Here is a 57,671-nt window from a genome sequence, read left to right as displayed (position 1 = left end):
AGGCAGCCGATCACTCCACGGAAAATTCAGCACTCACATCAACATCGCTGTCTTAGTATCTGATTCAAAATTATCCGGCATGATTTCATGATCTTGCGATGCGGCGGGTAAAGAGCTGGATCGACGCGATAAAGAGCCATGCGATTGCAGACGCGATGGTCTGCTCGCAGTCTTTTGCGAGCCGGCGGTTTCGGCTGATCCATGCGAGGGTCCGTTCGACGACCCATCTCCGAGGCAGCACCTCGAAGCCCTTGGCGGTGTCGGATCGCTTGACGATCGCAATGCTCCACTTGCCGATGCGGCGCAGTGCGTCCTTGAGCTTGGTTCCGGCATAGCCTCCATCAGCGAACACATGGCGTAGCCAAGGGAAGCGGCCGACGATTTCGGCGAGCACCAGCGGCGCGCCAACGCGATCCTGGATGTCGGCGGTGTGGATCACGGCGTGGACGAGATTGCCTTCGGTGTTGGTCAGGATGTGCCGCTTGCGCCCGTTGACCTTCTTGCCGGCGTCATACCCCCGTGGCCCGCCGCTTTGCGTGGTTTTCGTGCTCTGGCTGTCGATCACGCCAGCGCTGGGCGACGCCTCGCGGCCCTGCGCCTCGCGCGCCACCATCAGCAAGGTGCGGTTGATCGTCAGCCACAGGCCGTTCTCGCGCCAGAGGTAAAACCAGTGCCGCACAGTCGAAACCGGAGGATAGCACGGCGGCAACATCCGCCATGGCAGGCCGCCATGCAGCAGATACAGGATCGCCTCGACAATCCGCCGGATCGGCCACTTGCGAGGCCGTCCGACATGCGATGCGGGAGGAAGCAGCGGCTCTAGAACCGCCCACTCGGCATCGGTCATATCGCTTGGCAAAGCTAGCCCGCTTCGCGCATGTAGGGCGCGAGTGGTGTCGGTCTACATCGTTGAATCCACGGTAGTTTTTGGCGAAACCCCTGAATCAACGACGGGTTCAGCCCTCAAGCTAACCTGCTGATACCACTCAACTTAGTTTTCGATCAGGCACTTAGGGAAGAACCTAATCTGTCAGGCGGAGGCGAAAACGCGCCGAATTGAGCCATATTCCCCCCACTCACAGCGTATTACGGGTTGATGACCTGAGCCGAACCGGAAGTTGCGGCATGCCTTGCCTCCTTACATCAGGACCTTCGGTTCCGATGAGGTCGGCCCAGTATTCACCATTCTTTTGGTGCATGCTCACTCCTTGAAGAAGGTGCATGAATCAGAGACGCCGGTTTGTTGTTCACACGGCGTGTGAAAGCCGCACTACGCCCTAGTCCATTCCCAGTGCCCAAGCATGCCCGAACTGAAGATAGACGACCGCACCGTTTGGCCCGTAGGCGGCATCTACTCCTGCATCAAACCCCAGTTTTCGCGCAAGGCGATAGCGAAAACCACCTCCGCCAGCCCAGATCGCGCCGGAATCCTTGAAGATCTTGCGCGTCCCCGCATCGGTCGCACCAACCCCGCCAAAGGCAACCAGGTACCATCGTGGGCTGAGACGCCATGTCGTTTCCAGTTCCGAACTCAATACGTTCATGCCTTGAAATTCGACCGCCTGGACGCCGCGCAGGGTGATATATGGCGCAAAATAGGCGGGCAAATTCCCGCGAATGGCCTTGAGATCGAATTTGAAGCCGAGACCAAGTCGGGGTGAGATTTTCTCGAAGGCATAGGTTGCGAAGTTATAGACCTCATAGTCGCGATCGCTACCGAATGCGCTGCGATTGAACTTGCCCTCCAGATAGATATTCATCCCCTTGGTGGGCGTAAGCGAATTGTCGCGACTGTCGAAATGCACTCCGAGACCGAGCGCGCCTGTGCGGAGCGTATTATTGAAATCTCTCGCAAAATCCTCGGGTAATCCGGCGATATCGAGCCTCGAGCTAAGCTTTCGAAAGTCGATAATCGGTCCGATTGAGAAGCGCTCATCGTCGAGATGCCAGAGCGCCGAACCTAGGATGCCATAATCATAGTGATTGGTATATTGGACACCCTGCGGCGCGAACACCGGAAAAGCATCCAGTGTGATGTTCGCATGCCCGATGCCAATCTTATAATTCAGGCGCCCGTCGAATGCATATCCGTTTCTGAAGAAGGCATAGCCATCTGACCCGTTTCCGGTCTTGAAGGCTGCCACGACAGTCTTGGTTATCTGACGCGGCCGTTCCGGATTGCTGGAAAGAAATGCTGCCGCCAATCCAAACCCGCCATCGACAGCCGGCTCGCTGATGATGATCGGAACCGGTATAAAGCCGCCCTTGCCGAGAAACTTCGAGAAATCGAACCCGTGATCATCATCGTCGATGAATCGATGGAAGAAGCCTTTCTTGATTGGCTCGGCCCGTGCTTCAGACGAAGGCCCCTCCACCGGCTGGGGAAGCGCTTCAGGTGGCGGCTCGATCGTGTCGGCAAAGACAACCGATGTGTGCGACGAAGTATCCTGCGCGTGCGCAGTGCGCGGGAGCGTCGACGCCAATGTGACGATCGAAATCGTAGCCAGATATGCGAGATTGCATGGGGGTGCCGCCATATAAGCCCTGCCTAGCTCGGTGCTATTTGGTAGATTTATAAATGGCCAAGAGATCACTATAGGGACACGTCCCTTGATCCAGATAATCCTATCCTATGCCGCGAGCACGGGAAACGACTTTTCGCGAGCGCGCCGCCTGCCTTTTCGAACCATTCAAGAACGTGGACGGACAAGGGGATAGCCGCGGCCATGCCGGCGCGGCCCGGCGATCCCAAGGCGATTGATCTATCGGCTTTCGGCCAGTGTCGCGGCGGGACGGCGCCGGGTATGAGGCCCTGCAGGACAGTGCGCCCTGCGAGCAGGACGGGGCCGCGACGCCTACGGCGAACCGCTGAGTGGCAGAGGCGGTTAAGCCCCTGCCATTCGCGTGTGCTCACCGATCTCGCAAACTTTGCCCGATCAGGCCGCTTCGGAAGTCTTTTTGCTTGTAGCTTTCCGCCTGGCCTTGGGGCTGGCAACCGCTTTGGCGGCCCTTCCGCTTGCGGCCTCGACAATCTCCGGTTCGGCGGTATTCGACGGCGGAACTTTCGTTGCAGATGCCTTGGCATGAGCAGTCCCACCTGACTTTCCCGTGACTGGTTTCTTTCGCCCGAGGCCGGTCCGGATCGCCAGTTCGGTGCGCTTTGCGGCATAGTCTGACGAAACCATGGGATAGTCGGGAGGTAGCTTCCAGCGCGCGCGGTACTCTTCCGCAGAGAGAGCATGCTGGCTGCGAAGGTGCCGTTTCAGCGTCTTCTGTTTTGCTCCGCACTCGAGGCAGGTGATCCCATCGGGCTTGACGGAGGCGCGAATCGAAACGGCAGGTGTGCGTTCCGGCGCGACAGGTTCCGGCTCCTTCCCCAGCGAAGCGAGCGTATGGTAGATTGCCGAAATCAGCTGGGGAAGTTCGAAAGTCGAAATGATGTTGTTGCCGACGTGCGCGGAAACGATGTCTGAAGTCAGATCGAGAATTCTGTCGTCCGTCACTTTAACCTCTCCCCCTATTTTACCCGGTTGAACTTATGCGTGTTCTTTGGCGGACATGTAAAGTCGGCAATTTCATACCTTCCGGTGCATGGCTCCGATCATAGTGAGCGGGGCGAGGCTGCGGTCCAGGAAGGAGCTTGGGGGGACAGTGCACACCCCAGCCACGTGCGAATAGCTGGGGTGTGCACCTGCCCGCGTCGCGAAGGCTCCGGGGGGCGGATGAGCTTCAATGGTCATGCGATTAGCATTTTTGAGCAACGATCGTCGCAGACCAACGCGAGCGCAGGATCTATAACACGCCTCGTTAATGCGTAAATATAGAATCTGAGCGAATTTCACTATTAATTTAAGATGCGTAAACGTTCCTGCCACAAGTTCGGCGAGAATATCGTATTCAATTTTATTACACCTATTGAATCTTCATGGAATCCTCGAAATCGAGGCCTTGAAGGAGTACTCTCCTCCATCACTCGCCCGCACATAGTATTGCTGTCCAAGCATAGGGTATGCGACTCCTTGCCGGCGTGCGTGGCAGGCGACTTCCAAAGGGTGAGGGTGTGCCAGGTAAGGACCGGTACGCCGAGGGCCCTCGAGACGTTCCAGCCCATCGCGGCGTTTCCGAGTACAGAACTGCCGCTCCCCTGTAATGGTTACGACATTGATATTGCTCGTTTATGCATGCATCCCGACGATACAGATTAACACTACTTTGGCAGAAGTGTGTTGGGAGGTCTGGTGAGGGCGCGGGTTTCGGATCAGGCGCGCGCGGCGCGTTGCGGGCCGCATGGGCAGGCAAGGTGGATCGTCGCGGAGCGTGGCAGCGCCGCGGCCTATGACGGATCCGGTCGGCTTGTCGCGTTCGCGCTGACGACAGGCCGTCCTGCATGGTCAAACTATGCATCGTTCGAAGCCTCGGGCAACGACATCCGCTTTCGCACGAAAGATCGCGGAACGATGTCCTGCACGATGGCGGCGGCTCGCGGCGCTTCTTGATCTTCAAAGCCTCGCCCGGCTTGCCCAGCGGCCCACGGCCAGCACGATCGCCACATTGAGCATCATGCCGACGACGATGACGGCAATCGCCCCGACAATGCCCGGATCGCCAAGGTGCGGAAGCAGCAGAGTCCAGGGCAGCGCCAGAAGCAGCACGAACACGCCGCTCAACGGATCCTCGGCAACACCGAGCCATCCGTGAGCGGAAGCGGGGATCAGCAGAAACGCACCAATGCAAAGCAACACGTAGAGAGCCGAGATACCGATCGCCCATTTCATTGCCTGTCACCCGCTGCCGGTTGGAAGGGATAATTGACCGGACCATCGGCAATTCACGCCGCGATCCGGTCACGATGCGGTCAGTGCTTGCCGAGTTCGTCCCACTGTTCGACCCGGCCTTCGGCACGCCCGGTGCAGGAGACCTTGCGTCCGTAATTGTCCGAGAGGATTACTTCCCAGAAGCCCGGGCGCAGCGCGCTTACCGTGCCCAGTTTGCCGTTCGGGCCGAATGCGTCCTGGCAGGCCTTGATGGCTGCCGCGCGGCCATTGGATTGTCCGCCACCACCAGCGCCGGGCTGACAGCGGTAACGGTCGGCCTCGGAGACATCGGGCGCACTGCAGTCGAATCCTTGAGCCGTATTTGCGGTGCCGCTCTTGGCGCTCTTGCCGCATTGCTGCGGTGTCGCCGTGTCTATCCGAGCGACCCGGCCATTGCCGATCGAAACCGCCGCGCACGTGCGGCTCGAACCGTTCCACCAGAACTGCGTGCCTTGCGTCCGGGCGAGTTCATAGCCGCGATTGGACATCTCGTTGTCCAGCGAACTGCCGCGCATGCCCACTAGATCGGCGAGGGCGGAGGGCGGTTTGGCCTGTGCCAGTCCCACCACGCCGACGGCCAGCGCCAATCCGCCCATCACCATGTACCTGCTCTTACCCATCGGAATTCTCCTGCTGGAAACGATGCGAGTAGTCTTTGTCGGTCAGCGACACTTCGGCGAGGTGCCGATATCGGCGATGTTGGCAACGCGGCCGTCGGCAACGCCCATCTGAAGGCATTGCCGGGTCTGCCGGTTGTACCAGATCGAGTAGGCGGTGTTGCCGCTTTTCAGCCCGTCCACATTGGCAAAGCCCCGGCGGCGCATCTCGTCATCGGCGGACGAGCCCCGCGCGCCTTGCAAATCCCCGACATTGACTGACGGGCTGTAGCCCGCTCCACTACGGTCGTAATCTCGGTAGCTGGTCTCTCTTCCGCGTTGGCGCACGCCGGCCTGATACCCTTCCGAATAGGCATCGGACTTGTCGTAATTGTGGTAGCTCTGTGCATAGAGGCCATCGCGGTAGCCGCGCTCGTAAATGGTATCGCGCTCGTCGTCGTAGTGCTTGCCGTCGTCATGATCGTGGGACTTGTGGCTGAGCGCAATCGCGCCGAGCAGCGCAACGGCGGCTGCTCCCGCCACGATCGCTCCGGTATTGTTTCCGCCCGAAGCCTTCTGGTTGCAGTCTGTCGGCGGCGTTCCTACGATCGAATCGAAACGTCCGTCGACTGTCGCCACGGTGACGCATTGCTTTGACGAGCTCTTCCACCAGTTGCTCCAGGTGCGGTCATCCCCCTTGCTGGTATTGATATGGACGTAGCCGCGCCCTTCCAGTGCCTGTTCGCCCCCGGGGGCGCGGCTGCCGACGAGATCGGCAATGTCCGATGGGGCTTGCGCCAGTGCTTCGGCCGGAAGGACCAAAGAGGTCAGAAGGTAGGCAACCCGTACTCCTGTGCTCGTCATTCACTTGCCTCCGTCGGATAGCCGCCGTGTCGCACCGGCATGGGAAAGTCGTGACAGGGGTGCTCAGTCTCCCGTGATGACGACATCCGGCACTTCGTACCGTTCATCGCCGATCGAGATGAGGTTGAGGTCTGCATTCCGGCTGACTTTGAGGAGGGCCTTGGCCGAACCATCCGCCTGGTTGGCATCGAAGCCCACAGCTTTGCCTGCAGCATCGAAGAAGATGGCGCGGCTACCGCCTCCGGGCCAGAATACGGTCAATATCGCGGTTCGATCTGCCGCGCGCGATACGCCGAATTTGCAATCCGTCGTTGGCTGGCCGGCATGACGTGCGCACGGCAGCCCGCCCGTGGCATTGAATGCCGTTCCGGCCACCAGAGCGTCGCCTGCACGGCCAGATGCGGTGCTCTGGCTGCTTTGATCGCCAGGGACTGAAATCAGCGAGAACCCGCTTACCTGGGCAACGACCTTGCCGCCTGTGGCCGTGATAGCCTTGACGGCTGCGGCGTCCGATCCGCCGGGGCAGGCGACAAGAGCCGCCGTATCGTCGAGGAATTCGGCCGTGGCCGGAGATTCACCCACTCTTCGACAAGGATCGCCCTTCGCGGGATATCCCTGGTCGATCGCTCGGAGCGAAACCGGCCACGCGGGCGCCCTGACCGATCCCAAAGTTCCGGTGACCTGTTCGGACGGTGGACCGCTGCGGTCATTACAACCGCACGCGACGCCCACGAGGAAGCACACTGCAAGGATTCGGTAAAATCGCACCATAGCCGACCTCAAGTGCCGAGCGGTTTGACCAATTGTACACACAAAATCAAAGCATTGATGTCGGCAACTTCTCACTTTTGATTCAATTGTCCAAACGCTTTTGAAAATTTTCTTGGGTTCGATGTGCGGCGTATGGGTATTTACCATATTGCCTTACCGGACCGGCGGCTTTCTGAAAGCGTATTAATCTCGCTGGATGCCATGAATGGGCGTGTTGCCAACTGACAGTTTAGCCGCAGTGCAGTAAATTCTGGTCCGTCTAGGCAACTTGCCAATCCTTGTTTGGGGTCTGCCCCGATAAATAGATGTAGGGATTTCCGATAGGCTCGGTCATCAATTGCTTGGAGATCCCTGTCATGCCCGATATTAGAGGGAGTTGCCTTTGCGGCGGCGTCAAATACGCAATTAGCGGGCCAATCTTGGGCGCCGCAAACTGCCATTGCACGATGTGTCGTAAGCAGCATGGCGCCGCATTTCGCTCGAGGGCTCGAGTCAAGGCAACCGACTTCCGTTGGATCGAGGGCGAAAGTCTCGTCAAATTCTACGAATCATCTCCTGGCACCCGCAGAGGGTTTTGTCGCGAATGCGGCTCACCCATCGTGAACCATGTTGACACGAACGCGGTGTCCGGCGGCTTCAATCCTGCCGGAGAGACTTCAATGCTTGGAATTCAATTGGGAGGCCTAGACGACGACCCTGGCTTGTCACCGACAGTGCACGTTTTTGTGGCCGACAAGGCTCCTTGGTTCACTATTACGGACGACTTGCCCCAATTTGCACGGATGCCCGGTCACTAGTGACATTGAGCAAGTCGGCCAGCAGCGCCAGCTTTGGCGATAACACCCTTAGTGGAATGGAACTGTTGCAGGTCTGCTTTTTCATTCGTTCTCGCGTTACGTTGCTGCGGGCGGTGCATATCCGATCGACCGAACTGTTCGCGGCTAGATTGCCGGATCGGCAGGTATTGGGATCTGCGGTCGATCTGATGAACGGCCGAGATGGTGCGCTGATCGGACTTGCTCGGCATTCCATCCTTCGAAGAGGAGAATTCTCGACGTCAATTTGGATTGGAGGCCCATCAAATTACGGTCGAGATCCATCGTTGCTGGGCGCAATGACGGGGGCGCTAGTCATGTGAATCTAAAATTCGCCACATAACGAGCCACGCCGGGTAGGGCGCTTGCTCCGGAACACGCCTCTTCGCGGACGTTCAGCGCGTTGTCCGCCGATGCAATAACCGGCCATTCGATTTGGCTTCAGGTCAAAGTTACGTGGTCCTGGCTTCGGACTTTGGGCTATCCGACGCGAGATTGCTGCGACCCGTCCGCGGCAAACCCCACGACTGTACATTTACCGATTAGGCCCACCGGAGCGCCCGATCGCCACCTCAGAAGCTACAGTCCCGCCATAGGCTGTTCCTATGCTTATGCAAAAAATGCATATTTTACATGATGTTTTGAATGGGTGACAAAACGCGAGAAAATAAACAGGAGAGGTAGATTGCCCCATAAAATGGGTCGCCGAAGCTTTGTCGGGTCGACGATGGCGCTCATGGGTGCTTTGATGGCGCCCTTAAATGCATTCGGCAAACAGCCAGCGTTGGCACGGGTGATCCTCGACAACGACTTCGCCGGCGACCCGGATGGGTTGTTCCAACTTGCCCATCACGTACTGTGCTCGTCGGTAAAGATTCCGCTGATCGTCGGATCGCACCTTCCCGCCAAGTTCGGCGGCGGGCACGATGCCCAGGATGCCGCTGGCCGGGTCGGCGAAGTTCTCGACCTCATGAACCTTGCCGGCACGTACAAGATCATGGCCGGATCAGAAACACCAATCCAGTCACGCACTTCCTGGAAACCCAGTGCGGCATCAGCTGCCATCGTCCGCGAGGCCCTGCGCGAAGACGCTACCGAGCCCCTGATCTATGCAGCCGGCGCAGGGCTGACCGATCTCGCACTCGCGTGGCTGTCTGAGCCGCGCATTGGTCGCCGCTTAAAATTGATCTGGATCGGCGGGAACACTCACCCCGGTTTTGGAAATCCCGCAGCCAAGCAGGCCGAGCCGGAATTCAATTTCTCGATCGATCCGGTAGCGGCGCAAGTGCTGTTCAACGAGTCCGATATCGAGATCTGGCAAGTGCCCTCTGATGCTTACTGCCAGATGCTGTTCAGCACGGCCGAGCTTGAAGAACTCGGCGCGCAGAGCCGTCTGGGCGCCTATCTGAAAGCCAGGGTCGATGCGATACCGGAGATGTTCGCCAAGATACCGGGCGTCCCCCCAGTGGCCATGACCGACGCCTACGTCCTGGGCGACAGTCCGCTGGTGACATTGACCGCGCTGGTTCCGCCAATGCAGCCAGACCCTACTTCGAGCCGGTACAAGTTGCTGCCAACGCCAAGGCTGCTCGACAACGGAAGCTATGAAGAACGTCCGGGTGGACGTCCCATGCGGGTTTACACCTACCTCGATGCGGGGCTGACATTCAGGGACATGCTGGCGCGTTTCAGGCTTCATTCTGCCGCATAAGCTCCGGAACAAATGCCTGTCTGATTTCATGGCTGGGCATGCCCGCCCGCCTTTTCACCAAGGACTCCCTATGATCGACCGCCGTTCACTCATCGCCGGTGCTGCTGCGTTCGCCGCGGCGCCCACGCTTGCCGGGAAGGCCGCCGCCGCTCCTGCACAAAAGCGACCCTCGCCAGGATCGGCCAGCTTCCCTTCCGGCTTCCTGTGGGGCGCAGCAACCGCTGGCCACCAGATCGAGGGTAACAACACGAATTCCGACCAGTGGCTTCTCGAGAGTGTGCAACCTACTATCACTGGCGCGCCGTCGGGGGATGCCGTCAATAGCCTCGAGCTATGGCGAGATGACCTCGACCTTGTAAAAAGCATGGGGCTCAATGCCTTTCGCTTCAGCCTTGAGTGGCCCCGCATCGAGCCGGAACCGGGAATGTTCTCGCGCGCCATGCTCGATCACTACAAGGCCATCATCGATGGCTGCCGCGAACGTGGTATTGCCCCGGTGGTCTCCTTCAACCACTACACAACGCCGCGCTGGTTTGCCGCCCAAGGAGGATGGTTGCATCCCGATGCGAGCGACCTGTTCACTCGTTTCTGCGAGCGGGCGGCCAAGCATCTGGCAAGCGGAATAGCAATCGCGACGACCTTGAACGAGCCGAACCTGCCCCGGCTTCTGCCCTTCGTTCTGCCCCCTCAGTTCATGGGAGGCTTGCGCGCCAATCTGGCCGCAGCCGCAAAGGCTGCGGGCGTACCGCGCTATCTCGTGGCTAATACTGTCTTGCCGGAGGACGTCCCCGCCCTGACCGCCGCGATGATCAAGGGCCACAAAAGTGCGCGTGCCGCGATCAAGGCAGTGCGCCCCGACCTTCCTGTCGGCTTCACGCTGTCGATCGCCGACGACCAGGCCGTCGGCCCGAATTCCATCCGAGACCGGATGCGGGCCGAACTCTACGGAGACTGGCTGACAGTGGCGCGCGGCGACGATTTCGTCGCCATCCAGAACTACGAACGGATTCTGTGGGGCAAGGATGGCCGCCTCCCTGCGCCCGCCGGCACGCCGCGCAATTTCCGCGGCGCCGAAGTATATGCTCCGTCCCTCACCGGTGCGGCGCGATACGCCTATCAAGCGACCGGCAAGCCGGTCTTGGTAACCGAGCACGGTGTCGGAACCGACGACGATACGATCCGCGCCAACCTTATCCGCGACGGGTTACGCGAGCTTCACAAGGCAATGGCCGAAGGTGTTCCCGTGCAGGGCTATATCCATTGGACCCTGATGGACAATTACGAATGGGGCGCTGGCATAGGCCACGGCGCCTTTGGGCTTGCCAGCGTCGATCCGGTTACGTTCAAGCGGTCTCCCAAGCCAAGCGCGCAGGTTTTAAAGGCAATCGCTCAGTCAAATTCCATATCACTGGCTTGAGGGGCTGGCAGCCGGACTCGATCAGGGAAGGCGCGAAGCCTGTTCTCGCTTTTCCGCTCTGCAAGCCTACCGCCATGCCCTCGCGGGCAAGCCGCTTTGCGCAGGCCTTGCTGATCCCGGATGCTGCGCCGGATACCAGTGCCGTTTTGTTGCTCATGTCTTTCTCACCTTTCCCATGAATCAGGCCCTTCTTAGAAAAGACCCGGCCGGCGAGGACCGCCGATCGGGCAAGGAGGGACCGTAACTTCGCTGTGCCTGGAATTCCTTCTGGATGCCGATCTGGAAGACACGGGGCGAAGGCAACGCTCGGGCCGTATCCCGCCGGGCGGGCTTTCAATTACCCACAAGTGGTTCGGCGGCGAGCTCGACCCCAAGTTGGATGTCCATGAGTCGGGTCCAACCTCGCCACATGATCATGTTGCCGGGCGGCGGATCGTGTCGTCGACCGAGATAGCCGCCCAAGCGCGCGATCTCAGTCAGGTACGATGAAATCGGCGGCGCGGTTGCAGTCATTCTCCCGGCGCGGGCGGCAATTCGGTCAATGATCTCGATTTCGGTGGCTGTCAGTGCGGACCCGGGATCATCATTGGGGTGCGCTCTGTTCAGCATCGTGAGCCAGAAGATTCGCCAGCCCAGAATGCAGAATATGGCTATCAGGTTGACCAGTCGCTCGGCTGCGCGCAGCTTGAGTTTCTCGGCGTTGAAGCCTGACTTGAGGATCTTGAAGAACAGCTCGATCTTCCATCTCATCGAGTACCAGGCCATTTTCTCGATCGCCTCCGCGGCCGTTCCGACAGGAAGATCGGTGAGCAGCTTCCAGTCGATCGGTTTGCGCCCTTCGGGAGGGTCGACTTCCACGGCGTGGATCACGGTCAAGCTGAGTGGTGGGTAGCGCCGCGCTTTGCCAATGGGCGGCAGAACGCCGATGCGCTTGTACTTCAGGGCCAGTTTCACGCGGCTACCGTCGGCGATCTCGAACTGGTGATGTCCCTCGACAGCGACCTCGGCCATCTCGGCCGACACGGTGTGCTTGCCGTCGCCGGCCAGACGATCAACGCAAGTGCGGACGACAAAGTGGGTCCCGAGCTCCTGCGTCGCGCAGTAGAATTCATAGATGTCGTTCTCGCGATCGCCGACGTGAACGATGCGGGCGGGATCCCCTCCGAGCAATGCCGTCGAGCCGCGCATATTCTCGAGCCAGCGAATGCTTTCTTTTGTCTCGATCGGCACGCGGGTCTGTTTGACCTTGCGTTTGAGCGCCAGCAGCCCTTTGAATTGTGCACGGCTCCAGAAGCGGGCAGCTGTCAAGCCGAGGGGAAGCCCTTCAAGCGTGATGGCCAGACTGGCATGCATCATCACGCCGCACAGCTTGTGCTGGCGCCAGCGGCCTTCCTTGTCGCGCCCGCTGTTCACATGCTTGGTGTAGCCGATGCTGTCTGGTGCTGATCGCTGGTAGACGAATTCTGTGGTGTCCTGCAGCACCAGCAGGGTGCCATCGCAGATGGCTGCACGACGCGCTGTCGCTTGGAAATGGCCAGCCAGAATGTGCTCTTCGGTGACCGAGCTGTTCGACAAGAAGCGGTACGCCGCTTTGGTGTTTGCCCAGTCTTCGCACGCCAACGGCAGCGGCTGACCTGTTGCGCTGTCCAAGCAGCACATCAGTTTGCGCAGCCGATTACCAAGCCGAGCATCGCCGAACCTGGTGTTGTCTATTTCTCCGTCGATCCAGGTCTCACCTTCATCTCCGTCGTTCGCCATGGCACGCACCCCGCAGGTTCCGTGCCTGAGCAGGAATCACAGCCGAGTCAGGGGCTTCAACCGTAATGCGCCCACGGGAATCACGCGTGCGACCACTTGTGGGTAATTGAAAGCCGGGCGGGACCTGATCGAAGATGTCGTTGAACCCACTTCCTCTACTGCGAGTAGGATACTGAATATAGCGCCTCGGGCTGTTGTAACGCTGCTTCCCTTGATAGCGATCTTCAGGGTTTGCAGGATAGAGTCGCGCGGATATTTCTAATTAAGTATGAAAAATTCGAATTTGCATCGAATTTGGCGACGATATTTGCGGCACGAGAATCGCGATCAACCCGCGTTGGTTAGATCCTCCGGCTTCAAACATGATACTAAATGATGGATTTTCCGTCTGGTTAGGCTGACGGAATTGGCGATTCTGGCAAGTTCAAACCGTCTGTTATCGCGGCGGCGAAGTTCTGTGAGTGACACCGAAGTGTCGCGATCCGTCAAGTTTAGGGCCTCTTTTGCGGGTCATCTGGCCGCAAACGCCGAAGTCGCTTCGGCGACTAAACCAAGAGACTGCGCGCAAAATCCGCGACGCAGCCAGGGAGATTTTCATGGCAGGCTTGTATACCGCGCGATCCGCATCCGTTCTCATGATGGCCTGCGTGACGGCCAGTTGGCCGGCCATGGCACTCGCCCAGCAATCGACAGGCGACAAGGCTGCGCCCGCGCCGACCTCGACGGAAATCGTGGTCACCGCCCAGCGCCGCGCGGAAGCATCGCGCGATGTGCCTATCAGCGTCACCTCGCTGGGACCGGAGCAGCTTGCTACCGCCAACGTCGAAAAGCTGTCCGACACCGCAAGGATCACGCCGGGCCTGCGTTTCGATACACAGGGCCCTGCCGTCCAGCCGACCATTCGCGGCGTCGGCACCGCCATCACGACCTCCGGCGGCGGCCCCAACGTCGGTATCTATGTCGACGGCTTCTTCCAGGCCAACACCTACATGTCGGACTTCGATCTGCTCAACGTGAGCAGTATCCAGGTCCTGAAGGGTCCGCAGGGAACGCTGTTCGGCCGCAACACCACGGGCGGCGCGATCATCATCACCACGGACGATCCCAGCACCGAAACGAGCGGTGAGGCCAAGATCAGCTACAGCCGCTTCAATGCGGTGAGCGCGCAGGCTTATGCCACGTTCGGGATCAGCGACCGGGTCGCGATGGACGTCGAGGGGCTCTACCGGCGCAGTGACGGCTATTTCACCGATGTTTCGAACGGCAACGACAATATCGGCAAGTCCGAGGACTGGTCGATCCGGGTCGGCATGAAGGCCGATCTGACCGATGACGTTTCGCTGCTGCTGCGCTGGATCCATGCCGAGACCGACGATCCCACCACCCAGTTGGTCAATGCCTATGTAGACCAGTCCGGCGCTGCCGGTTTCTTCGACAAGGTGTCGGCGGCCGGGCAAGCCATTTACGGAATGTCCAGTTCCAAGGGGCTGCCGCTCGTCTATCTCTATGCGCCGACCTCGACTTTCGCGACCAAGCCGGGCGACGTCCTGCTGAACACTCCGGTGAGCTTCCGGTCGAATTCCGATGCCCTTCAGGCCACGCTCAAGGCGGACATGGGCTTTGCGGACTTCACGTCCTACACGCAATATCGCAAGGACCTGTCGCCCTATTACGGCGATCTCGATGCCACGGCCATCCCGATGTTCAACATCTACGTCGGCGTGAACGACGAGACTTGGAGCCAGGAATTCCTGCTGAATTCCAAGCCGGGCTCGCCGCTGCAATGGACCGCCGGGCTCAACTACTTCCAGATCCGCGACACCTGGGACATCGGAGCCAGCTTCGGCGGATTGCCCTATGCGCCGTTCGGCGGATCGAGCACCACGACGAAGTCCTATGCGGCCTTCCTCGATGCGACATATCAGGTGAGCGACAAGCTGTTCCTGACGTTGGGCGGACGCTATAGCCACGATATCGTCGGCGATGCCTACTTCATCACCAATTTCACGACCACGAGCTTCACCGGACCCAACGGCGAAGCCATTCCCTGGACGGGCGGTGCGGGTGTGCACATTCCGGTTTCCACCCTGAAGAACGACAGCTTCACGCCTCGCGCGGTGATCCGCTTGAAGCCGAGCGAGGAATCGAGCGTCTATGCTTCCTACACCAAGGGCTACAAGGCCGGCATCCTCAACGTCGGCGGCTATTCGCAGCAGCCGGTGAAGCCGGAGAAGATCAACGCCTTCGAAGTGGGCTATAAGTACGACGACCGGGTGTTCTCGGCCGATCTTGCCGGCTTCTACTATGACTACAAGAACTTGCAGGTTTCCAGCTATCAGAACGGCACGGCCCAGATCCGCAATGCCGCGTCCTCGGAAATCTACGGTCTAGAGGCGCAGCTGCGCTACAAGGTCAGCAGCGCGTTCTCGGTGCAGGCTGGCGCGTCATGGACCCATGCTCGCTACAAGTCGTTCACTGACGCGCCTTATTACAGCTACTGCGATCCGGCGGTCACCGATCTTGCCAATTCGATGGCCTGCATTCCGACGACGCTCGGCGGCACCGGCCCCGGCGCGCTGACGCAGACGTCGACTGATGCCTCGGGCTTCAAGATGCAGCGGGCGCCTGAGTTCACCGGTAACATCGGGGCTAGCTATGGCCTTGATCTCGGCGGCGGCAGGCTGGCGCTGTCCGGCAACCTCTACTATACCTCCAGCTTCTACTTCGATCCTTCCGAGCAGTTCAAGCAGAAGGGCTACGAAGTTCTGGCCCTGCGCGCGGAATGGACCGATCCTTCCGATCGCTATACGGTTGCGGTGTTCGGGGACAATGTCACCAATCGGCGGTATAGCACGCAGGTGCTCTTTAACACCCTGGGGACGGGTGCCGTCTGGAACTCGCCCGTTACGTACGGCATCGAATTGGGAGCGAAATTCCGATGAAGGAAGTCCGCTCGCAATGGACCCGCCAGTCGGTTCGCGATCGGGCGGCACTTTCATCAACGCGGAGCCGGCCGTCGAATACGGCCTGACGGACCGTGGCGGATGCACTATTCCGTCGCTCAGAGAAGCGCGCGGCGCCGCTCTTTGGGCGGCTGGCGGTACAACTTTGAAAGCGACACGAGCGGTCGTTGTTTCGATTGGGCGGGCGTGTCGCGCGTGCCTGGGTTATCGAGACGGCGGGCTCTACCGGCCGGACTGGACCATCGTGCTGTTGGCGACAACTTCGATGCGATCCGGGATAAACTACCGCTTGTGGACCTTCCATCCTGCAGAGGACGGCTTTCCGCTGCGCATGGGGCAAAGCTTCGAAATGGTGCGCGCCGATTAACGGCGCGCATCCAGCATTTTCATCAGGGCGCGACGGCCTCTTCCAGGAAATGGTCCGCGGCTTCACCCAGTGTCCGCGTGTCTGATCCGTCGGGGAGAATGGCGCGCAGAAGGTCTACATCCTTTCGCAGCAATGCCGCTCCGTGGGAAAACGCCTTGGGTTCGGGCAATCGCGCATAGACTTCGAAGCCGAAGCTGCGCCCGCTGCTGGCCTTGATGAGGTCCTTCAACGCGTCGGGCGCCATGCCCAGAGCCCGGCCCGCCTCTATGGCGGCATGGGCATTGCCCATGTTTGCCGCCATCAGGGCATTGTTCACGATCTTGGCACGCTGACCGGCACCGGCACCGCCGAGATGGACGAGCGTACCTGCAAAGGCTTTAAAGATGGGGCGGGCCTGCTCGAAGGCGGCGGCGCTTCCTCCACACATGACCGTCAGCGTTCGGGCTGCGGCTGCACCGCCGCCTCCGCTCACCGGCGCGTCGACAAACGCGATTCCTCGCGCCTCACAGATGGCGGCAAGCGCTTCGCAGCTCTCCGGCAGGACCGTCGAATGCACCGCCAGCAGGCTTCCCGGACGCATCGACGGGACGAGCGCGTTGCAGATCTCGGCAACACCGGCATCGTCGACTACGCAAAGGCCCACATGATCGGCCGCCGCTCCAAGAGCCGCAACACTCTCGGCCAGCACGGCTCCCTTTTCGGCGAAGGGCTGAAGCGCTTCGCGGCGCCTGCCCCAGACCGTAAGCGGAAAGCCGGCGGCGAGCATGCACTCTGCCATAGGGCCGCCCTGGCTTCCGAGGCCGATGAATGCCGTATTCAACATTGCGAAATCTCTCTCATGCGTCCCAGCTAAGGCCGGCCTTGTAGTTCTTGATCATGGCCAGGACCGCGCCCTGAATGACCGAGGCTTTCGGCCATCCGGCATGGACGGCATACTGGAGGACAAATTCCTGCAATTCTTCTGGCGCGCAGTTGCCGCTCGCCATGGCTGCAAAGAAATGCGTCTTGATCGGCGTTGTCGCGCAGCTTTCCGATACGCCAACCAGAGTGATCCAGCGGCGCGATCGCTGGTCCAGTCCGGCCCGTTTCCACATCTCGCCGAACACGAAGCTGTCGATACCGGCCTCGAAATAGGGCGTGACCGGCGGAGGTCCCGGAAAGCCCATGACGGCGTCGAACTCATCGATCCCCTCCTGGGTGCGGACTTGCGGATCCCATGGTTCGCTGCGGATCGGCGCGAAGGGGCAGGGCGTCATGCCCAGTTCGGCGGCGACGCGGGTGATGGCGCGATCCAGTTCGAACCCGCGCGACCAGCCGGTATAGACGGCCAGATGCAGCGCCGCTTCGCGCAGTTCGATCTGGCTCAGTTCGCCGCCGGAGAGCGCGCCGCGGATGTAGTCGTCGAGCAGATCGGCCGGGCCGTTGCTGCACGCCGCGCTGGCAATCGCGATGAGGTAGCGTGTGCGGCGGTCAAGGCCGGGGCGGTTCCAGATTTCCGCGAAGACGAAATCCCGCCAGCTTGCTTCGACAGGACTGACCGGTGCGGGGATGTCCCGCGCGGTCACGGCCTGTCCAACGGTCTGGCCGCGCTCCGTGCGCTCTTGGGGATCGAGCAATGTCATCCGATGTCTCCCGTTCAGGCCTTGATGGAATCGATCACATCCTGCGTGATGCCTGGCCGCCCCGGATCGCCCGCGAGGAACTCGCGATGCTTTTTCTCGAGGAAGGCGTCCGGATCGGCGGCGACTTCGACCAGTGTCTCCCACGCCTCTTCGTGCGTCGGGATGAGGATGCGGCCGGCCTCCATGCCGTCGGACAGGACCTTCGCCGTCTCCTGCTGGGTCTTGACCGCAAGGTGGCTGCCAGGCGCGCGCATCACGTAATTCTCGCTGAAATGCTTCATGGCATCGGGCGAACTCGTCATGACAGGGCCCGGGCAGAGGCAGCTGACGCTGACGCCGAACTGCTTCAGATAGAGCGCGAGGTTCTGCGACATAGAAATCACGGCCGCCTTGGAGGCGGCGTAGTGAACCCGGCTCGCGGCGAAGGGATAAAGACCGGCAAAGCTGCCGGTGTTGACGATATGGCCCGATCCATGCGCGATCATGCGCGGCACGATCACGTTGTTGGCGCGGACCATGCCGAAGAGGTTCACGTCGAACATCCGCTGCCATTCCGTCATCGGAATGTCCTCGGGATTGCCGCCCGAGAGGATGCCGGCATTGTTCATGTGAATGTCGAGCGGGCCGAGTGCCTTTTCTGCCGCATCGATGGTTGCGGCGACCGAAGCGTCGTCAAGCACGTTGCAGTGGAACCCCACCGCCTCCGTGCCGGCGTCTCTCAGGATCTGCGCAGTTTCTTCGGCGCCTTCGCGGCTGATGTCGGCCACGGCGACGCGGGCGCCGCGGGCGGCCCATTCCTGAGCGATGCGGCGGCCGATATTCTGGCCTGCACCGATGATGAGCGCGGTCTTGCCGGCAAAAGTCTCGGACATTTCAAGCTCTCCTTACCCGTTTGCGGGGCCCGTTTTTCCGGGTCGTTTCGTTCAGATGCGTGGGTTTTCAGATCTTCATGGCATGAAGCAAGTCCGAAGCGGCGCTGATCCCAGCGCGCAGTTCGTCCTCGTTCGTTTCGGCAGTGTAATCGGCAGGCACGACCTCTAGATCGAAGATGCCCTCATAGCCTGCGTCCAGCACGTCGCTCATCATGCGCTGAAGTGGCAGGTCGCCCCGACCGATATGGGAACGACCACCTTTCCCGGAGATTGCGATATCGCCGATCTGGACAAGCGCGATATGCGGCATGGCCCGATTGAGGGTCTCGCGAAGTCCTCGCTCCATCCAGTTGTTGCTGAAATCGGAAACGATGCCGAGGCCGGTCATCTCGGCGATCTCAATGGCATCTGCCAGCGTCGTGCAGAAAGAGGCACTCGTCCTCAGGCTCGGCTCGAACGCCGCGATTACGCCGCATTCGCGGGCATGCGCTACGGTCGGTGCAACCGCTTCGGCGAACAAGGCCAGATCTTCGTCCCAATCACAATTTACCGTGCGTCCGGTCGTGAAATAGATCGAATGGCCCTTATGCGCCGCGACCAGATCAATCATCGCCTTCTGTACTGCGCGAGTTGCGTTCCATGAGGATCGATCGCCAAGCTGGAAGCCGGCGGTGATCAGCGTGCTGATGTGAATGCCGGCATCGTCGAGCGCGCCGAGATGGCGATCGGGATCGTCCGCAACCTTGTTCATCAGCAGTCCGGCATGGCGCACGCCCATGTCCTTCCACAGCGCCAGTTCGCGCTCGAAAGGCCACTGGAACGAACACATCGCATCGACGGAGAGGCGAGGGTGCATCATCAATCGTCTCCCGCCAGCGCCGCTTCGAGTCGCCGGATTTCGCTTTCGAGCCAGCGGACTTCGCTGAAGTTTTCACGTCCGGCAGCTTCGAGAATGGCGGTCTGGGCGGCAAGCTGGAGTTCCAGCGCCCGGCGATGGGCCGGCGATCCGTCCTTGATAGCCTCTGCCACATGCAGCGCCTTGAGCGGCTGGTTCTCGGCAAGGTAGCGCGCGGCAAGGTCGAGCGCGGCCGAGCCGCCTCCGGCAAGCTCGATAAGATCGCCAAGGACGGCTTGCGGCGGGACTGCGTAGAGTTCGGTCGAGGATTCGTACCGGAACCAGCCCAGATGCTCTTCCCAGATGGAACGGACGATCCAGGGAACCTTGCCGTGGCCTTGCGGGATGGCGAGTTCGGGCGGCAACTTGATCGTTTCCATCAGCTCCCAGAGCGGCTTGCCGGCGTTCATGCCCTCGAACGTCGCATCGCGCAGATATTGCGCTGCATCGCGCATCCTGGTGAGGCTGGCGCGAATGTTTTCCGCGCCGCGCACCGGTTCGCCGTGTCCGGTGATCAGCAATTCGGGCTTCAGGTCGATCACCCGCTGGACGCTGTCGATGTACCACTGAACATAGCGGTAGCGGTCGCCGCGAAGGGTGTAGAGGTTGGGCACGTGTCCGAAGATCGGGCCGGTCATGTTCCCGGTGAAGACAGTTCTGTCGTCGGGCAGCCAGACCACCAGAGAATCGACCGTTTCGCCGCCGGGAACCGAATACAGCTCGAAGCGGCGGCCGCCGAGTTCGAATGCGTGACTGTCGTGGAACGTGGTGGTCAGCACCGGTTCGGGCCGTTCGGTGAGTTCCTGCTTCTGGTCGCGGCTCCACAGACGGCGCGACCGCGCGCCCATGGCCTGGCCGAGGTCGCGGAACTGTGTGCGGACGAAGGGCAGGTTGGCTTGCCCGATCGTCTCGATGTCAGGCGTGTTGAACGTCGGCCAGCCGCCGATGTGGTCCTCGTGGCTCTGAGTGAATACGATCTTGCGGATCGGCTTGTCGCTCAACGCATCGAAGCGCCGCTTGTTCTCGGCGGCGCTGTAGATGATGCCGGTGTTTATGAGCACGCTGCCGGCCGGGGTCGTCACCAGATAGAGGTTCGAGACGTCCTTCGACATGAAGATGCCGCTGCCCAGATCGACGGCATCCTGCTTGCCGGCACCGTCATTGATGATTTGGGCGTTGAGGGGTTGGTTAGCGTCGCGAATGGTGGATTGCATGTCGTTTGCTCCCGGCCGCGTAGGCATGGTCAACAGCGCGATGAAGGCTTGCTCGCGCCGCGAGTTCGCCCTCCATCGGCCTAAGGTTGGCTTCACTTGACTTCCTGCTTCACCTGAAAGCGATCGGTGTAGAATGCGAAGCGCTGGCGCAGCGCAGGGATGTCCAGGTTGAAGTCGCCCGCCAGATCGTAGACCACCCGTCCGTCTTTCCCGCGCGGGTGACTTTCCATATAGTCGCGCATATCCGCCACGCTTTCGGCGCAGGCTTCAAGTCCGGCGAATTCGAGAACGCGCTGGGCAGTGCCGACATCGTCCGCGATCACGTCGCCGAACAGGATGTCGAGCCGCTGCCCGGCAGAGACTGCATCCATGTCGCGCAAGTAGGCGCGCAGCATGCGCTCGATGCGGTCCACCCAGTACGCGACGTGGGCCTGGATATCCGGCTGCTTCTGGTGTGCCAGTACGGAAAGGCCGCGCATCGTCAGCACCGATTGCAGCAATGCCAGCGGGTCGCGGTGGATCTGGACGATATAGGCATCCGGATAGTTCGCGATCAGCGCGGGGATCTGTTCGCTATGCTGATTGCCCTTCAGGATCCAGCGTCGATCGGAAGGGAACTGATAGGCGATCGCCTTCAGCATGTGCTTGCCATAGGCATAGTGCGGCGTCTGGTCATGGCCGAGCAGGTAATCGCGCCAGGCTGGGACTTCGGCCATCCATTCCCACTGGTAGGTGGTGAAGTCTGGCATTTGCAGCTCGTTTTCGCCGCAGGCATGGTCGGGCGAATGCTCGTGCATGGCCGCCATGATCGCGTTCTGCTTCATGCGGTCCCAATGCGCGGTCGAGCGAACCCAGCGCGGGTCAAGGCCGTCGGGCCCCGGCGTTTCGCCGGGAGCCAGCACCGCTTCCGATCCAAGATAGACCGGCAGGTGACGCAAGCGTCGGTCCGCCGCGATAAGGTTCTCAAGGTGCGTCGTTCCCGAACGCGGTAGTCCGACGATGATGATCGGACGGTCGATGACCTCGGCGTCGATCTCCGGATGGCTGTCGAGGAAGGCCTTGTTCTTGAGGCGGTTGGCGGCCTGCTTCACGCAGGAGGCGCGGAACTGGGTCTTGGCGAAGCGCCAGAGATTTGCGTTCGCTGCGACTTCGCCGGCGAGTACGCCGAGGCGCTCGGTGAAATCCATTGGCCCGAAGTCGGAGAGCCCGGTTTGCGCGACAGCATCTGCCAAAATGCCTTCGACGCTCATATCGAGCGGTTCGGCTTCGGCCGCTTCGAGTTCGGCGCGGCGCTCCGGTGCGAGCTTGGGATCGCGGAACTGCTCGACCCGGAAGACTTTGGTCTGGACCTTTTTAGTGTCCTTTATGGGTGCAGCATTCATGCCCGGCGCTCCGCCGAAGTATTGAGCTTGCCGGCATTTGCCATCCAGCCGCCATCGACGCGCACAAGGTCGCCGGTGTGATACCTTGAGGCATCGCTCATGAAGTAGACGCCGATACCTTCGAAATCGGACGGGTTGCCGAAACGCGGGATCGGGCAACGTTCGCGCACCTGACTGCCAAGCGGGGAATCGGGGCCCTGATCTTTGACCGTCTCGCTTTCCGTATAGCCTGGGCAAACGGTGTTCGCGCGAACGCCGTACTTGCCAAGGTCGACAGCGATGCCCCTTGCGAGCGCTGCCATGGCGCCCTTCGACGCGTTATAATGCTGCATGCCGATCGAGCCGGTGACCGCGGAAAGACTGGCGCAGAACAGGATTGAACCGCCCGGATCGCCGGCTTCGGCACGCGTGCGCATGTGGCGTGCAGCTTCGCGGGCCAGATAGAACGCACCGTGCTGGTTGACCGACAACAGGTCATGCCAGGCTTCCCCGGTCATGTTAGTGAAGCAGCCCTGGTTCTTCATGAGGCCGGCGTTGGCGATTGCGCCATCGACGCGGCCCATCTCCTCGACCGCCTCGGCGAAGGCTTCGATCACCCGGGCTTCGTCGGCCACATCGACCACTTGCGTGAAGACACGCCCGCCGAACTCGGCGAGTTCGCGCGCGGCCTCCTCGTTTCGATCCTGACGGCGCCCCCAAATGACGACGTCACCGCCTGCCCGCGCGATGCCGCGTGCAAAGCCGAGCCCGATGCCGGCATTCCCGCCCGAAATCACGACGACACGGCCGCTCATGTCCCAAGGAAGACGTGACATGTCTCTCTCCAAAATGAGTCCTGACTGGTTATCGAGCGCGCATTACGCTCCGACTCTCGTTGAGATCGATCTTAAAAAGGATACTCTAAGGATGTCAAGCACGGCATAGGGCGTGCCGCATCGCCCAGGCGAACAGACTGGACGACGCGATCGGTTTCGTGTTTTGAGAGTGCAGGATGGACAAGCGCAAAAGCAGAACGGCACTCGACACCGCGGCGGACAAGTTGAGAGAGATCGTCCTCGCGCGCGAGCCCGGAACCTATATTGGCCGGGAAGAGGCGCTTATTTCCGAGCTTGGCTTTGCCCGGGCTACCGTTCGGCAAGCCGCAAGGCTGGTTGAGCGCGAGGGCTTTCTTGCCGTTCGCCGCGGCAATGCGGGTGGCTATTTCGCATCCCGGCCGGACTCGAAAACGATCGAATCGATTGTCAGCATGTATCTGTCGATGATGGAGGTGCCGCCGGAGGATGTCACCGTCATCGCCACTGCGTTATGGGTCGAGGCCATGCGCAAGGCCGCTCATGCACCGCATGACGTGATCGTGGAGAGGACGGCGACGCTTGTGGAGCGGACCCGCGCGGTCTCCGACGATGCCGGTTTCGACGAAGTCCGGGAACTCGAACGTGAGACGCAGGATATTGTGTTCGAGCTGGCTGACAGTGCGTACATCAAGCTCATCTTCGACATCAACGTGGCCTTCTCGCGCAGGACTTACCAGGGGCCGGCAGCGGACGATATTTCGCCTGAACATCGCCGTTTCGTACAGAGCTGGCGCAATGCCCGGCTAATGGAATTTGGGGCACTCATTCAGGGCGATCCGGAACTTGCCGCTATTGCCAGCCAGTACAGCCGAAAAGTCTGGGCGCGCCGCATCCGAGCCCGTTTTCAGATGAATGTGGAACAGGAAGTTCCCGACTGATCACGTGTAAGTGAGGGCTGCGCTCAGCCCGCCATCGACCAAGAGGTCGGTACCGCTGATGAAGGAGGCCCGGTCCGAAACGAGGAATTCCACGGCATCGGCGATTTCGTGCATCGCGCCCTCGCGGCCGAGCGGGCTTCGAGCAAACATGCGCGCCTTGTTCGGGCTTTCGGCATAGGCGCCTTTGCCCATGGGCGTGGCGATCATGCCGGGCGACAGCGACACGATGCGCGCGCCTCGGCGCCCCCAATCGGATGCGGCCGAGCGGGCGTATTTGAGCAGTCCGATCTTCGAAAGCGCGTAGGCCGCGGACGGAGTGGTGCCTTGGGAGTCCAGATGATCTGCAAGGCGGAAGGCGAGGTCCGCGCTCGTCGGATCCGAGAGAATTTCGGCAGCAGTGCCGTCGGCGCTAGACAAGTGCGCGGCCATCGATGCGATCAGAACCGCGCATGTGCCCGGACCCGCAAGTGGCAGCAGTTCGCGCGCCACGAGCGTGGGCCCGCGCAAGTTGACGTTCATGATGGCGGCAAAGTCACCCGCGGCGATCGATAGACCCGCAACATGGACGAGGGATCGAAAGCCGCCTCGCTCGCGTACCAACTGGCCCAGACCGGCGACCGAAGTTTCGGACGTGACATCGCATGAGAACGCCGTGGCCTCGCCGCCTTCCTCGATCAACGCAGCTGCCTGACGCGCAGCCAGCGCCGCATTGATGTCGGCAAGAACGATGTGATGGGTCTGTGCCAGCCGCCGGGCGACGGCCATGCCGAGTCCGCCCGCGCCCACGACAATTGCGGTCGGCAGCCCGCTGCGGGTCACTTCGTCTGTTGCAGTCATCGTGCAATCCTCATGCCCGGGCAGGCGCCTGAACGCCCCAATCCGGATAGCTGCGCAAACTGAAGACCAGACCGCCCGAAATCAGGGATATGGCAACGCCGACGAGCAACAGCGGAGTGTAGCTTCCATAGCGATCGTAGGAGACGCCAGCGGCCAAGGGGCCGATCGCCGAGGCGAGCGCTATGACGCTGGTCATGAAGCCGAAGATCGTTCCGTAATTGCGCATGCCTGCGTATCGGGCTGTCAGATAGCTGCAGAGCTGGATCTTGGTACCTGCGGCATAACCGCTGATCATGATGCCGATCACGATGGTGACGGGCGTGGCAATGCCCGCCATCAGCATCGGCCATCCGATCGCGGTCGATGCCAGCGTAATGCCGCCGACCATCCGTGCATGGAAGCGATCGATGAGGGTGCCCGAAACGAGCTTGCCCATGACGCCTGCGACACCTGAAAGGCTTACCAGCCAGGCTGCCTGCGTGCGGCTCATGCCCGCTTCGACGAGAATGGGAAACTGGTGCACGACCACTGCAATCGTGACGGTCAGAACGAGGAAAGTCGCCACCGCGACCTTCCACAGTGAGGCATCGCGCCACGCTTCACCAATGCCGAGGCCGGGAAGTTTGACGGTCTCCTCGGCGGTTCCCTGCGCCTGAAGGGATTGCCGGCGCGCACGATCGCGGACGTCGAAAAGGAAGAGGGCGGACAGTAGCAAGGCAAATCCGCCCCATCCCAAACCGAGTACGACATAGGCTGATCGCCAGCCGAACATGTCGATCAGATAATTGGACAGGGGCGGGGCGACGACTTGCGCGAGGGCCGTGCCGGACATGGTCACGCCCAGCGCCAGCCCCCGGCCGACCCTGAATACACCGGCGATTGCGGCGGACCACAAAGTCGACTGCACCAGCAGTGCGACGACGCCCCATGCGATCCACAGTCCCAGCCATTGGGCCAGAGAGCCGTTGGCCTGCGAGAAGGCGGCGATGGCGAGGCTCGTCAGGACGAGGCCGGGCAGCGCCATCCGCCGCGAGCCGTGACGGTCGATGAGAATGCCGATGAAGGGCGAGCACAGTATCGAAAGCATCGAGGCAATGGCCATCCCGAGTGAGAGTTCGGTGCGACCCCAATGAAACTCGGCGGCAAGAGGATCCATGAAAACGCCCGCTGCGGCCGTCATGAATGACATGAATGAAAAACCGATGCAGGCCGCAAGGACCATCGGCCAATAGCGCCGCCATTCGGCGCCTGCCGTTTCAAGCTGCTCCAAGTCCAGCTCTCCCAATCTGAGCGCCGCTTCCTGCGGTCGTCTACGCTCGGGAATGTGCGTCATTGCGGGCCCTGAGTCCATCTCAAAAGTATCCTGTTTGGGAACATTCCGACGTCTTCACCTGGGCACCAAACGGCCCTCCAGGCTGGCAATTTCGCGCCTATGCGTCAAAAAGCAGCATAAATATTGCAGATTCATCGCTGGCTCGATCAGTTCTTGCTGATGAGCATGAGGGCTTTCGATCTGCTGCTTTGCGGCGTTATCGTTTTAGAGTGTACTAAATGAAAATAAACCCAGGGAGAGATTTGATGATGTGTACGAGTCTGCGCGCGCGCAGGTTTAGCCTGACCGCGGGCGTTGCCCTGACGTCGTTGATGCCGGCATGCGCCTTCGCGCAGGAGGAGAGCAGTCAGCCGCAGGCTTCCGGCGACAATCAGATCGTCGTTACCGGCACTCTGATCCGCGGTATTGCGCCAGCGGGCTCGAACGTGGTCGGCATCACGGAAGAGCAGTCGAAAGTTTCGGGCGGAACATCGACGAACGAAGTACTCGCAAGCCTGCCGCAAGTCTCGAACTTCTTCGGTATTGTGCCTGCCGGCGTTTCGCCGGTCTCCGGCGCGAATTCCAGCAATCCGATCGCGCGGCCCAACCTGCGCGCGCTGCCGGCAGCAAATACCAGCGGTGGCGCCCAGACCCTTGTTCTGATCGACGGGCGCCGCGTGGTCGGTGCCGGAACCCAGCAATTGGCCGTGGATCCGGACATCATTCCCCCCGCAGCGGTCGAGCGCGTGGAAGCCATGCTTGACGGTGGCTCGGCGGTTTACGGCTCCGACGCGCTGGGCGGTGTCCTCAATTTCATGACGCGCAAGACTTATGACGGGGTCAAGGTTGATGCCCGCGTCGGCATAGGTGACGATTTCACATCCTATGACAGCGGAGTGATTGCCGGAAAGACGTGGGACGGAGGCGGGCTGTATGTCGCCTATAACTTCTCCAAGCACGATGCGATCTTCGGTTCCGACCGCAAGTGGGTGAAGCGGATCGATTGGCACACCGGCGTGCCAGTCGGACGCAACTGCGCCGATCCGACTGTGTCGATCGGCAGCAATACATACCTCGTTTCTGGAAAGAGCCTTGTTTCAGGAGGCCCCAACACCTGCGATCCATCCGATGACACTGCAATCTATCCGGCCGCCGAGCTGCACTCGGCAATGGCGCGCTTCACCCAGGAACTGGGAAGTTCGCTGAACATCGATATCACCGCGCTCTACGCCAATCGCCAGACCCGCGGAAATGGCGGCGCGCTGGGAACGCTCGGCAATACGACCGGAACCGTCACACTCACGCCCTCCAACCCGAATTACATCGACGCCGGCGGCGCAGATGCGGGCAAGCCGCAGACCGTCCGGTTCAATTATGCCTCGGTCGACGGTTATCGCTCGCAGACTCAGAAAACCGACCTCGAGACATGGAGCATTGCACCTTCGCTGACTTATGACATGGGATTGAATTGGCAGGCCCGGGCGCTGTTCAATTACGGCAATAGCCGCGTTTCCTACCAGAACAACCTCGTCGATCCGATCGCGCAGGCGGCAGCGCTCGCCAATGGGACGCTCAATCCCTACAATCTGGCGGCGACCAACCCCGGAGTCTTGTCCGACATTCTCGACGGCTACGAGCAGGGCTACGGGCGCAACGAACTGTTCAACTATCGCTTCATTGTCGACGGTCCGCTTTTCAAGCTGCCCGGAGGCGATCTGCGCGCCGCGCTCGGTGCGGAGTACATGCGTGATATTTTCCAGCGCCAGACCACGGATGCGAACCTGAGGTGGCTCCCGCGCGATGATTACACCCAGACTGTGAAATCGTTGTTCGGCGAACTTCAGGCGCCGATCGTGACGGGTGGCGGCGCAGGACTGAGCGAGCTGATCGTTTCAGCTTCGGCGCGCTACGACAAATACAATGACTTCGGAGACACCTTCAATCCGAAGTTCGCTCTGACCTACAAGCCGATCGACTGGATTTCGATACGGGCAAACTGGGGCAAGTCGTTTACCGCGCCGTCGCCGGTTGACCAGCTCGGGCCTCAATCGGCGACGGCGTCGCTCATTCCCGGACAGTACCTTTCGCCGCCTCCGGGTCAGTCGTTCGCAACCGGCGAAACCGGCGTCTACCTGGGGAATGGTTCGGTCACCGGCCTTACCCCGCAGAAGGCCACAAGTTGGTCGATCGGGGCGACGATCGAGCCCCCCGTCGTCGACGGCCTGACGCTCAGTGCTTCGTATTACGTCATCAATCTCAATGGCACGATCGGTCGGCCGGTTACCGGAACGGGGCTTACCGACTTCTACAACAATTTTCCCAACCTCTGGACGTACAGACCGACCGGACAGCAGCTTGCCCAGATCCTGTCCGGCCTCGCCAATCCGAATAACATCGGATTCACGCTGCTCAATCCGACTTCGACGGATCAGGCCTTGGTAAGTGTTGGCGGCAGCGGTGCCACCCCGGTAGGCGTCGCACTCGACACCCTGGTACGCAACCTTGGCAAGACCGATCTCAGCGGGATCGATTTCGATGCGAGCTATGTGCTCGACACCAGCTTTGCCTCTTTCGATGCGCGGATCGCGGGCAACATCCGTCTCAAGCAGGACACCAAGGCGAGTCCGACTGCAGCGCTGGTGGACGATCTGATGTACGGAATGCCAAAGACGAAGTTCACAGCGTCCCTTGGCACGACCATTGACAAGCTGAGGGCCCAGGTCACGCTTTATCACGTCTCGGGCTTTGAGCGGGCCGACAAGGGGCAGCCATCCGCCTTCGGCCAGACGCGTCTGGGTGCCTTCGACACAGTCGATCTCTACTTCCGCTACACTTTCGCGGGCACGGGGATCACTGATGGGCTTGCGCTCTCGCTGAACGTCAAGAATGTCCTCAACGAGGTTCCGCCGGTCTACAAGAACGTGGGGCAGAACGGCTACGATCCAAGCAACGCGTTCACCCTTGGCCGCGTGTTCCAACTTGGTGTTGAAAAGTCATTCTGAACTTACACTCGAGCTCCGAAGCCGGATTAACACACGCCATTGGAGCTCGTCTCTCGCAATTGCACGAGCAAAGTGAGAGTTGGGTCACTATTCATTAATCCCAATCGGGGCGCCCGGCATCGTCTGCGGCGTCATCCATGCTGCTGCGGTCCGGATTTAATCCCTATTGATGATTGAGTGGGTGCTCCATTAGTTCATGGAGGCTTGTTTCTGTGGAGGAAGAAGGGGGCTGGGCGACCCGATCCCAAGAAAGGCGGCAGGCTTTTTTCGCGACCCTGAGCCGCCGCCGTCCCTCAAATCAGTCTTCTTACTGCGCCCGCATTGCCGCACGATGTTGCGCGGCGATCTGGACGAGAAAGCGCGACAATCAAGATGAGAATCCGGTGTGTCGGGATCGGCGTAGGGCGTAGCCCGTAGCCGGTCCCGACACACCGGAGGCACTCTTTGCCGGGTGCCTGTGATGGTCGTGGTGGCCGCTATGCATCGGGTTTTCCGGGGAGGAGGACCTGACGTGTGGCCGGCCGACACATCAACGATCATCAAGTGAGACTTTTCATGACCAACAGACGTTATGACCCCGTCGCCTTGGCGGCGGCGAAGGCCGGGTTCAGTCCGGCGACGGGCTATCGGGTTCTGCAGGCCACCCAGCTGCCATCGCAGCGGCAAACACCGCGCAGCCGGCGCCGACCCGATCCCCTTGCCGGTATTTTCGATGAAGTTGTCGTGCCGATGTTAGAGGCTGCCCCGGGCCTTCGGCCCATAGCGATCTTCGAGGAGCTGCGGCGCCGATATCCCGAGACGGAGTTCGGCTCCCGGCGAACCCTGGAGAGGCGCATTCGCGACTGGCGCGCCGTCAACGGGCAAGATCGCGAAGTCATTTTCCGGCAAGTGCACGAGGCCGGGCGGCTCGGCCTGTCCGATTTTACGTGCATGGACGATCTGGGAGTTTCCATCGCCGGACAGCCCCTGGACCATCTGCTCTATCACTTCCGGCTTCCATGTGGCGGCTTCGAACACGGGCACATCATCCTGGGCGGCGAGAGCTTTGTCGCCTTGGCCGAAGGGCTGCAGAACGCGCTCTGGTCCGCAGGCGGCGCGCCGAAGCTTCATCGTACCGACAGCCTCTCGGCCGCCTTCCGCAATCTGGACGCGGATGCCAGGGTCGACCTGACCAAGCGTTATGACGCGCTCTGTGACCATTATGGAATGGAGCCCACGAGGAACAACCGGGGCGTTGCCCATGAGAACGGCGCGATCGAAAGTGCCCATGGCCATATCAAGGCTGCCATTAGGGATGCGCTGCTGCTGCGCGGGAGCGCCGACTTCTCCGACCTTGCCGACTATCGCCGCTTCATCGACGAGGTCGTGAATGCGCGCAACCGGCGGCACGGCCCCGGGATCGATGCCGAACGCAAGTTCCTGCAGCCGCTGCCGGACGTGCGCACCACCGACTACGAGGAGATCCTCGTGACGGTCACATCCTCGGGCGGCTTCACGTTGCGCAAGGTGTTCTACACGGTCCCATCCCGCCTGATCGGGCACCGTTTGCGGGCTCGCCTTTATGATGACCGCCTCGACCTCTTCATCGGCGGCACGAGACTCATGACCCTGCCGCGCGGACGCGCAGGCATGAACGGGAAGCACGGCCACGTTGTTGATTACCGGCACGTGATCCATTCCCTGCGCCGTAAGCCCATGGCACTGTTAGGGCTGGTCTATCGCGATAGCCTGTTCCCGCGAGAGGCCTATCGCCTGATGTTCGACCACCTGCTGGAATTTCAGGGCGAGCGGGAAGCCTGCCGCACCACCGTCGAACTTCTGGCCATGGCTCACGAGCGTGCATGCGAGGCCGAACTCGCGGGGCTCCTGACCGAGGACCTGGCGGCGCGCCGAACGCCGTGCCTGACAACCTTGCGGGCCCGGTTCTGTCCGGACCCTGCCGATCTGCCCGAAGTCGTGGTCGAACTGGTGCCGCTCTCGATCTACGACGGACTTATCGAACAGGGAGAAGCCGCATGAACGCAACTCCCATGATTGATGCACAGCGTCTCAGCCTCATGCTCAACGAACTGCGCTTGCCCACCATCAAGCACATCTGGGGGGACTTCGCCGCCCAGGCAGACAAGGAAGGATGGCCCGCCAGCAGATTCCTCGCCGCGCTGGCCGAGCACGAACTTGCCGAACGCGATCGGCGTCGGATCGAACGCCACCTGGCAGAGGCACATCTACCCGCAGGCAAGACCCTCGACTGCTTCGCCTTCGATGCCGTGCCGATGATCTCCAAGGCCCAGGTCATGGCCCTGTGCGCTGGCGATGGTTGGCTCGAGCAAGGTGCCAACCTCATCCTGTTCGGTCCGCCCGGCGGCGGCAAAACCCACCTCGCCGCAGCTATCGGCCTGGCGCTGGTAGAGCGGGGCTGGAGGGTTTTGTTCACCCGGACCTCCGACCTCGTGCAACGCCTGCAGGTCGCGCGGCGCGAACTCGCGCTCGAATCCGCGATGGCCAAGCTCGACAAATACCACCTGCTGGTTCTCGACGACTTCGCCTACATCTCGCGCGACCAAGCCGAGACATCGGTGCTCTTCGAGTTGATCAGCGCGCGCTACGAGCGACGGTCGTTGCTGATCACCGCCAACCAGCCCTTCGGCGAGTGGAACAGGGTCTTCCCCGATCCCGCGATGACGCTCGCCGCTGTCGACAGGCTCGTCCACCACGCCACCATCTTCGAGATGAACGTCGAAAGTTACCGGCGGCGCACCGCTCAGGCCAGACGCACCGGTGCCGGGCGGCCCGCCGCATACACCACGCCAAAGGTTCTCGAGACCATCCGCGACAATCAGGATGAGAACGACGAACTTGCCAGCGACAATCTAAACGGGCACTGATCGACGCGCTGCGACAATCACATTCTCATCCTGATTGACGCGCAATCATCATCCAGTTTGTCGCGCTACACGCACGAACCGCTCAAACTGGCGGCAAAGGGTTGGCTTATCCCTCCGTTCGCGCCACATTGTGCAATGCGGTATTCCTCCAAATCCCTCCTTACCATCGGGGTTCCGGTCCTGTTTGCACTCTGCGGCGCCGCCGGCCGTTACACTTTCCAGTTGGTGGAGACGCGCTACCAAATCCTTACATTCGGGATGATCGCGGCTGCATTGGAGCTGTGGCGCCATGCTGAAGAACCGCAAGCTGGAAGCTGGAGGGCCGTCGCAAACGCCGGCGCCGCCACCGCCGCAATCATTGCTATGAAATGGCATATCGAGGGCGTCTCGCCGCTACTTTTGGGTCTCGCGGCTTAGTCAGGCAAGGCGCTTTGCGCTGAGCTGGCAATGAGCGGTCGCGATGCATCGCGGCCGACGCGTACTGATTTCGGCAGGATGTCTGGCGATCAAGGCCGTCGAAGCGCGCGGCGCGTCGGACGTGAGTAGGCGCGTACTCCCAGTCGATCGGCCAGATCTTCCGTTTTCGATTGCCGAGGGTTTGTTGAGCTCGATCCCTCCGCGCATCTGACAGGTGCGCTCAAGGCGCGTCCCAAAGTGCGGCACATGGCGCGGCTCCCACTGCAGCAACTTCCCGAACTCGTGCACGCCATTCAAAACTATGACGGGGAAGAGGATCCCCGGCGCCACGAGATTACGCGGGAGGCGATGCTGTTCACACTGTTGACCTGGTGCCGGACAAGCGAGACGCGCTTTGCGGCCTGGATGGAGTTCGAGGACCTCGGCGGCCACAACCCGCTCTGGCGTATTCCGGCGAGCGCATGAAGATGGACCGCAAACACCTTGTGCGGCTTTCGGCGCAAGCCGTCGCACTATTGCGCCGCCGTATGCGCACGGCCAACCGCGACGATCTCGTGTTCCGGGGGTCCAAACCCGGCAACCCGTTCTCTGATCATGATTGACGTGGCTATTCCGGCCTACACCGAGCGAATTGCAACGCCCCTCATCCCGTTCGTTCGAGTGACACCGAGCCTCTCCTAAAACATGCCATTCCCGCAGTGCCGGCTCCGGCCGAGTCCAAGGGCCGTGTCGTCGGACGAACCAGTTTGTCCCCGTCAAGTCGCTGACCCGAGGCCGAAAACGACCGCAAGGTGGGACGAAGCCGCCGTTTGCAAGCTTTATGGTGAAGGTCAGTTCCTGCCGGAATCAGACTTTCAAAGATTTTTGGAATTCCGAGCGGAGGGCGTAAATGTATCTCGCCCTCGCTTTCACATCGTTCGCGCAAAGTTACTGACCGTGACACATTTTACGGAGAAACGCGATGAATGCGTCGAACAGTCTGGTCATAGGCACCTTCTTGTATGCGAACTCGGGTGCGTCCTCCATCGAATGGACAATCATCGCGACGTCGGCTTCGAACAGCAGCAGGCGGCCGTCGGACGTTTCACCGCAATCGATGCCGAAATAGTCCAGTCCAATCCGGTCGCAGAGACTGTCGAAGGCGCGTGTGTGGCGCGCGGCGAAGTCCTGATCAAACGCTGCCATGAATGCCGCTTCCTCGTCACGGCGCCCCGCATTCTCGGCCATGCCGGCGCTCATATAGTGGACAATCCAATGGTCCGAGACCGCGAGATGGCTGATGTAGGGTACGCGGTCGATGAACACGATCCGCTGCTTGCAGAACAATCCGTCGGGGCCGCTATAGTCGATGAAGTCGGCAACGTAGAATTGCTCCTCGGGATGGCGCGCCAGATAGTCGGCGAGCTGTTCCGGGTTCTCCACTTTTTCCAGGCCGATCCCGGCCTGCGTACCGGCTGGCCGGATCGTGCTGGGAAAGCGCGGCGGGTCCAGCGCGATGTCCGCGCGCGTCCGGGATCGCGTGGCAGGGGCCAGGATCTCCGGCACGTCGGCGAGCGCGGTAGCCACGCCGTCGCGCGTCAGGTTGGCGATATTGATAGCGCGCCCGTTGAGGATCGGACGCGGCCATTGCGCGGCCAGACGGTCGATCCGGCGCAGCAGCGCCTGGCTCTCCGGGGATTCACCCGCCGCGATGATCGCAACGTCATGCTCGGGGAACGGCAGGTCGAGCGGATTGTCCGCCTCGAGATCGAGATAGGCCGTGATCAGCGTGACGTTCGAATGTTCGAGCAGGAAATCGAGCGGAGTATTTGCGGTCAGATCGCCAGGAGCGAGCAGCGCCAGCACGCGGATGTCCGATCCGTCGCCATAGACGTTTTCGAAGATGCGCTGCTGCGCGATCGCCTGCGCCTGAAGCGAAAGACCTTCCTCGCGATTGCCGATGAACTGGATAAGAAACGAAAGGTCCAGCATCGCGCCGGCATCGATCGTCTCTGATGAGATCCGCCCGATCATCGTGTCGACGAGCTCGGAGAGATCCTGCTTGTTTTCGAACATGCGGCCCAGGCGCGCGGGCCCGAGCGTGGCAGGCAGGCTGCGGGTGATGGCGGAATGGATCACGGGATTCCTCCGAATGGTCAGGCGGGCATTGCAAGGAGCAGGTCGACAAGCGCGTCGACATCGGCTTCGCTCGTGCGGTGATTGACGAAGGCGGCGCGGATCGCAGGGTGCCCATGGATCCGGGTCAGCGACGGCGCGACACGCCCGCCTGCCTGCAGCCGCGCGACGGCAGCTTCATTGCGGCGGTCGGCATCCGGGCCAGTGAAGCCGAAACAGACGATGTTGAGCTGGACCGGCGCCATCAGGCTCAGCCCCTCGGCAGCGGCGATCCGCTGTTCCAGCCGCCGCGCAAGATCACATGACCGCGCGATGGACTCGCCGATCGCGGCCAAACCGTAGGTACGGAGCGTGAACCAGGTCTTCAGCGCGCGAAAGCCGCGGGAAAGATCCGGGCCATAGTCGCAGGGCCAGTGCGCGCCGCTCGCCATGCCGTCCGTCGCCCGCTGGAGATAGGGCGCGTCTGCGGCGAAGGTTGCGCGGTGGATGGCCGGGTCGCGGCACAGCAGGAAGCCTGCATCGTAGGGAACCTGCCCCCATTTGTGAAAATCGAACGCCAGGCTGTCCGCCTGCTCGATGCCGGCCAGGCGCGGGGCGAGTTCGGGCGCCAGGATCGCTAGCGCCCCAAAGGCGCCGTCGATGTGCAGCCACAGTTTTTCTTCGCGCGCCACCGCGGCCAGTGCGGTCAGGTCGTCGGTTGCACCGATATCGACCGACCCCGCGGTCCCGACGATCAGAAAGGGGGTCAACCCGGCTGCGCGATCGGCAGCGATCGCCGCCCGCAAGGCCGCGACATCCATCCGGTGCTGATCGTCGACGCCGATGGCGCGGAGGGATTCCGAACCAAGCCCCGCCATTTCGAACGCCTGGCCGACGCACCCATGTGCCGCCCGGGACGTGTAGCCGGTCAGCGTCCGCCCCGCTGCCGCGATGCCGGTGTGTCGCGATCCGGTGCCGAGCGCCCGCGTCCGCGCGATCAGCACGGCCATGAAGTTTGCGATCGACGTCCCGGTCACGAAAAGGCCGCTGGCATCCACGGGAAAGCCGAACAGTTCTGCCATCCACGCCGTGATCTGGCGCTCGACATGGATTGGCATGTGCTCGCGCCCGCCGAGATTTGCATTCAGGCCGGCTGCGAGCATTTCGGCGAGCATGCCCACCGGGGTTCCTCCGCCCTGCACCCATCCCAGAAAGCCGGGATGCGCATTGCCGCTGCCATACGGCAGGATATCGTGGAGGAAGTCCTCATGTACCACTTCCAGCGGCGTCGGCTGCGCGGGCAGGGGCCGCTGCATGCGTACGCGCGCCGGTTCCGGAATGGGTTGCCAAAGAGGACGCTCGCCCACGGTTTCCATCGCGTCGAGAAGATCGTCGAGCATCTTGTGCCCCTGCGCCCGCAGCGCCGTCCAGTCCCCCGGATCGAGCGACACCCCTTCCACGGCAGCCGCGGCGCCAGGATGCCCAGCAGACGGATGGGATCGCGGGATATCGGCCGGAACAGGGGTAGCAGAGAACGCGTTCATGCACCCCATTATAGGCGCCCACTGGATGGCTTGGTTAACCGGCGCGTATTTCGGCGGATCCTTTCCGCACAGCGCCCGCCAAAAATTGGGCGCATCCAGGCGCCGCCCGATCTGCCACCGCGCTATGATGGAGAATGCGTTGGCAACGCGTGCGCTGCGACCTCCGCCGGGGTGATGCCCGCGTGGTTTGCCCGATGGAGTTTCGATAATGACAGCGGTCAGCCGGGTCCCGGCCCATCTTTGCGAGGCCTTTCCTCCCGCTAGGGCCTGCCTGGCCGATGCGCTTGCCCAGGGTGGAGACGGTCGCATCACGCTGGACCCGGTGACCGCCCGCAACAGCTATGGCTGCATCGCCGAACCGGATCCCGATCTGGTGCGGCTCGGCTCCTCCACGGCTTCCACGATCGGCTCCGCGGGCTTTGCGGCCGCCGAGCAGTTGCTCGAAGGTCTCGGGCTCGACACCCGCGGCGGGTTCCGCCGGGGGATCGCGGCGGCCGCAGCCGCCCGCATCCGGCGCGGCATTCTCGATCTCGCCGGCGTGGAGCGAAACTCGGGGGTGGAGGCCATTCTCGCCGCGTCGGGCACGGATGCGCACCTGATCTTCACCCAGATGACGCTGCATCGCCCCGGCGCCCCCTGGCTGGTGCTGATGCCCGAGCCGGCCGAATCCGGCAGCGGCGTGCCCGGCGCGCTCGCCGGCAGGCATTTTGCCGGCCATGCGGCCATGGGCGGTGATGTCACGAAGGGCACGCTGGTATCGCCGTGCGCACCGATCGAAACACGGCGCTATGCGCTCCGCGAACCAGACGGATCGGCTCGCAACCTGGCGGAAATCGACGCCGAGATTACGGCCGCGATTGTCGAGGCAGTGGCGGCGGGGCGCCGCGTCCTGCTCGTTGCTATCGATGTTTCAAAGACGGGCATCGTCGCACCCAGCCCGGGTTGCGTGCTGGCATTAAGAGCTGCGCATGGCGACGCGGTAGAGGTGCTAGTCGACGCCTGCCAGTTCCGCCTCTCGCCGGAGCGGTTGAACCGCTATCTCAACGGCGGCTGTGCCCTGGCGATCACCGGCTCGAAGTTCATGGGCGGCCCGATCTTTTCCGGCGCGCTGCTGCTGCCCTCGACTGTGGGGACAAGGCTTCGCGCGCTGCCGATGCCGCCGGCGCTGGCGGGCTATTCTGCGCAGTGCGATTGGGACGAGGCATGGCGGGCTGCCGAAACGCTGAGCGCCCCCACGAACACCGGTCTGCTCTTGCGGTGGGAAGCGGCGCTTGCCGAGATGCGCCCTTACGGCAAGCTCGACGAGCAGGCCACGCGCGCCATCGCTATGAACTTCGGCCAGGCCGTGCTGGCAGCCATGCAGTGCAACCCGGCGATCGAACCGGTGCTGGACCATGTCGATCCCCGCGCGCTCGGCGACGGCATCGGCGAAGACGTGCGGACGATTTTTCCCTTCTACCTGGTACGGCAGACCGGCACCGGGCAGCGCCGTGCAACGATGGAGCAGACGCGGCAGGTGTACCGCCAAATGCCGGTTCCTGCGGGCACATCGCGGCACTTGCGGCGGCGTTTCGAACTTGGTCAGCCAGTCGCCATGGCGCACGGCGAAGGCGCTCTGCGTTTGTCCTTGAGCGCGCCGTTGATTGCCGAGGCCCACCGACGTGGGGAGAAATGGCTGCGCGAGCTTGCGTTGGATGCATTCGCTAAAGCGGCGGAGATCTCCACAATGCTTTAGAGGAGCAGGAGGCACGATAGGGTCAATGACCTGCCCGCCGAAAGGTCTCTCAGTCTGATGTAGAGTCTGCCCACGAGTTGATCCGACACCGAGCGAATAAATTATAGAGTCCGTTCGCTGCGCGTGACCGCCGGCGAGATGCAGGCGAGGGCGCCGCTACAGTAATACGATCTGCTTCTGTTACCCGCCAAGGCGAAGCCGATGACAGGTCGCTTCATCACGCTGCCCGTTTCAATCCCGCGCCAACGAGCACCTGCGCGACTCGCAAAATACATGATCCCATATGCATACTTGTCAATAATGCATCATTAGATAAATAGTCGCGTAGAAAATTCAAAACAACATTCGGAACATGCTATGCCGTCGATGAGGATATTCTGAGATATCCAGAGATAACTAACTCCGGAGAAGGACCGCTCCGGGGAGCATTTATGCATTAACCGAAAAATATCCTGACAGCCTGCGCCTCCGCGAGAGTTCATCAAGATGGCAGAGCCATTGCGGGAAGGCGTATGGGAGGACACGTTCATGCGTATTCCATTCCCCATTTTGCCGGTGATCCTGGCGCTTTGCCCTGTGGCAGCGATGGGGCAGGACTTGCCCGCCGGCCTGGCCGAACTGCTCCGCGAGGCAAATCCGCAGGAAAGGGAAACGATCAAGAACGTAGCCAAGCGGCGCTATCCCGCGCAGCGTCAGGCCATCGACGATCTAATCGAGCGGATCAAGGACGAGGAAAAGGCGAAAACCGGAAAGGCCAGCATTGTCGAAGGGTGGACCGGTGAAGGCTCGCTGGGCGGCAATATTGCATCTGGCAATACGGATGAATGGAATTTCACCGCGGCGCTCAACGTAAACCGCAAGGGCCCCCATTGGCAGCACAGGATCGAAGTCCATGTCGACCTCAGCGACGCTGACGGAACCCGGACGGAAGAGCGGCTCTCGACGGCCTATCGCGCGCGGCGAGACTTCGATAAATCGCCGTTCTTCCTGTTCGGCGCGCTCAGCTACGATCGCAACCAGTTCCAGGGCATCAACCACCGCATCACGGAATCCGCAGGCGGGGGCTATGAGATTATAGACAACGACGATCTGGATTGGGATGTCTACGCAGGCCCCGCCTTGAGGCAGACGGATTTCACGGATTCCACTTTCGTCGATCAGCTAGGCCTGTTCGTCGCGACCGACTTTAAATGGGAAGTCACTGACACCCTTACCATTCGCGAATATGCGGGCACGGTGCTTGCGAGGCAGAACAAGACTTTCAAGACGACCACGTCTCTGACGAAAAATCTATACGGCAAATTGTCCGCGAGAGCTGATTTCACGGTCGATGCAGAAACCAATCCGCCCACCGGTTCGCAGGAGACCGACCTCTATTCGACGATCAGTCTGGTTTACGACTTCTGATCAATTCGGATCCGGCCATTATCCCGGCCCGCCCAGACGCCGCCAGCGGCAGTCGAGTGCGATCATGTGGCTTCGGTCTCAGAACACTTCGCCGATCCCGAAGTAGATCGCATGGGAATCGCGGCCTATGGCAAAATCGAGCCGGAGGTTCGTGCCGGTCGATTGGGATGCCTTGTATCGCAGGCCCATGCCGGCGCTCGGGAGGAACTTGCCCTTGCCCAGATCGCCCAGGCTGCCGGCAATGGTGCCGGCCCCGGCGAAGAATACGGCGCCGAATTTGCCGCCCAGATGCTGCCTCCATTCGACCTGTGTGGTCGCCATCGCGCCGTCGCGGTAGCGGCCCATCTCATAACCCCGAAGATCGCCATTCTGACCGTACATGCAAAGGTCGTAGAACGGGCCGTTGTCGGACACGGTGCAGAGGCCGCCATGTATTGCCAGAGTGCCGCTCGACGTCAGTGGGAAGTAGCCGTTGGCCGAAAGCCTCCACTTGTTGTAGGTAAAATCGCTGCCCAGGCCGCCCGTATTGAAGATGCCCACCAAAGTAATGTTGGCACCCTTTCGCGGCGCGAACTGATTGTCCCTGCTGTCATAGGTTATTGACGGGCCGATCCCGGAAATCCGGCTGTTCAGAAGATTGTCCGGAAGGTTGAGATCCGGAAAGAGCGGGTTCTCGCGCTGGATGCTCTGTTTCAGGTCAAGGAACTGGAAGCGCCCGCCGACATAGAGATTTGGGGCAATCCTGTATTGGCCCTGCGCGATGAGGATGACACCCTTGTCGTCCAGTTTGACCGAGACATTGCGGTCGCCCGCCGATGCGCCGATGCCATAGAAGTTGAGTTTGAGATTGGCGTAACCGCCGAACGCCAGCACCTTGATGCGGTCGTCGTCCAGCGACATACTGTGGAAGGCGGCGGCGCCACGGCTTTTGTTGCTGGTGTAGAACGCGCCTCCGCCGGTGACCCAAGGCTGACTGGATCCATTTGGATTGTAGAATAGTACCGCGGCCAGTGTGAGCCCGGTTCCGATCGTCGGGTTCGACATGGGGATCGGCACTACAAGGAGATCGGGCTTAGACGCCTTGGCAGGTTCGCCGCTGGCGTCAGTCCGGTCGGACGAGATGGCCGTAGTAACCGTTGCCTCATTGTCTGCCAGGCGATCGAGCGGCACGCTTTGGGCATGGGCAGAAGGTGCCAGCCAAAGGATCGATGCAAGGACAAGGAATGCGCGAAGCGTTGACGCAATTCTTGTCGAGAGCCGCCGGCAAAGAGGCTGGAACCGATGCGGCCTGTCTGATACTTGCGGGTTTGCGGTCTTCATCTGGTCTGCACCGACGATATCCAGGGCGTGACGGGCCGTAGATGTGCTCAACGTGGTTAGGCTGCGCTACGCTTGATTGCGGCATGTCTTTTACCGACGAAGGTCGTGCAGGCGGCAAACGCGGGCAATGCCTCGTCGGATCGGGGACTGGACCAGCAAGACTGTCAAGCGATCAGACTAGCTTTGGGGCTTCGAAGTCTTGCCGGACCGGTGGGGCATCGGACGTACATTCGTATGAATCGAGAGATGGCATCGGCGCATCAAGAGCCGGGCCATCATCGATCCAAATTAGTATTCGTGGGGCTAAATTTTATTTCTAAGATAGAACATCTTTTGGCGTCAGCAACTAAGGTATCTCCGCCATTATTATCGAGGGGAATCACGGATACAATAAATCACGCATCCCCAGCAAATTGCTGAACATTGCTGGCACGCTTCGCAAGTCGACCGTGATGGGCGGAACTCGGAGCTGGCAGCAAAAAGGGGAGAAAGCAGATGAGTGGAGATCCTCGTCTCTCGCCTGGCAGAGCCAGAGCGAAAGTCGTAGCACGGTCCCTGGTACCCGGAGCGCTCGCGGCATTCTGTTTCGCCGTCTCCACGCCGGTGCTGGCACAAGACGCCTCATCTTCCCAGGACTCCAAGGTTGATTTCGAAGTCTATGGTTTCGCGCAGTTCGACGGCATCGTGGATATTGATGGCCGGATGAATCCCGACTGGAAGGATGCCTTCCGCCCCTCGCGCATTGCAACGCCCGAAGGACAGTTCGGATCGAATGGCGAAACCTCATTCTCGGTCAAGCAGTCCCGCCTCGGCGCCAAGGCCAACGGTGAGGCTCTGGACCACCCTTGGGAAGTCAAGTTCGAGTTCGACATGTTCGGCGTGGGCGACGATGCCGGCAAGACTGCCGTTCGCCTGCGTCACGCTTATGGCAAATGGGGGCCGGTCCTGGCCGGCCAAACGAATTCGGTATTCATGGACGGGGACATCTTTCCCAATGTGATCGATTATTGGGGCCCGGCGGGGATGGTGTTCCTCCGTACTCCTCAGCTCCGCGTGACATTTGTCGACAAGAACGGGTTCCAGGCCATGGCCGCGCTGGAACATGCCACCAATGACGTGGACGCAGGTGGCATTCGCCTTATCGACGAAAGCTTGTCCAGCGACATCAGGGGCAAGAACGAATTGCCCGACCTGACTGCCGCAGTGCGGTACGGCGGGGATTGGGGGCATGTGCGACTTGGCGGAATTCTCCGCAAGATCAGCTATGAAACCCCCGGCCAACCGGATTACAGGCCGAAAGGCCACGAACTCGGCTGGGGCCTGAATTTCACCGGCTCGTTCAAGTTCGCGGACATGGCGACGTTCCGTGGCGGCGTGGTCTACGGCGAAGGTATCGCCTCCTATATGAACGATGGCGGCATGGACCTTGCGCCGTCGGCGGAGCCGATCGCGATTCTGCCGATCGTACCGCAACCGCCGCTCCGGAATCTTCTCATCCTCGAGGCGAAGCCGGTACCGTTGCTTGGCATTTCCGCCTATGTCGACTTGAATTGGACCAAAGAACTGTCATCCTCCTTTGGTTATAGCCAGACCAGCGTCGACAATACAAATTTCCAGACGGGGGATACTTTTCACCGGGGCCAATATGCCAGCGGCAACCTGCTGTGGGCACCCATTCCCCGGATTTTGACCGGGGCGGAGTTTCTCTGGGGACAGCGCGTCAATGTAAATGACGACAAAGGGAAGGACTTCCGCGTGCAGTTCTCGTTCAAGATCAGCTTTTCGAGCAAGGACCTGAAACTCTAAGCGGCCTTGAAAGGGAGTGCACAGAGATGGAAAACTTTCGATTTAACCGTCGTGCAATGATGGGCGGCATTGGAGTTGGTGTTGCGGCGCTTGCTTTTCCCCGCGTGGCGAGCGCAGCCCCCGGCGGCAGTCCCGATTTTGCCGGAGCGGTCAACGCCGCCTATAACAAGTATAAAACCCTGAGCGAGGGCAAGAACGCCGACTATATCCCGGCGCTGGCCAAGGTGAATTCCAACTACTTCGGCGTTGCTATGGCTGGACCCGATGGCAAACCCGTTGTTGCCGGCGATACGCAGGAACAGTTTTCCATACAATCGATCTGCAAGGTCTTTAATGCGGCGCTGGTGATGCAGGAATCCGGGGACCAGAAGATCGAGGACAGCGTCGGTGTCGATGCGACCGGTCAGGTCTTCAACTCGATCGACGCCGTCGAGCAGCATCGCGGCAAGGAGATGAACCCCTTCGTCAATCCAGGCGCCATCGCGACGGTCGGAAACATCAAGGGCGGTTCCCCGGACGAAGTGTGGGGAAAAATCATCGGGCTCCATTCCGATTTCGCCGGTCGCAAGCTCGAGGTGAACCAGGAAGTCTACAAGTCCGAGAGCGACACGAACCAGCGGAATCGCGCCATCAGTTCGCTGATGTCGGCCTATGAACGCTTCCCGATGGACCCGGCGGTTGCGGTCGATCTCTATACCCGCGCCTGCTCGATCAACGTATCCGCGCGCGATCTCGCGATTATGGGGGCGACGCTGGCCAATGGCGGCAAGAACCCGGTCACCGGCAAGCAAGTCATTGACCGCAGCCATGTTCCCGGCCTGCTCGCCATCATGTCGACGGCGGGCATGTATGACGATAGCGGCAAGTGGCTCTACCATACCGGCCTTCCCGCCAAGAGCGGTGTCGGCGGGGGCATTCTCGCCGTGTCGCCGGGCAAATTCGGTATCGGTACTTTTTCGCCGCCGCTCGATGCCGCAGGTAACAGCGTCCGCGGACAGAAGGCGATCGCGGATGTTTCCAACGCCCTGGGCGGCAACCCCTATGCGCAGTTCGGATGAATGCCCGCCGCGACGGGCGGCCCGGTGGTTTCAACCGGATTTTTGTCTGCGGAAATCCCGGTGCAGGGGAAAGCTGTAGTGCCGCTCTGTGCGAAGGGCGCTGAGCTTCCGAGCGATAATGGGTGATCTGGTTCTCAGTGCCTCGGCCATCCTGCTGGCATCCGCGTCCCCGGCCGCACGGTCGGACACGGTACCGGCGGCCGAAGAAGCACCCGCGCGCAAGCAATCGGTTGAGGAGCGGCTTCGCGCTCTGGAAGTGCGACAGAGCCAGTTGGAGCAGGAACTTCGCGAGCGCGACGCCCGCATCGACGAACTGGAGGGGCGCGGCAAGCCGGCCCAGCCCCTCAGTCAGGCGCTTGCCGGCGACCCGTCCGTCCGGCAGGTCCTCGCGCCGGAAACGACCCTGTCGGCCGCCGACACCGCAAAGCATAGTGCGATCGGCCAACCCGCCCAGGAAGCACATTGGGGCACCTACGAGGGCAGTAAGGGATTGGTGCTGACGCGCACGGATCAGGGCGAACTGGATTTCGCCGCTTTTTCCTACGCCCGTTATTTGAACTCCACGGGTCTGAACAAGACCTATACGGATTCGTTCGGTCGCACTTTCAATCTGGATCGTCGTAATGACGTTCAGCTTCAGAAGATCACTCTGAACTTCAAGGGGTGGCTGTTTGATCCGAACTTCCGGTATCTGCTCTACGCCTGGACTGCCAATACCAATCAAGGGTTGGGCGCGCAGGTCGTGCTGGGCGGCTATCTGAGCTATCATTTCAACGATGCGATCAGCGTTGCGGCCGGTGTCGGCTCTTTGCCTAGCACACGGACGACCAACTGGACCTTCCCCAACTGGCTCAGAAACGACAATCGCACGATGGCAGACGAATACTTCCGCGCATCCTATACCATGGGCATCTGGGCCTGGGGCGAGATCGTGCCGCGCGTGAAGTATCGCGCCATGATCGGCAACAATTTGAGCCAGCTTGGCGTGGATGCGGTGCAATTGGACAATGGGTTCAATACGGTGTCCGGCGCTCTGTGGTGGATGCCCACGACGGGTGAATACGGCCCCGGGGAGGGCTTTGGCGACTTTGAATCGCACGAGGCACTCGCCACCTTGTTCGGCGTCCACTTCACGCACAGCCGCGAAGATGCGCAGAGCCAGCCGGGCACGGAAAGCTTCGAGAACAGCCAGATCCGTCTGTCAGATGGGACGCTGCTTTTCTCTGCAGATCCGTTCCGCACGGGCGGGCACGTCAAGAAGGCAACTTATGCCATGCTCGCGGTCAATGGCGGGTTCAAGTATCGCGGCTTTTCTCTGGATGGTGAGTATTATTTTCGCTGGGTCAATGACTTCGAGAAGGTTGGCTATATTCCGGTGAACAGCCTCTATGACACGGGCTTTCAGCTTCAGGGCTCGGCAATGGTCTTGAGCGAGAGGCTGCAAGCCTATGCTTCGGGTTCCATGATTTTCGGCGAATATGGCGATCCATGGGACCTCGCGCTCGGCGTCAACTGGTATCCGTTCAAGCGCCGCGAAGTTAAGATCAATGCGCAGGCGCTCTACATGTATCGGTCTGCGGTGGGCTATTCCAGCGTGCCTTATCTGGTGGGCGGTACCGGATGGGCTTTCTCTACCGATATGATCCTGGCATTTTGATGGACCCCGAACGGTGTGAAAAGCGTAATTCTCGATTTATACGGCAAAGCCGGTTTGCTGGATACCATTGTCGAACGTCAGAACTTTTTTTTGATGCGATTTGATGCCAAAAACAGAGAGGCTCACCCTATGTTAAGGATGACTTCATCCGCTCGCTTTGGCTTGTTGACGCTCGCGATGGCCATTTTGGCAACCGCGGTGGGCAGCAAATCCGTTGCGGCAAAGCCTCAGCGTATTCCGTTGGCGTCGCTTGGCCCGCCGGCAACCCCGGCACAGATGGCGCGGCCAAACCGCCCACTTTCCTCATTTGAGAAAGGCAAGCCGCAGGATTGCTACAATCGCAAAACGGAATCTTATACTGCCCTGGTCGATGCCCATTTCCATCCCCGACCCTTTGGTGGTCAGGCAATACCACCGACGCAGCTTTTCGATTACTTCGACAGACTGGGCGTGCGCTTCGTCAATTATTTCGGGATCGGCCAGTCGCTCGATATGCGATCGTCCTGCACTTATTATCTGGATTGCCCGGGCACGGCTGCACTGCCGAGCATAAAGAACGACTTTGTGAATGGACAGGAGACGAAAGTCTTCCCTCACCCGAACGTCAACATCACCCTGTCGATGAGCTTCCCCGATCTCGCGCATCCGGAAAATACAGTCCAGACGATAGAACTGTATGACCGCGAATTTCCAGGAATGTACAAATGGATGGGCGAGGTTAACGTCGAAAAGCAGGCTCTGCTCAAAAACCTGCATGAACCCGCGACTGCGGAGAGCATCGCGAAATGGAAACCGTTCATGAAGTTGCTCGAAGAGCGCGGCATTCCCATCACGCTGCATTCGGACCTCGGCAACGACGCAAATCCGACGCAGTTCGTGCCGCTCATGCAGCAAATCCTCAAAACCTATCCCAATAACAAGATCGTGTGGGCGCACATGGGGCTCTCCAGGGAGTTGACCAAGATGGATCCCGCCCAGCATATCGCGATTATGAAGAAGGCATTAGATGCAGACCCCAATCTGATGCTCGATATCTCATGGGATGTTCTGTACGAAGCCTACCACGAATATGGTCCGCAGTTCGTTGCATTTTTTAATGCTTATCCTACGAGAATTCTCAATGGCTCTGATTTTGTTGCGGCAGGCAACAAGAGCTTTGAGCAATATGCTAAAGAGCTTGAGATCACCAGCCGCGTTAACCGCGTGCTGAACGACGAAGCTTTTCGCGACATAGCCTTGGGCGAGAATTACTTTCGGCTTTTGAATCTCAACTATACAGCGCCGGCGATTTGCAAATCATGAGTATGTTCGCATAAAATTGGGCTAGAGCATAATCTGATCGGACTGGATCAAGGAGGATTCCCAAATCGATAAAAGTCTGAATCATGTGTAGACCTTATGGCAAGGGCTTTTTGTCGGTATGGATTTGATCGGTTGCTTTCATGTGTCCGGTCTGTTTATGCGACATCGGGTTTGCCGCTGGCCCTGATGGAAATCCGCCGGTGAGGTCTCTGATAAACGAGACGCGCTTTTAAGGCGCAGGGAATCAGACGGGTTGATATCACCCTTGGCTCGATTGTTACGCATCATCGACTGCCACTGCCACTGCCACTGCCACTGCCACTGCCACTGCCACTGCCACTGCCACTGCCACTGCCACTGCCACTGCCACTGCCACTGCCACTGCCACTGCCACTGCCAATTCCGGTGTTCGGTGTTCTATCAGGCGGCCAGTTGATGATATGGCCTGTAGGCTTCCTTTCGGGTCAGCACGACCCATGCGATCCGGGCAAGCATGTTGGCCAGCTCGACGGAGACGTGTCGCAAGGGTTTCTTTTTCGACAGCTTTGTGATCCATTCGGCCATTGACGTTGGTTTATCTTTGACGTGGCGCATGACGGCAGTCGCGCCGACACCGAGCAGTCGGCGCAAATATCGATCTCCTTGCTTGGAGATGCCGCTGAGCCGGGTCTTGCCGCCGGTGGAATGTTGGTGGGCTCAGGCCGAGCCAGGCGGCGAACTGACGGCCGGAACGGAGCTGTTCGGGATCGGTGACGGTGGCAGCGATCGCCGTTGCCGTGACGATAGCCCGGTAACGCAGCTAGCCTGCGACTTGCCTCGCTGTCGGCACGCCAGGCGGTCAACTGCCGGTCGAGCGTCGTGATCTCGCCGCTGATTGTCATGACTTACCCGACCAGTACCTCCAGCGCCGTCCGGGCATAGACGGGCAGAGCGTTCCTGTCGGTAAGTGCCTGCTCGGCCAGCTTCATGAGGTTGGCGATGCCGAGATTTGCAACAAAGCCCAATTCCGCTAGACGCGCTCGCACGGCATTGGCCAGCATGGTGCGTTGGCGCACAAGCAATGAACGGGCGCGATGGGCCATGAGAATGCCCTGCTGCTCAACCGATTTGAGCGGCACGAATTGCATGGTTGGCCGAGTAACGGCCTCGCAGATCGCTTCGGCATAAAGCGCATCGCTCTTGCCGCGTTTCACATGGCCCTTCACCTAGGCCGGCGGGATCAGGCGCACCTCGTGGCCCATCGCAGCGCGTACGCTCCCAATAATGCGCCGTTCCGTATGCCTCCACACCGATCAGGCATGGCGCAGAGTTGAGCAGAAAGGCAAGTATCTGCTTGCGGTTCGGCATTTTCACCAGCACCGCGGCACCGCTCTCGTCGGTCCCCGTGTGCCTGAACAACGCTCTCCTCCAGATCGAGTCCAATCGTCGTGATCGTCATCGTAAGCGCTCCTCTTCCTCTCGGTTGACCAACCGGCAGCAGAGCAACTGCCAGTCAGTGCGAGAGTGTCCACGTCATCAACATGTTGGCTGGACGAGGAGGCCAGCCTGGCATGACGAAGTCCATCACAAAGGATCTGCGCGCGCGGGTAATTTCGGCGGTTGATAGTGGGCTATCTCGACGTGCTGCAGCCGAGCGTTTTGGAGTTGCTGCCGCGAGCACGATCCGCGAGGTTCGCGAATGGCGGGAAACTGGATCTAGGCGCGCCAAGCTTCAAGGCGGCGACATGCGGTCACGTTGGATTGAAGCCCATCGCGATGTCATTCTTGGTGCAATCGAGGAGCAGGCGGACATCGCGCTGGTTGAGCTGACCGCGATGCTACGATCAGCGCATGGAGCCACATTCGCACCGAGCACCATCTGGCATTTCCTCGACCGTCACTCGATGACGGTCAAAAAAACGCGCACGCCAGCGAGCAGCAGCGGCCTGATGTTCTCGCGCGGCGGCGCGCATGGTTTAAGGCTCAGCCCGAACTCGATCCCGAACGGTTCGTGTTCATCGATGAAACCGGCGCCTCAACGAAGTTGGGGCGCCTGCGCGGATGGGCAAAGCCCGGCATGCGCTGTCAATCGCCAATCCCGCATGGTCATTGGAAAACCACCACGTTTACCGGCGCTTTGCGCTTGACGGGCATGACCGCACCCATGGTCCTGGACGTACCCATGACGGGAGAATGGTTCGCTGCCCAGCCGACGCTGGTCGACGTTCAAGCCCGAGACTCAAAACTTGCCGTAGAGCCATCAACCAACAGGCGGACCTGAACGACCGCACGTTGGCCCCGCACCACTGCCTGCTTTCCCTCCAGATCGCAGAAAACACCCCGTTGCAATGGGCCAACTGACCGACCGACCGGCCATGCATCGAGTGTCCGCAAGGATCGGGTGTGGCAGCCTCAAAACGCGGATGTTACACCAAACTCAGCGACCACGCGGCGATAGTCGTAGATCTCGATCGACGAGCGGTTGCGTTCCCACTTCACGCGCACCAGTGGGGCGAAACTGCCTAGATGCAATGCCCGCAAGGTCGCCGCGATGCTAGCGCTGTAGCGGTCCTCGACCCGCCGTTCGGGATAGAGGAATAGTCTTGCGTCCGCCTCGAGGTGGCTATAGCCCAGCGTCCCTACCAGTGTGGTGCGACCCAGTTCGCGGAATAGATAGGCCGAGGTTCCGCCCATCGTCAGCGAATAACCCGGATCGCGGGCCGCCTCGCGAAAACCAAATATCTGCAACCCGCCGCCGAACCGCGCGCTGAAGGCTCGGTCCAGGTTGGCCGCCAGTGTGAAGTCGTCCGCGGTCTGCAATGCGTTGCGCTGGTTGGTCACATGGCCGATATTGCCGTCGAGCCGCACTTGTCCGCGCCTGCCCACCGGGCGCTGCCAGTTGACGCCGCCGCCGATCGTGGTGCTGAACAGCTGCCCCCCGTACCAGCGGCGCGAAGGGCCGGCCGAGAACGTCAGCTGATTGCCGCCCCAAGTGTATTGGGGCCCTGCCTGGAGCGCCACAGTGATGTCGGTGAAATCGGTATCGCGATAAAGTGTGGCGTCCGTCGAAGCGCGCACCAGCAGGTCAGTGCCGGGCTCGATACCCAGACGAAAATAGCCCTGCCCCTGCACGTCGAGGCCGACGCCTGACTTCGCGCGGGCTTCGTCGTTGAGCGTGAGATTGCCGATCACGGTGCCCAGCGTATCGGATCGCGTGGCGCGGTTGATGTTGCTGTCCGGGGCAAGCCCGACCTCGATCGATCCGCCCAGCGGCTTGCGGGCGTTGAGCGCGCGCGAATAGAAGCGCACCAGCTGCTCCACCGCCGCAGGCAGTCCCGCGGCCTCGGCTGCCCGCAGTTCCCTACGTGCACCGGCCATGTTGCCGAGCATCGCCTGCATGCGCGCGAGTTCCAGCCTGACCCGCGTAGCACCCGGCTTGTCATCGAGGATGCGACGGAATTCGAGCGCGGCATCGCTGTAACGCTTGAGATCGTCCGCCAGCATCATGCCGAGGCGAAAGCGCGCTTCGGTGCGCATTTCGAGATCGGGATCCTGCGCTAATGCGCGATAGGCAGTTCCGGCGGTGACGAAATCGCCCCGGTCGCGCGCCTGCCCGGCGAGGGCGAAGACTTGCGCGGCGGAGAGATGTTCGGTTGCGGAAATCGGCGCGTGCAGGCCATTGCTGTCCTGCGCGCCAGCACCGGCGGCGATGCCCGCCAGCATCACCGCGATCAGCAGTCGACGAATTGAAATGGTACACCCCCGTTCGGGGCGCGCTTATCGCAGCAGGCAGATCGCTGTCCAGACGGCGGATCCGTCGTTTCCATAACCGGAAGGCGGTTTCAGTAATTTAACCCGTATTGCCGATCGAGACTTGACCTTGATGCACCGCCCAAGACATGGGCCGGGCGCGATTACGAAACGGGGGCATACATGAAGATCGGTTACTGTGCGGCAAGCGCCGTCGCTTTGCTGTGGCTTTCGGGCTGCGGGGGCGGCTCCGGCGGTGTGCAGAGCACACCGACTCCAACTCCAACGCCAACTCCCAAAGCCAATACGACTATGACCGACCTGAAGGTCAGCCAGGCGTTCACCAATGACGCGGCGACCCTGCACGGAACCTGGGATCTGGCGACCGGGACGGCGATCAAGGGGAGCAGCGAAGCCGCCACCCTGTCGATCCGCTACGATGCCGCGGCCGGCTCCTACGCACTGGTTACCGGCGCACGAAGCCAGACCTTCGATGCCGCCGACGTCAACTCGCAGGATGCCTACGACACCTCCTATCGGCGTTCAGACGGAGCTCACAGCGAGACGCTGACTCTGGTGAAGCAGCCCTATACCGGGCAAGCGGCCAAGCGGTATGTCGCCATGGGTTACTGGCAGAGCAACACCGTTGCCGACGGTCACCAGTCAACCGACTTCTCGAGTTTCACCTACGGTCTGCCCACGGCGTCGGCAGCGGTTCCGCGAACCGGCGCCGCAGCCTATGGGATCGACATGTTCGGGGTGGTCACGATGCCCGGCGAAGAACCCATGTCGATGCAGGGTAGTGGCAAATTCAGCGTGGATTTCACGCAGGGCGTGTTCACTGCACAAACCTACAGCTCGGAAAGCGGACTGGTTACCGACAAGGGCGTAACAGGCGGCGGTATCGAACTGCGCGCGGGTGGCACCCTGTCTTCCGGAGACGGGACCTTCAAGGGTAGCGCTGTCTACGGCAGTTCCTATGGCCAGTCCTCGGGGACGATCGCGGGGCGGTTCTACGGTCCGAAAGGCGAAGAATTGGGCGCCACGTTCCAGACCGCAAATGCGCAGGGCATGGCGGCGGTCGGCTCCATCGTAGGATCGAGCGACGCAAGCCAGCAACCCGACGCCCAGACTTTTGCCGGGCTTCTCGCTGGCCAGCAGTCAGTCGCGCTTACCGGAACCGGCGGCAGCACCGTGCGGTGGCTGAACTCCGAAACATTCGACTTCCAGGGATATTCCTCGGACATGGTCGGCGGACGCTTTACGATCAACGAGAAGATCGCAAGCCGTAACCCCAACTTCAACACTTACACCAAGACCGGAGACAATGGATACGGTCCTGAGCAGGTAACGCTGGAACTCTACAAGTCGGGCGCGGAGAACACCGAACTGGCGCTGACCTACTCGTCCTTCGGGCATTGGGCTGCAACCGGCAGTGGGGCTTTGACGCAGGATTCCTATTTCACCTACGGCTTCGCCACCGGAGGCGACTTCCTGGCGGCACGCACCGGAACGGGCAGATACGAAGGTGTTGCCTATGGTGCCGGCTTCGGCAGCACGGGTGCGACGCGCTACGACGTGAAGGGAACCTCAAGTCTCGACGTAGATTTCAGCGCGCAGACTTTCGGGGGCACCTTGGCGCTTGCAGGCACCGAGCGGGCTTCGGGAGCACGGGCCGACTTCGGCAGCTACGACATGGCCGGACAGATGTCCGCGAGGGGCTCCAGCCTGCAGGGCAGCATTTCGCGTGGAGGCAGTAGCCTGGGTAGCCTTACAGCGCAGTTCTTCGGATCCGATGCGCAGGAACTGGCCGGCACGTTCTACGTAAACGGCTCCACAGTCAGCGGCACGCCGGAAAACGTCGGCATCTCAGGTGCGATCGCGACTGTGCGGAAATGAACGGCATCCTCCTCCCCTTAGCGGGGAGGCGGAATCCCCGGATGGCAGCAATGAGACCCATTGCAAGGAAGGGGTCAGGGCCGCCCTATCCCGCAAATAGCCTTACATAGGCGTTCGACCTTTTCGAGGATCGCCTCGCTTGTGGCTGTCCAGACAAATCATTTCGCGTTGGCATTGTATGCCTGAACGAAGGCGTTGATTTTATCGACGACGTTCTTGGCGCTGACGAAAGAAGCGCGACGGATCAGGCGTTGGGTGAGGAGCGCAAACCAGCGCTCGACCTGGTTGAGCCAAGACGCATAAGTCGGCGTGTAATGGACATGGAAGCGCGGTCGCGCGGCAAGCCAGGCGCGGACTTTGGGATGCTTGTGCGCGGCATAGTTGTCGACCACCAGATGAGCGTCGAGGTCAGACGGGACATTCGCCTCGATGTGCTTGAGGAAACCCAGGAATTCCTGGTGCCGGTGACGGGCGCGACACTGAGTGAGAACCTGGCCATTCGCGATATCGAGGGCGGCGAACAAGGTCGTCGTGCCTTGCCGGACATAGTCGTGCGTGACGCCTTCGAGATATCCAAGACCGAGCGGTAACACGGGCTGCGTGCGTTCCAGCGCCTGGAATTGCGTTTTCTCATCAACGCACAGGAAACTCCCTGGTCCGGCGGATTGAGGTTGAGGCCGACGATATCCTTGACCTTGTCGACGAACCGCGGATCGGTCGAGAGATTGAAGCTCTTCGAGCGATGCGGCTGAACGCCGAAGAGCGCCAACATGCGCCCGACTGTGGTCTTGGACAGGCTCGTGGCCACCGCGGCGGAGCGAACTGTCCAATGCGTACCGTTTGCAGGCTTGCTCTCGAGAACCGCGCGCGGCAACTGCGCTACCCTCTCTTCGTTATGGGTTCGTGGTTCCAAGCCGGCGCGCAATGGCAGTGTTTGTCTCGTCATCGGCTGAGGTCAGAACGATCTCCGCACGACGAACCACACTGCGCGGAGCGGAATGGGAACGGCTGATCCGCCCCAACTCTTGGCGCTCGCCATCACTAAGGAAAAGCACCCGTTCCTGCGGCCGACCGACACCCGTCATATTCGTTCTCGCTGAAGACAACGAATATTCCACCTGTTGCGACTTTTTGTAACGATATTTGCAGAACAGAACAATAATGCCCTCCGGTCGACCACGATGTCCGCTTCTTCCAGGAGAAGAAAGTCAGGAATCTGCTTTCGACGACTTTCTCATGCGGATCCTTGATAGCGCCAGTTTGGCATCCTCAGTCAACCGCGGAGTTCTACCGCGGGAGCGGCAAGCAAAATGTCGGTGCCTTCGAGGAGAAAGTAAAGTGAAGTAGGCGACGTATCTGCCCGGAAAGCAGACTACGGGATTTCCCTGATCCAGACAGCAGGGTGATCCTGATATACATTTTTCCTTCGGAGTTGTATTGTTGCCGAGTCGGCGTTTAGGGCGAACTCATCGTGCGCGCGCTACTACTTGTTCACGAGCATGCGGGAAATGTTCGGCTCCGCCCCTGGGAGAGCCGCGCTCCCGTTCTTGCCAATAACCTTGGTACTTCTTCTCTCAAAGTCGTTGGTGCATATTCATCGCCCCCCTCCGGCCGCGCTGACTATCGCCTGATGGTCTCGAGCAGGAGCCGATCATGAAGACAACAATGTCGGATGGGACTGGCATACTCCGCTACCAGCAAGGCCATTGGCCCGCAGTTTCCTTCTTCATGGCCGAACCAAGTTCAGGAATTCTACGATGCTTGGCCATTGGGCTGATCTATTCGGCATGTGCGCTCGTGGCCTGGCGGTCCCCTGTCCAGGCGCAGACACTTGGGAATGCCTATTGGCCGGTCGCAGTAAGCGACATTCCAGAGCTTGATATCGCTTTGCGCTCGGCAATCGGGGACACAGGCACGATCAGCGCCGGCATTGATTTTCAAACGGACCTCGTGCTCGACAACGACAAAGTGCTGTCTGTTATCCCAGCCGGAGACATTGGCAAGATGATCGTTGGCAACAACTTTCACAAGCTCGATCGCGGTAATTCAATCCCGGTTACCGGCATTGCCGGAGACGGTTCTGGGCAGGGATCGACACGTCGAAATCGGCTTATTTCCCTCTGGCCTACGATTAGTCCCTTTGACGCTTTCAGAGTAGCTCCTCGTTCAGGGCACACCGATGACAAGGATTGGCGCTCGTTCACGACAGACACCCATCGCGACCCACCAGCCAATACAAATCCGGGTAAAGTTGAGCGCACCGATTCAGGCTCGATTTACCGCTATGTCGACTATCAGTTGCGCAAGGACGAAAAGGATTGGGATGATCGGATCCGGTACAAGCTGCGAGGTCCAAAAGTGGTGATGGTCGCGTCGTTCTGATGAAACGTCTCGACACGCAACGCGCAGCCCAACGCGCTTGAGGTGCGCTGTTTTGTCCTTCGATAGAGCTGGAGATGCACGAACTGAAATTCTCGGCCTGCATGACATTGCCGACTCGGGCATCGGCTCCCGAGATAACAAAAGTACATATTTATAATAATATTAAATTATGCTCATTGTGAAATTGTACTTGCAAGTTTAATCTTCCATCTACGGACGTATCACAAAAACGCTATCTGGATTTATCCGAATCAGGTGGCCGTCCCACACCATACCCGCGCCTTATGCTCGATCGAGAACTGTCGGCGTACACCAGCATTGGGACAGACCCAGTTCGTCGACTGAGATACGGTTAATTGATCTGCCCCCTTCTGAGTGGCCCATCGACTGTCATAGTCTGGACCACGAAGGAGAAATGGAATGGCGCGGAAGCACAAGCCCGAGGAGGTCATCGGCAAGCTGCATGAGGCGGAGATCGTGCTGGCGCATGGCGGGACAGTGGCGGTGCTTGCCGCCGGATCAGCGTTACCGAACAGAGCTACTACCGTTGGCGCAAGGAGTATGGTGGCCTGAAAATGGACCAGGCCCGGCGGATGCAGGAACTCGAGCAGGAGAATGCCCGGCTGCGTCCGGCCGTATCGGACCTTACGCTGGACAAGCTGATTCTGCAGGAGGCTGCGCGGGGGCGCGAGGGGCTCAAGGTGCCGCAGAAGCAGTCGAAGCGCTCACGGCTTTGGCTGAACGATGGATCGTGCATCCGGCTGCGGCCGGAGTATCCGGGGCGCGTGTGGTCCTACGACTTTGTCGTGGGCCGCACGCATGATGGCCGCAAGTTTCGCATTCTGTCGATCATCGACGAGGCCGGCTGGGAATGCCTAGCCCTGCCGGTGGCGCGGCGGCTCAGAAGCGAGGATGTGCTGGCGGCGCTGGCCGAGCTGTTTGTCACGCGCGGCCCACCGGCGCACATACGGTCCTGAATTTATCGCCAATGCCGCGCAACAGTGGCTGGCGAAGATCGGCGTGAAGACGCTCTACATCACCCCCGGCAGCCTATGGGAGAATCGCTAATGCGAATCCTTCAACGGCTCGATGCGTGATGAGCCCTTGAATGGGGAGATCTTCTGCTCGTTGGCCGAGGCAAAGATCCTGATCGACGCCTGGCGACCGCACCACAACACCGTCAGACCGCAAAGCTCGGTGCGGTATCGCCGCCGGCCCCGGAGACGGCGACGCCGCCATGGGTGCCCTCCGGTTCCACTACGCTGCACCTACGGCCACCCATGGCGCCGCATGCGATCTTACACTAACAAACAACGCGGACCACTCAGTGGGGCCGACCACAGGGGTGCTCTGCATCAACGCTTCGGCCTCGCAGGCACAGGCTGGCTCGCGGATGAAAGCAACGCCATTGTGCAAGGTTGGCGGCGACTGACCATGCAATCGTTGCGCACATGTTGCCCGTCCGCAGGCTTATGCGAAAAAAAATCCGAACTCCAAAGTCCGTATGCGCGCGGTTTCCTCTAGAATTTAGGAGGCTGCCCCCCGCGCCGACACGGTCGCACTCATGGGCGAAATCCGCGAGGACCCTATGCGCCAGGTCGTAACAGTTTCGAATACAGTAACGGTGCGATCTGCACATCTATTCTCGGAAAATCTGCTCGACTTGTTCTCCGCTGAGCAAGATGTCGATCTGGACTTGTCGGAACTTGTCGAAGTCGATCTTGCGTTTGTGGAGATTGTCTATTCCGCGCGGGAACAATGGGCGCGCGCGGGTCGCGACTTGCGCCTGGCGCAGCCTGCCGACGGGGCCGTTGCCGCACTGCTCGACCGCGCGGGCTTCCTGACGAACCTCACCCCCCGGGACCTTGAATTCTGGTTCCATGGAGAACTGCCGCAATGACTGCCTCTATCCTTACCGTCGACGATTCCCCCAGCCTGCGCATGGCGATCCGCATCGCACTGACCGGCGCGGGCTACGACGTCACCGAGGCAGGCGACGGCGTGGAGGGTCTTGCCGCAGCGGCTGCCAAGCGGTTCGATCTGATCATCACCGATCTCAACATGCCCAATATGGACGGGCTGACTATGATCCGTGAACTGCGACAAGCGCCCGAACAGGCCGGTGTGCCGATCATCTTCCTTACCACCGAAAGCGACGATGCCATGAAGCAGCAGGCCAAGGCGGCCGGCGCCACCGGCTGGCTGGTGAAGCCCTTCGTGCCCGAACAGCTGATCAAGGTTTCGCGCAAGGTGCTGGGCCGTTGAGCACGCAAGACCCGGTCGCGGCGTTCCGCGTCGAGGCGGGCGAACTGCTGGACCAGATCGAGCACGGGCTGCTCGATCTGGGGCATCGGCTGGATGACCGCGCGCTGATCGATGAAGTGTTCCGGGGGCTGCACACGCTCAAGGGTTCCGGCGCGATGTTCGGTTTCGACGCGCTGGCCGAATTCACGCACCACTGCGAGACCGCGTTCGACCGCGTGCGCAAGGGGCTGGCGCCGGCGACACAGGAACTGGTGGCAGTGATCCTTTCCGCTCGCGACCACATGCGCGCGCTGCTCGAGGGGGACGGTACCGGGCTGGAAGCCACGGGTGCGGCGATCCTGGAGCAGCTTCAGGCTGCGATTGACGGCGGTGCGGGCGAGGCCTCCGGCTCTGCCGCGTCTCCCGTACCGACTTCCCCAGCAGGACAAGCCGTGCGCGGCGGCTGGCGCTTGTTCTTCCGCCTTCCCGCCGATGCCATGGCCAACGGCACCAACCCGTTGATGCTGCTGGACGAACTGCGCGAACTGGGTGACTGCCGGATCGTCGCGCGAACCGACACGGTTCCGCCGTTGGTCGATCTGGTGCCGACCGAATGCCACATCGGCTGGGACGTCGAACTGCGCGGCGATATCTCTCGCGACGATATCGATGATGTCTTCATCTTCGTGATGGACGACATGGAACTGACTATCGAGCCACTTGGCGATGCGATTGCGCAGGGTCCCGCCGAGACTATTGAGGAAGTTCCGGTCGCAGAGGTTCCTGCCACCGTGCAGGACGTTTCCGTCAATCGCGTCCCTGCCAATGCAGGTGCCAAGACGAACGCGACGCCCGGTGAAAGCGTGCGCGTTCCCGCCGAGCGGCTCGACGAGCTGATGGACCGCGTTGGCGAACTCGTGATCGTGCAGAGCCGCCTGTCGCAGCTTGCCAGCGGCCATGGTTCGGCCGTGGGCAGCGAACTGGCGCTGCGCTCGATCTCCGAGGAAATCGAACGTCTTGCTGGCGAATTGCGCGATACCATGATGGTGCTGCGCATGGTGCCGGTGGCCAGCCTGTTCAGCCGCTTCCGCCGCCTGGTCCATGACCTTGCGCGCGAGACCGGCAAGACCATCGAGCTTTCGACCGAGGGCGAGACCACCGAAGTCGACAAGACCATGATCGAGCGTCTGGCCGATCCGATGGTCCATCTGATCCGCAACGCCTGCGACCACGGGCTGGAAACGCCCG

General features: G+C 60.8%; 45 protein-coding genes and 2 pseudogenes (1 of these 47 running past the window's edge). 24 read left to right on the top strand and 23 right to left on the bottom strand.

All coding sequences use genetic code 11. The features are described from left to right. Positions 1-85: 85 nt before the first annotated feature. From AC1VVM_RS21415 to AC1VVM_RS21385, 7 genes are all read right to left on the bottom strand, one after another. The gene (locus AC1VVM_RS21415; protein ID WP_482956403.1) at positions 86-847 is read right to left on the bottom strand and encodes an IS5 family transposase; all 762 of its coding nucleotides are present in this window, start codon (positions 845-847) and stop codon (positions 86-88) included. Between the two features lie 430 nt (positions 848-1,277). Next, a complete protein-coding gene (locus AC1VVM_RS21410) occupies positions 1,278-2,537 on the bottom strand; it encodes a BamA/TamA family outer membrane protein (protein ID WP_482956402.1) in 1,260 nt (419 codons plus the stop codon). A 399-nt stretch (positions 2,538-2,936) separates the two neighbouring features. Then, positions 2,937-3,503 (bottom strand): Ros/MucR family transcriptional regulator, encoded by a 567-nt coding sequence (locus AC1VVM_RS21405; protein ID WP_482956401.1) that lies wholly within the window; start codon positions 3,501-3,503, stop codon positions 2,937-2,939. 996 nt (positions 3,504-4,499) lie between these two features. Further along, positions 4,500-4,775: a hypothetical protein gene (locus AC1VVM_RS21400; protein WP_482956400.1), complete on the bottom strand. Its 276-nt coding sequence runs from the start codon at positions 4,773-4,775 to the stop codon at positions 4,500-4,502. Positions 4,776-4,855: 80 nt separating this feature from the next. Next, entirely contained in the window at positions 4,856-5,434 is a 579-nt protein-coding gene (locus tag AC1VVM_RS21395) for a hypothetical protein (protein ID WP_482905765.1), read from the bottom strand. Between the two features lie 42 nt (positions 5,435-5,476). Then, positions 5,477-6,274, bottom strand: a complete 798-nt coding sequence (locus AC1VVM_RS21390) for a hypothetical protein (RefSeq protein ID WP_482956399.1) — start codon at positions 6,272-6,274, stop codon at positions 5,477-5,479. Between the two features lie 63 nt (positions 6,275-6,337). After that, a complete protein-coding gene (locus AC1VVM_RS21385; protein ID WP_482956398.1) occupies positions 6,338-7,192 on the bottom strand; it encodes a hypothetical protein in 855 nt (284 codons plus the stop codon). Between the two features lie 209 nt (positions 7,193-7,401). On the opposite strand from AC1VVM_RS21385, the gene AC1VVM_RS21380 reads away from it, so the two are divergent. The 3 genes from AC1VVM_RS21380 (at position 7,402) to AC1VVM_RS21370 (ending at position 10,988) form a co-directional block, all read left to right on the top strand. After that, positions 7,402-7,842: a GFA family protein gene (locus AC1VVM_RS21380; protein ID WP_482956397.1), complete on the top strand. Its 441-nt coding sequence runs from the start codon at positions 7,402-7,404 to the stop codon at positions 7,840-7,842. A gap of 703 nt (positions 7,843-8,545) precedes the next feature. Then, positions 8,546-9,571: a nucleoside hydrolase gene (locus AC1VVM_RS21375; RefSeq protein WP_482956396.1), complete on the top strand. Its 1,026-nt coding sequence runs from the start codon at positions 8,546-8,548 to the stop codon at positions 9,569-9,571. A 70-nt stretch (positions 9,572-9,641) separates the two neighbouring features. Then, positions 9,642-10,988, top strand: a complete 1,347-nt coding sequence (locus tag AC1VVM_RS21370; RefSeq protein WP_482956395.1) for a family 1 glycosylhydrolase — start codon at positions 9,642-9,644, stop codon at positions 10,986-10,988. Positions 10,989-11,321: 333 nt separating this feature from the next. On the opposite strand, the gene AC1VVM_RS21365 is transcribed toward AC1VVM_RS21370, so the two are convergent. After that, positions 11,322-12,746 carry an IS4 family transposase gene (locus AC1VVM_RS21365; RefSeq protein WP_482956394.1) on the bottom strand — a complete coding sequence of 475 codons (1,425 nt, stop codon included), beginning with the start codon at positions 12,744-12,746 and terminating at the stop codon, positions 11,322-11,324. 596 nt (positions 12,747-13,342) lie between these two features. Between AC1VVM_RS21365 and AC1VVM_RS21360 the strand changes: the two genes are divergently transcribed. Both AC1VVM_RS21360 and AC1VVM_RS21355 read left to right on the top strand, forming a co-directional pair. Then, positions 13,343-15,688 (top strand): TonB-dependent receptor, encoded by a 2,346-nt coding sequence (locus AC1VVM_RS21360; RefSeq protein WP_482956393.1) that lies wholly within the window; start codon positions 13,343-13,345, stop codon positions 15,686-15,688. A gap of 16 nt (positions 15,689-15,704) precedes the next feature. Next, positions 15,705-16,076 carry a hypothetical protein gene (locus AC1VVM_RS21355; protein WP_482956392.1) on the top strand — a complete coding sequence of 124 codons (372 nt, stop codon included), beginning with the start codon at positions 15,705-15,707 and terminating at the stop codon, positions 16,074-16,076. Between the two features lie 22 nt (positions 16,077-16,098). Here the strand turns inward: AC1VVM_RS21355 and AC1VVM_RS21350 are convergent, their stop codons facing one another. The 7 genes from AC1VVM_RS21350 to AC1VVM_RS21320 all read right to left on the bottom strand — a co-directional run bounded on the left by AC1VVM_RS21350 (position 16,099) and on the right by AC1VVM_RS21320 (position 22,876). Beyond that, positions 16,099-16,899, bottom strand: a complete 801-nt coding sequence (locus AC1VVM_RS21350) for an NAD(P)-dependent oxidoreductase (protein WP_482956391.1) — start codon at positions 16,897-16,899, stop codon at positions 16,099-16,101. Positions 16,900-16,912: 13 nt separating this feature from the next. Next, positions 16,913-17,698: a carboxymuconolactone decarboxylase family protein gene (locus AC1VVM_RS21345; protein ID WP_482905738.1), complete on the bottom strand. Its 786-nt coding sequence runs from the start codon at positions 17,696-17,698 to the stop codon at positions 16,913-16,915. A gap of 14 nt (positions 17,699-17,712) precedes the next feature. After that, positions 17,713-18,570 (bottom strand): SDR family NAD(P)-dependent oxidoreductase, encoded by an 858-nt coding sequence (locus AC1VVM_RS21340; RefSeq protein WP_482956390.1) that lies wholly within the window; start codon positions 18,568-18,570, stop codon positions 17,713-17,715. A 67-nt stretch (positions 18,571-18,637) separates the two neighbouring features. Beyond that, positions 18,638-19,429, bottom strand: a complete 792-nt coding sequence (locus tag AC1VVM_RS21335) for a sugar phosphate isomerase/epimerase family protein (protein WP_482956389.1) — start codon at positions 19,427-19,429, stop codon at positions 18,638-18,640. After that, positions 19,429-20,679, bottom strand: coding sequence for an MBL fold metallo-hydrolase (locus AC1VVM_RS21330; RefSeq protein ID WP_482956388.1), 1,251 nt, complete (start codon positions 20,677-20,679; stop codon positions 19,429-19,431). Before AC1VVM_RS21330 ends, AC1VVM_RS21335 begins: the two co-directional genes overlap by 1 nt. 92 nt (positions 20,680-20,771) lie before the next feature. Then, the gene (locus AC1VVM_RS21325) at positions 20,772-22,061 is read right to left on the bottom strand and encodes a sulfotransferase family protein (protein ID WP_482956387.1); all 1,290 of its coding nucleotides are present in this window, start codon (positions 22,059-22,061) and stop codon (positions 20,772-20,774) included. Continuing rightward, positions 22,058-22,876, bottom strand: a complete 819-nt coding sequence (locus tag AC1VVM_RS21320) for an SDR family NAD(P)-dependent oxidoreductase (protein ID WP_482956386.1) — start codon at positions 22,874-22,876, stop codon at positions 22,058-22,060. Before AC1VVM_RS21320 ends, AC1VVM_RS21325 begins: the two co-directional genes overlap by 4 nt. A gap of 176 nt (positions 22,877-23,052) precedes the next feature. Between AC1VVM_RS21320 and AC1VVM_RS21315 the strand changes: the two genes are divergently transcribed. Further along, positions 23,053-23,793 (top strand): FadR/GntR family transcriptional regulator, encoded by a 741-nt coding sequence (locus AC1VVM_RS21315; RefSeq protein ID WP_482956385.1) that lies wholly within the window; start codon positions 23,053-23,055, stop codon positions 23,791-23,793. Here AC1VVM_RS21315 and AC1VVM_RS21310 read toward each other — a convergent pair whose 3' ends face one another. Both AC1VVM_RS21310 and AC1VVM_RS21305 read right to left on the bottom strand, forming a co-directional pair. After that, positions 23,794-24,630 carry an SDR family oxidoreductase gene (locus tag AC1VVM_RS21310; RefSeq protein WP_482956384.1) on the bottom strand — a complete coding sequence of 279 codons (837 nt, stop codon included), beginning with the start codon at positions 24,628-24,630 and terminating at the stop codon, positions 23,794-23,796. A gap of 10 nt (positions 24,631-24,640) precedes the next feature. Further along, a complete protein-coding gene (locus AC1VVM_RS21305; RefSeq protein ID WP_482956383.1) occupies positions 24,641-25,981 on the bottom strand; it encodes an MFS transporter in 1,341 nt (446 codons plus the stop codon). Positions 25,982-26,208: 227 nt separating this feature from the next. On the opposite strand from AC1VVM_RS21305, the gene AC1VVM_RS21300 reads away from it, so the two are divergent. The 5 genes from AC1VVM_RS21300 (at position 26,209) to AC1VVM_RS21280 (ending at position 32,848) form a co-directional block, all read left to right on the top strand. After that, positions 26,209-28,944 (top strand): TonB-dependent receptor plug domain-containing protein, encoded by a 2,736-nt coding sequence (locus AC1VVM_RS21300; RefSeq protein WP_482956382.1) that lies wholly within the window; start codon positions 26,209-26,211, stop codon positions 28,942-28,944. Between the two features lie 513 nt (positions 28,945-29,457). Beyond that, positions 29,458-30,963 (top strand): IS21 family transposase, encoded by a 1,506-nt coding sequence (gene istA / locus AC1VVM_RS21295; RefSeq protein WP_482955271.1) that lies wholly within the window; start codon positions 29,458-29,460, stop codon positions 30,961-30,963. Next, a complete protein-coding gene (istB, locus tag AC1VVM_RS21290; RefSeq protein ID WP_482955270.1) occupies positions 30,960-31,829 on the top strand; it encodes an IS21-like element helper ATPase IstB in 870 nt (289 codons plus the stop codon). Before istA ends, istB begins: the two co-directional genes overlap by 4 nt. A 663-nt stretch (positions 31,830-32,492) precedes the next feature. Continuing rightward, positions 32,493-32,711: a hypothetical protein gene (locus tag AC1VVM_RS21285; protein ID WP_482956381.1), complete on the top strand. Its 219-nt coding sequence runs from the start codon at positions 32,493-32,495 to the stop codon at positions 32,709-32,711. Further along, positions 32,708-32,848, top strand: a complete 141-nt coding sequence (locus AC1VVM_RS21280; RefSeq protein ID WP_482956380.1) for a hypothetical protein — start codon at positions 32,708-32,710, stop codon at positions 32,846-32,848. The genes AC1VVM_RS21285 and AC1VVM_RS21280 overlap by 4 nt, the downstream gene beginning before the upstream one ends. 325 nt (positions 32,849-33,173) lie before the next feature. On the opposite strand, the gene AC1VVM_RS21275 is transcribed toward AC1VVM_RS21280, so the two are convergent. Together AC1VVM_RS21275 and AC1VVM_RS21270 are read right to left on the bottom strand one after the other, a co-directional pair. After that, complete coding sequence (locus AC1VVM_RS21275; protein WP_482956379.1) at positions 33,174-34,364, bottom strand: ATP-grasp domain-containing protein; 1,191 nt, start codon at positions 34,362-34,364, stop codon at positions 33,174-33,176. A gap of 17 nt (positions 34,365-34,381) precedes the next feature. Continuing rightward, positions 34,382-35,740 carry a pyridoxal phosphate-dependent decarboxylase family protein gene (locus tag AC1VVM_RS21270; protein WP_482956378.1) on the bottom strand — a complete coding sequence of 453 codons (1,359 nt, stop codon included), beginning with the start codon at positions 35,738-35,740 and terminating at the stop codon, positions 34,382-34,384. Between the two features lie 466 nt (positions 35,741-36,206). Here AC1VVM_RS21270 and AC1VVM_RS21265 point away from each other — a divergent pair, with 466 nt between their 5' ends. Further along, positions 36,207-37,619, top strand: a complete 1,413-nt coding sequence (locus tag AC1VVM_RS21265) for a hypothetical protein (protein ID WP_482956377.1) — start codon at positions 36,207-36,209, stop codon at positions 37,617-37,619. A gap of 528 nt (positions 37,620-38,147) precedes the next feature. After that, positions 38,148-39,026 (top strand): DUF481 domain-containing protein, encoded by an 879-nt coding sequence (locus tag AC1VVM_RS21260; RefSeq protein ID WP_482956376.1) that lies wholly within the window; start codon positions 38,148-38,150, stop codon positions 39,024-39,026. Between the two features lie 78 nt (positions 39,027-39,104). Here AC1VVM_RS21260 and AC1VVM_RS21255 read toward each other — a convergent pair whose 3' ends face one another. Continuing rightward, on the bottom strand, positions 39,105-40,196 hold the full coding sequence (locus AC1VVM_RS21255) for a BamA/TamA family outer membrane protein (protein ID WP_482956375.1): 1,092 nt from the start codon (positions 40,194-40,196) through the stop codon (positions 39,105-39,107). Between the two features lie 645 nt (positions 40,197-40,841). Here AC1VVM_RS21255 and AC1VVM_RS21250 point away from each other — a divergent pair. The 4 genes from AC1VVM_RS21250 (at position 40,842) to AC1VVM_RS21235 (ending at position 46,169) form a co-directional block, all read left to right on the top strand. After that, complete coding sequence (locus tag AC1VVM_RS21250) at positions 40,842-42,152, top strand: DcaP family trimeric outer membrane transporter (RefSeq protein WP_482956374.1); 1,311 nt, start codon at positions 40,842-40,844, stop codon at positions 42,150-42,152. A 104-nt stretch (positions 42,153-42,256) separates the two neighbouring features. Further along, on the top strand, positions 42,257-43,210 hold the full coding sequence (glsA, locus tag AC1VVM_RS21245; RefSeq protein ID WP_482956373.1) for a glutaminase A: 954 nt from the start codon (positions 42,257-42,259) through the stop codon (positions 43,208-43,210). A gap of 118 nt (positions 43,211-43,328) precedes the next feature. Continuing rightward, positions 43,329-44,867: a hypothetical protein gene (locus AC1VVM_RS21240; RefSeq protein WP_482956372.1), complete on the top strand. Its 1,539-nt coding sequence runs from the start codon at positions 43,329-43,331 to the stop codon at positions 44,865-44,867. A gap of 15 nt (positions 44,868-44,882) precedes the next feature. Then, complete coding sequence (locus AC1VVM_RS21235) at positions 44,883-46,169, top strand: amidohydrolase family protein (protein ID WP_482956371.1); 1,287 nt, start codon at positions 44,883-44,885, stop codon at positions 46,167-46,169. 420 nt (positions 46,170-46,589) lie between these two features. Here AC1VVM_RS21235 and AC1VVM_RS21230 read toward each other — a convergent pair. Continuing rightward, positions 46,590-47,607 (bottom strand): annotated as a pseudogene (locus tag AC1VVM_RS21230) (IS110 family RNA-guided transposase). 112 nt (positions 47,608-47,719) lie between these two features. Between AC1VVM_RS21230 and AC1VVM_RS21225 the strand changes: the two are divergent. Next, positions 47,720-48,295 (top strand): helix-turn-helix domain-containing protein, encoded by a 576-nt coding sequence (locus AC1VVM_RS21225; RefSeq protein WP_482957346.1) that lies wholly within the window; start codon positions 47,720-47,722, stop codon positions 48,293-48,295. Positions 48,296-48,560: 265 nt separating this feature from the next. Here AC1VVM_RS21225 and AC1VVM_RS21220 read toward each other — a convergent pair whose 3' ends face one another. Beyond that, positions 48,561-49,871, bottom strand: a complete 1,311-nt coding sequence (locus AC1VVM_RS21220) for a surface lipoprotein assembly modifier (RefSeq protein WP_482905715.1) — start codon at positions 49,869-49,871, stop codon at positions 48,561-48,563. Positions 49,872-50,210: 339 nt separating this feature from the next. Between AC1VVM_RS21220 and AC1VVM_RS21215 the strand changes: the two genes are divergently transcribed. Next, on the top strand, positions 50,211-51,797 hold the full coding sequence (locus AC1VVM_RS21215) for a transferrin-binding protein-like solute binding protein (RefSeq protein WP_482957345.1): 1,587 nt from the start codon (positions 50,211-50,213) through the stop codon (positions 51,795-51,797). A gap of 158 nt (positions 51,798-51,955) precedes the next feature. Here AC1VVM_RS21215 and AC1VVM_RS21210 read toward each other — a convergent pair whose 3' ends face one another. Then, positions 51,956-52,627, bottom strand: coding sequence for an IS630 family transposase (locus AC1VVM_RS21210; RefSeq protein ID WP_482957344.1), 672 nt, complete (start codon positions 52,625-52,627; stop codon positions 51,956-51,958). 823 nt (positions 52,628-53,450) lie between these two features. Here AC1VVM_RS21210 and AC1VVM_RS21205 point away from each other — a divergent pair. The 5 genes and pseudogenes from AC1VVM_RS21205 to AC1VVM_RS21185 form a co-directional block, all read left to right on the top strand. After that, positions 53,451-54,179 carry a hypothetical protein gene (locus tag AC1VVM_RS21205; RefSeq protein ID WP_482905713.1) on the top strand — a complete coding sequence of 243 codons (729 nt, stop codon included), beginning with the start codon at positions 53,451-53,453 and terminating at the stop codon, positions 54,177-54,179. 420 nt (positions 54,180-54,599) lie between these two features. Next, positions 54,600-55,486, top strand: a pseudogene (locus AC1VVM_RS21200) (integrase core domain-containing protein). Positions 55,487-55,743: 257 nt separating this feature from the next. Continuing rightward, complete coding sequence (locus AC1VVM_RS21195; protein WP_482905712.1) at positions 55,744-56,079, top strand: STAS domain-containing protein; 336 nt, start codon at positions 55,744-55,746, stop codon at positions 56,077-56,079. Then, positions 56,076-56,444, top strand: a complete 369-nt coding sequence (locus AC1VVM_RS21190; protein WP_132390744.1) for a response regulator — start codon at positions 56,076-56,078, stop codon at positions 56,442-56,444. The genes AC1VVM_RS21195 and AC1VVM_RS21190 overlap by 4 nt, the downstream gene beginning before the upstream one ends. Next, positions 56,441-57,671 carry the 5' portion of a chemotaxis protein CheA gene (locus AC1VVM_RS21185; RefSeq protein WP_482905711.1) on the top strand. The gene runs 794 nt beyond the window's last position, so only the first 1,231 of its 2,025 coding nucleotides appear in the window; it begins with the start codon at positions 56,441-56,443; the stop codon falls past the right edge of the window. The genes AC1VVM_RS21190 and AC1VVM_RS21185 overlap by 4 nt, the downstream gene beginning before the upstream one ends.

It is taken from the genome of Novosphingobium sp. BL-S-33 (assembly GCF_056857025.1).
Note: the sequence above shows the minus strand (reverse complement) of the source record. Positions and strands in the feature narration are given on the sequence as shown.

What these genes read in the sequence shown, in the direction of transcription:
- AC1VVM_RS21415 (WP_482956403.1), bottom strand. Translation starts at nt 847, where the DNA reads ATGACCGATGCCGAGTGGGCGGTTCTAGAGCCGCTGCTTCCTCCCGCA.
- AC1VVM_RS21410 (WP_482956402.1), bottom strand. Translation starts at nt 2,537, where the DNA reads ATGGCGGCACCCCCATGCAATCTCGCATATCTGGCTACGATTTCGATC.
- AC1VVM_RS21400 (WP_482956400.1), bottom strand. Translation starts at nt 4,775, where the DNA reads ATGAAATGGGCGATCGGTATCTCGGCTCTCTACGTGTTGCTTTGCATT.
- AC1VVM_RS21395 (WP_482905765.1), bottom strand. Translation starts at nt 5,434, where the DNA reads ATGGGTAAGAGCAGGTACATGGTGATGGGCGGATTGGCGCTGGCCGTC.
- AC1VVM_RS21390 (WP_482956399.1), bottom strand. Translation starts at nt 6,274, where the DNA reads ATGACGAGCACAGGAGTACGGGTTGCCTACCTTCTGACCTCTTTGGTC.
- AC1VVM_RS21385 (WP_482956398.1), bottom strand. Translation starts at nt 7,192, where the DNA reads ATGGTAAATACCCATACGCCGCACATCGAACCCAAGAAAATTTTCAAA.
- AC1VVM_RS21380 (WP_482956397.1), top strand. Translation starts at nt 7,402, where the DNA reads ATGCCCGATATTAGAGGGAGTTGCCTTTGCGGCGGCGTCAAATACGCA.
- AC1VVM_RS21370 (WP_482956395.1), top strand. Translation starts at nt 9,642, where the DNA reads ATGATCGACCGCCGTTCACTCATCGCCGGTGCTGCTGCGTTCGCCGCG.
- AC1VVM_RS21365 (WP_482956394.1), bottom strand. Translation starts at nt 12,746, where the DNA reads ATGGCGAACGACGGAGATGAAGGTGAGACCTGGATCGACGGAGAAATA.
- AC1VVM_RS21360 (WP_482956393.1), top strand. Translation starts at nt 13,343, where the DNA reads ATGGCAGGCTTGTATACCGCGCGATCCGCATCCGTTCTCATGATGGCC.
- AC1VVM_RS21355 (WP_482956392.1), top strand. Translation starts at nt 15,705, where the DNA reads ATGGACCCGCCAGTCGGTTCGCGATCGGGCGGCACTTTCATCAACGCG.
- AC1VVM_RS21350 (WP_482956391.1), bottom strand. Translation starts at nt 16,899, where the DNA reads ATGTTGAATACGGCATTCATCGGCCTCGGAAGCCAGGGCGGCCCTATG.
- AC1VVM_RS21345 (WP_482905738.1), bottom strand. Translation starts at nt 17,698, where the DNA reads ATGACATTGCTCGATCCCCAAGAGCGCACGGAGCGCGGCCAGACCGTT.
- AC1VVM_RS21340 (WP_482956390.1), bottom strand. Translation starts at nt 18,570, where the DNA reads ATGTCCGAGACTTTTGCCGGCAAGACCGCGCTCATCATCGGTGCAGGC.
- AC1VVM_RS21335 (WP_482956389.1), bottom strand. Translation starts at nt 19,429, where the DNA reads ATGATGCACCCTCGCCTCTCCGTCGATGCGATGTGTTCGTTCCAGTGG.
- AC1VVM_RS21330 (WP_482956388.1), bottom strand. Translation starts at nt 20,679, where the DNA reads ATGCAATCCACCATTCGCGACGCTAACCAACCCCTCAACGCCCAAATC.
- AC1VVM_RS21325 (WP_482956387.1), bottom strand. Translation starts at nt 22,061, where the DNA reads ATGAATGCTGCACCCATAAAGGACACTAAAAAGGTCCAGACCAAAGTC.
- AC1VVM_RS21320 (WP_482956386.1), bottom strand. Translation starts at nt 22,876, where the DNA reads ATGTCACGTCTTCCTTGGGACATGAGCGGCCGTGTCGTCGTGATTTCG.
- AC1VVM_RS21315 (WP_482956385.1), top strand. Translation starts at nt 23,053, where the DNA reads ATGGACAAGCGCAAAAGCAGAACGGCACTCGACACCGCGGCGGACAAG.
- AC1VVM_RS21310 (WP_482956384.1), bottom strand. Translation starts at nt 24,630, where the DNA reads ATGACTGCAACAGACGAAGTGACCCGCAGCGGGCTGCCGACCGCAATT.
- AC1VVM_RS21305 (WP_482956383.1), bottom strand. Translation starts at nt 25,981, where the DNA reads ATGGACTCAGGGCCCGCAATGACGCACATTCCCGAGCGTAGACGACCG.
- AC1VVM_RS21300 (WP_482956382.1), top strand. Translation starts at nt 26,209, where the DNA reads ATGATGTGTACGAGTCTGCGCGCGCGCAGGTTTAGCCTGACCGCGGGC.
- istB (WP_482955270.1), top strand. Translation starts at nt 30,960, where the DNA reads ATGAACGCAACTCCCATGATTGATGCACAGCGTCTCAGCCTCATGCTC.
- AC1VVM_RS21285 (WP_482956381.1), top strand. Translation starts at nt 32,493, where the DNA reads ATGGCGCGGCTCCCACTGCAGCAACTTCCCGAACTCGTGCACGCCATT.
- AC1VVM_RS21280 (WP_482956380.1), top strand. Translation starts at nt 32,708, where the DNA reads ATGAAGATGGACCGCAAACACCTTGTGCGGCTTTCGGCGCAAGCCGTC.
- AC1VVM_RS21270 (WP_482956378.1), bottom strand. Translation starts at nt 35,740, where the DNA reads ATGCTCGACGATCTTCTCGACGCGATGGAAACCGTGGGCGAGCGTCCT.
- AC1VVM_RS21260 (WP_482956376.1), top strand. Translation starts at nt 38,148, where the DNA reads ATGCGTATTCCATTCCCCATTTTGCCGGTGATCCTGGCGCTTTGCCCT.
- AC1VVM_RS21250 (WP_482956374.1), top strand. Translation starts at nt 40,842, where the DNA reads ATGAGTGGAGATCCTCGTCTCTCGCCTGGCAGAGCCAGAGCGAAAGTC.
- AC1VVM_RS21240 (WP_482956372.1), top strand. Translation starts at nt 43,329, where the DNA reads ATGGGTGATCTGGTTCTCAGTGCCTCGGCCATCCTGCTGGCATCCGCG.
- AC1VVM_RS21225 (WP_482957346.1), top strand. Translation starts at nt 47,720, where the DNA reads ATGACGAAGTCCATCACAAAGGATCTGCGCGCGCGGGTAATTTCGGCG.
- AC1VVM_RS21220 (WP_482905715.1), bottom strand. Translation starts at nt 49,871, where the DNA reads ATGCTGGCGGGCATCGCCGCCGGTGCTGGCGCGCAGGACAGCAATGGC.
- AC1VVM_RS21215 (WP_482957345.1), top strand. Translation starts at nt 50,211, where the DNA reads ATGACCGACCTGAAGGTCAGCCAGGCGTTCACCAATGACGCGGCGACC.
- AC1VVM_RS21205 (WP_482905713.1), top strand. Translation starts at nt 53,451, where the DNA reads ATGAAGACAACAATGTCGGATGGGACTGGCATACTCCGCTACCAGCAA.
- AC1VVM_RS21195 (WP_482905712.1), top strand. Translation starts at nt 55,744, where the DNA reads ATGGGCGAAATCCGCGAGGACCCTATGCGCCAGGTCGTAACAGTTTCG.
- AC1VVM_RS21190 (WP_132390744.1), top strand. Translation starts at nt 56,076, where the DNA reads ATGACTGCCTCTATCCTTACCGTCGACGATTCCCCCAGCCTGCGCATG.